Here is a 57,671-nt window from a genome sequence, read left to right as displayed (position 1 = left end):
CAAGAGGCCCACCACCATATCGATGGAGCGCTCCATGGCGATGCCCACCCGGGTCTCCGGTTTTACACCAAGACCGATCAAATAGTGGGACAGACGATTGGCACGAGTATTGAATTCGGCGTAGCTGAGTGACTGCTCCTCAAATACTAATGCAGTAGCCTCGGGCGTTACCTCGGCCTGGCGCTCGATCAATTGATGGATTGACTGAGTATCGGGATGCCGGTGGGAATTCACTCCCCACTCGCTTAATAAACGCCGTTCTTCTTCTCCTAGTAGGCTGAACTCACTTATCGCTTGTTGCGGTGCCGTTTGCAGGCTTTCCACCATGCTGGCTACAGCGGCTTGCATGTAATTACATAACCTTCGTGCACCAATCGTGCGACTCACCTGCCCTACTAGCTGGAAGCCTTCTCCCAGATCATCTACCGCCATACCAATCGGGTAGTTGGTACGCTCCTGGCCGCCTATTACTTCCACCCCCTCCCAAATATGAGCGGAACTACCTTCGTGCTTCGGTGCACTATAGCGATAGTTAAGTAAACTGGTGAAGAGTGGCATGCCACTAGTTAGTCCACTACAGTGCTGCGCAAGACCAAGGCTAGCGTGTTCGTGATGCAGCAGCGCTGATAGGGACTCGTGGGTTTGTCGTAAGGACTGCTCGATACCTTGGGCCATTTTGATACGCACCGGAAGCGTATTGATAAACAACCCTAGTGCCCGCTCAGCGCCCTCAGTACCCTGCATACGGCCGAACAGCACTGTGCCAAATACCACGTCGTCCCGCCCGGTGGTTTTGCTTAGCACCAACGCCCAGGCCAAGTGGAACAGGCTGGCCGTGCTGACACCATGGCGCTGCGCCTGCTGCCGCACCTGCTGGGCTAGTTCCGCAGCCAAAGGAACGCGTACTTCTTCGATATCGCTGCCATCGCCACGAATGTCTAGTAGCCCGAAGGGCGCTGTCGGTTCTTCAACATCGCCCAACCGCTCTCTAAAGAAGGCTTCGTGCTCTTCCAGACTTACCCCCAGACGCGCCTGCGCTACGAAGTTGCGGAATGGGATCGGCTTGGGCAGTGCGTCCTCGCGGCCTTGCTGGATCAGGGCTATTTCTTCCACCAGTCGCTCGAGGGTGGTGTGATCCATGACGAGGTGATGGCTAGGTAGTTGCAACAGCCAGCGGTTTTGCTCAGCATCGTAGGCAGTCACCGCCCGTAGCATCGGCGCTCGGCGCACATCGAGGCGATGGCGCTCAGGATCCACCTCTGCATTCAGCCGTTCGGCAACACTTTGTGATGGGATACCATCCACGCTTAGCCATTCGAGGGCTAATTCAGCATGCCGGTAAACCACCTGAACCGACTCACGCAGGTTTTCCCAAAGCACAGCAGTGCGCAGGATATCGTGACGGGCAATCAGCTGATTAAAACCGGCTATAAAGGCTTCCAGCCGTTCTCGGCTGTCGAAGCCAAGCAGACGTGGAGTGACATAGGCATCACCCTCTTCCTGTAGCCGGTGGTGGAATAGAATACCCTCCTGTAACGGTGCTAGCGGGTAGATATCCTGGATATTGCTGGCCCCACCCGGCACGGCCGTTTCGATGGCGCTGATCTCTTCAGCATTGAGCTCGATGAGTGTCAACATCTCAGGTTGGAGAGTCTGACAATCGTGAGGGATCAGATTGGGCGGGATATTGATTTCCTGCTGTCCTGATGTCTGCGTCAATGCCCGGGCGAAGGCCGCCAGTTCCGGGCACTGGAACAGCGTGCGCACCTGCGCCGTCAAGCCCCGGTGCCGCATTTGCTCCAGCACTTTTAGAGCCAGAAGCGAATGCCCCCCCAGCTCAAAGAAGTTGTCATGACGGCCCACACGTTCGACGCCAATTACCTCTGACCAGATTCCCGCCAGCGCTTTTTCCACCTCTCCCTGGGGCGGCTCATAGTGCGTGTTACTGGCCAAGTCCGGCTTGGGCAGGGCCTTGCGATCCACCTTGCCGTTGGCATTCAGCGGCAGTGCTTCGAGCATGACCACGACGCCCGGCACCATATAGTCTGGCAGTCGTTGCCCCAGCACCTCACGTAGTGAGGTGCTATCGAGTTCACTGCCAGCCTGGGGAACCACATAGGCCACCAGTCTCGAACCAGTGGAGTCTTCTTGCGCTACCACTACCGCCTCGTGGACTGTCGGCTGAGAGAGTAGTTCGGCTTCGATCTCACCTAGCTCAATACGTAGGCCGTGGATCTTAACCTGGTGATCGAGGCGGCCCAGGTACTCAAGCTGGCCATCCTCCCGCCAGCGCACTAGATCGCCGGTACGGTAGAGGCGTTCTCCCTGCGCAAACGGATCAGCGATAAAACGTTCTGCTGTAAGGTCGGTACGATTCAAATAGCCCCTCGCTAGACCAGCGCCGCCCAGGTAAAGCTCACCTGCTATGCCGACCGGTACAAGATTCAGATCGGCATCCAGCACCAGTGCCTTACGTGCCCCAATTGGCTGGCCGATCGGCACTTGAGGCGACTGCCCCAACCCAGCATCGTCTGACCATAGCGTCGGCGAGATAACGGTTTCGGCCGGACCATAGGCATTGAACAGTCGCTCTGGCTGGCAAATTCGACGAACTCCCTCAAACTCATCTCGCGACCAGGCTTCGCCACCGGCAATGCATAGGCGCACCGGCAAGGAACCTGCCGGCAAGCTTTGATAGAGGTGGCGTAAATAAGCCGGCGGCAGATACAGCACGCTAACGGCATGCTGCCGCACCAGAGTGGCTAGCGTCTCGGTTCCTAGATGGCGTCCTTGTGGTAGCACAAGGGCTGCTCCTGCTAGCAGTGGAAGCAACCACTGTTCCCCAGCGGCGTCAAAACTGATCGAAGCGAACTGAAGTAGCCGGTCTTCGGGCGTCAGTCCATAGCGCGCGCCAATCGCTTGAAGATGCATCGACAGCGGGCCATGACTCACCCCAACGCCCTTGGGCCGCCCAGTGGAGCCCGAAGTGTAGATCAAATAGGCGAGGTGCTCGCCATGCAGCGTCACCTCAGGATTGGTCGAGGTATATTGCGTGACATCCAGCCTATCCAGATCCAGCTCGATAACGCTCAAGTTCTCAGCTACCGGCAACGTATCGCGAAAACGCTGCTGGGTGAGCAGCAACTCGATACCGCTGTCCTCAGCCATATAGGACAGCCGCTCAGCGGGGTAAGCCGGATCCAGCGGCACATAGGCCCCCCCCGCCTTGAGAATAGCCAGCAGCCCCACCACCATTTCGATAGAGCGCTCCACAGCGATGCCCACCCGCGTCTCAGGTTTTACGCCTAGGCCAATCAGGTAGTGAGCCAACTGGTTGGCGCGTGTATTGAGTTCGGCGTAGCTGAGTGACTCATCCTCAAACACTAATGCAGTAGCCTCTGGCGTTACAGCAGCCTGCTGCTCAATCAGTTGATGGGTGGGCTGGGCATTGGGATACCGCTGTGTGTTTACGCCCCATTCCTGTAATTTTAGCTGTTCATCTATATCTAACAGTTCGACATCGCTCAATGCGCGTTCCGGCATCTCTGCCAATGCCTGCAGAATAACCATATAGTGCTGAGCTAGGCGCTCTATGGTGGTTGCCTCAAACAACTCTTCTGCATAAACGAAGCTTGCCTCCAGGCAACCATCCTTGCGCTCGACCACATTGAGCGTCAGTTCGAACTGAGCTTTTCCCTGCTCCAGCGCCCAGGTACTCAGTTCCAGTCCTGGTAGCGTCTGCAGCGATCCATGATCTTGCCGCTGGTGGTTGAACATCACCTGGAACAGCGGCGTGTGGCTCAAGCTACGCTCGGGCTGCAGCGCTTCCACTAATTGCTCGAACGGCAGATCTTGATGCTCTTGTGCCCCCAGAGCTGCACGTTTGCTCTGTTCCAGCGCCTCAGCCAGGCTAAGGCGTCCACATAACATATTGCGCAGTACCTGGGTGTTGACGAAAAGCCCCACCACGCCTTGGGTTTCCGTCCGGTGGCGGTTGGCAATTGGCACGCCGACCCGGATATTTTCCTGCCCCGTATATCGATACAGCAGCGCTTGGAAACCGGTGAGTAACGTCATAAACAGGGTGGCGCCCTTCGCCTGAGCCTGATGACTCAATCCGCTCACCATCGAGCCAGGAAGCATTATTTCGTGGCTTGCTGCTTGATAGTGTCCATCGCTGCGACGTGGGTGATCGGTCGGCAACTGCAGTACCGGGTGTTCGTTGCCAAGTTCCACCTGCCAGTATGCGAGCTGGCGATCTTTCTCGCCCGCTTCCATCCATTGACGCTGCCAGAGTGCATAATCAGCGTACTGTATCGGCAGGGCTGGCGGCTGCCACGTCTCACCCGTTACCCGAGCGGAGTAGTCCGCTGCAAATTCATCGATGATCAACTGCATCGACCAACCATCGGAGACGATGTGGTGCATTACCACTACTAACAGGTACTCCTCTTCAGCTAAACGCAGTATCCCCACGCGCAAAAGTGGCCCCTGCTCCAAATCGAAAGGATCGTTGCAAAGCCGATCAACCTCATTTTCTATTGCCCCTTCTCGTTCAGCCTTCGGCATATGACCTAGGTCGACCTCATGCAATGCGAAGTTGCTATCAGCCTGCACCACCTGCATCAACCCACCCTCGCCATCGTCGCGGAACACCGTCCGCAATGTTTCATGACGAGATATTAAGGCGGAGAAGCTACCCCGCAGTGCTTCAGTATCCAGCGAGCCCTTAAGGGTCAGAGCACCAGTAATATGGTAAGCGCTGCTTTGAGGATCCATGCGCCACAGAAACCACTGGCGAAGTTGGGCATAAGAGGGTGAGCAAGCTGTCTGTTGTGATACAGGACGAGAAAGAATTGGGAACTGGCCAATGCCTAACCCCTGAGTGCGGATCTTGTCGTAAACTGCGCGACGCTGCTCGACAGGTAATCCGGCAAAGCGTTCCGCAATACGACGGGTATCTATGTTACTCATTGAACGGTATCCATGCTGTCGATAAAGGAATCAATATCGGAGAGCGACTGCTCTAAGGAGTGCCCGCTGCTTAGCGTGGCAATACACTCTGCCAGGTCGCGCAGCAGTGGTTTCCTAAACACCTCGGATAGTTGGAGCTCAACTTGCATATCAGCTTGAACGCGTGCCGCCATTTGCATCGCAAGTAGCGAGTGCCCCCCCAACTCGAAGAAATTGTCGTGACGTCCCACTTGATCCATGCCCAACACATCAGACCAGGTTTCCGCCAGGGCTTCTTCCACCTCGCCCTGAGGCGGCTCGTACTGCGTGCTACTGGCCAAATCCGGAGCGGGCAGGGCCTTGCGATCTACCTTGCCGTTAGCATTCAGCGGTAGTGCATCGAGGGTGACCACGACGCCCGGTACCATATAGTCCGGCAGTCGTTGCCCCAGCGCTTCACGTAATGAGCTGGTGTCGAGTTCACTGTCGGCTTGGGGAACCACATAAGCGACTAACCTAGAACCACCGGGGCTTTCTTGGGCGACCACTACTGCTTCGCGAACCTCCGACTGAGAGAGTAGTTCGGCTTCGATCTCGCCAAGCTCGATACGCAGGCCGCGGATCTTCACTTGGTGGTCGAGGCGGCCCAGGTACTCGAGCTGACCATCCTCCCGCCAGCGCACTAGGTCACCGGTGCGGTAGAGGCGTTCGCCCTGCGCAAATGGATCGGCGACAAAACGTTCTGCGGTAAGACCAGAGCGGTGCAGATAGCCCCGCGCCAAGCCCACGCCACCAAGATAGAGTTCACCTGCGACCCCGGGAGGCGCCATGTTGAGATCGCCGTCTAGTACGTAGGTGCGGATACCCGCAATCGGTTGGCCGATGGCTACGTGGTTGCGCCCATCGTCTTGGCACGTCCAGTGGGTAACGTCGATAGCTGCTTCGGTGGGGCCATAGAGGTTGTAGAGCGCCGCGTGAGTTAATCGAGCCAATACTTGGTTCTGCAGTTCAGCCGGTAGCGCCTCTCCGCTGCATACCAGACGCGTCAGGCTGGTACAGGTTTCGATCTCGCCATGAGCCAGGAAGGCCTGCAGCATTGAAGGTACGAAGTGCAGTGTAGTGATGTTATGCCTACGGATTAGCTCGACCAACTGTACCGGTTCACGATGGGCACCTGGTGGCGCCATCACCAGCCGGGCGCCCTGCATCAGCGGCCAGAAGAATTCCCATACTGAAACATCGAAACTGAAGGGGGTTTTCTGTAGCACCGAATCGTCGGTCGCTAAGCCATAGGCGTCCTGCATCCACTGTAGGCGATTGGTAAGGGCATGGTGACGGTTGACCGCGCCCTTGGGCCGCCCGGTGGAGCCCGAGGTGTAAATCACATAGGCGAGATGTTCACCGTGCAGTGCCACCTGAGGGTTGGTGGACGCATAATGCGTCACATCCAACTGATCCAGCTCAATAACGTTCAGGCTCCCCACCACCGGCAAGATGTCGCGCAGGTGCTGTTGGGTAAGCAGCAGCTCGATGCCACTGTCCTCGACCATATAGAACAGCCTCTCGGCGGGGTAATCCGGATCCAGCGGCACATAAGCCCCCCCCGCTTTGAGGATACCCAGCAGCCCCACCACCATTTCGATGGAGCGCTCCATGGCGATACCCACTCGGGTCTCGGGTTTTACGCCAAGTCCGATTAGATAGTGGGCCAAGCGATTGGCGTGGGTATTGAGTTCGGCGTAGCTGAGAGACTGATCTTCAAATACTAGCGCCGTAGCCGCTGGGGTTGCCGCAGCTTGGCGCTCAATCAGCTGATGGACTGGCTGAGCATCGGGATGGTGGGAGTTCACCCCCCACTCGTTTAACAACCGCTGCTCTTCTTTTCCTAGCAGGTTGATCTCGCTTAGTGCTTGCTGCGGTGCTGTTTGCAGGCTTTCCACAATGCCAGCTACAGCAGCTTCCATGTAATCACATAATCTTTGTGCACCAATCGTGCGACTCACCTGCCCTACTAGCTGGAAGCCCTCTCCCAGATCATCTACCGCTATACCGAATGGGTAATTGGTACGCTCCTGGCTACCCAGTATCTCCATTCCTTCCAAGCTATGAGCGGGGCTTCTTTCTTGTTGAGATGCGCTATAACGATAGTTCAGCAAACTGGTAAATAGCGGCGTTCCACCGGGCAACCCGCTGCAGCGCTGCGCAAGGCCAAGGCTGGCATGCTCGTGATGCAACAGGGCAGATAAAGCCTCGTGGGTTTTTCGCAAGGACTGATCGACACCTTGAGCGCCCATTTTGATACGCACAGGGAGCGTATTGATAAACATCCCCAGCGCCCGCTCGGCGCCCTCGGTGCCCTGCATGCGGCCGAACAGCACAGTGCCGAACACCACATCGTCCCGCCCAGTGGTTTTGCTCAATACCAAGGCCCAGGCCAGATGGAACAGGCTAGCCGTGCTCACACCATAGCTCTGGGCCTGTTGCCGCACCTGCCGGGCCAGTTCTGTATCCAGAGGAACGCGAACTTCCTCTATCTCGCTGCCATAGCCGCGAACGTCTAGTAGCCCGAAGGGCGCGGTCGGTTCTTCAATATCGCCCAACTGCTCACGGAAGAAGGCCTCATGCTCCTCCTGGCTTACCCCTAGCCGGGCCTGGGCAACGAAATTGCGGAATGGAAGTGGTTGGGGTAGCTCATCTTCGCGGCCTTGCTGGATCAGGGAAATTTCTTTCACTAATAGCTCAAGGGTAGTGTGATCCATGACGAGGTGGTGGCTAGGTAGCTGCAACAGCCAGCGATTTTGCTCGGCATCATATGCAGCAACTGCCCGTAGCATGGGGGCTCGACGCACATCGATACGATGATGTTCAGGGTTCACCTCGGCATTCAGCCGTTGAGCGACGCAGTGAGAACCATCTCCCTCCACGTCTAGCCATTCGAGGGCTAGTTCGGCATATCGGTAAACCACTTGTACCGGTTCACGACCTCCCTCCCAAAGTACCGCCGTACGTAAAATATCGTGGCGGGCAATGAGCTGGTTAAAACCGATAATAAAGGTTTCCAGCCGTTCTCGGCTGTCGAAGCCAAGCAGACGCGGGGTAACATAGGCATCGCCCTCTTCCTGCAAACGGTGGTGAAAGAGAATGCCCTCCTGCAGTGGTGCCAGCGGGTAAATATCCTGGATATTGCTGGCTCCACCCGGCACTGCCGCTTCGATGGCGCTGATCTCTTCGGCATTGAGTTCGATCAAAGTCAGCATCTCGGGCTGGATTGCCGAGCAGCCATCTGGAATGCGGTTAGGCGGGGTGATCATTTCTTGCTGCTCTGATGCCTGCGTCAATGCCCGGGCAAAGGCCGCCAGTTCCGGGCATTGGAACAGCGTGCGTACCTGCGCCTTCAGTCCTTGATGCCGCATTTGCTCCAACACCTTCAGAGCCAATAATGAATGCCCACCCAACTCAAAGAAATTATCGTGACGCCCTACCTGCTCCACCCCCAACACCTCGCTCCAGACCTTCGCCAAGGCTGCTTCCACCTCGCCTTGCGGTGGCTCATACTGCGAGCTACTGGCTAAATCCGGTTCAGGCAGTGCCTTGCGGTCTACTTTGCCGTTGGCATTCAGCGGCAGTGCATCGAGGGTGACCACTACTCCCGGTACCATATAGTCTGGTAGCCGCTGCCCCAGCACTTCACGTAGTGAGCTGGTGTCAAGTTCACTATCGGCTTGGGGAACCACATAAGCCACCAGCCTCGAACCGCCGGGGCCTTCCTGGGTGACCACCACCGCTTCGCGAACCTCCGGCTGAGATAATAGCTCGGCTTCGATCTCGCCTAGTTCGATACGCAAGCCACGTATCTTCACCTGGTGATCAAGGCGGCCCAGGTACTCGAGCTGGCCGTCCTCCCGCCAGCGCACCAGATCGCCGGTGCGGTAGAGGCGTTCGCCCTGCGCAAACGGATCAGCGACAAAACGTTCTGCGGTAAGGTCAGGCCGGTGCAGATAGCCCCGTGCCAAACCAATACCTCCGAGATAGAGTTCACCTGCGACTCCGGGCGGCGCCAAGTTAAGATCGCCATCCAATACGTAAGTGCGGATACCGGCGATCGGTTGGCCGATCGCTACCTGGTTGCGTCCATCGTCTTGGCAAGTCCAGTGGGTAACATCAATGGCCGCTTCCGTGGGGCCATAGAGGTTGTAGAGTGCCACTTGAGGTAAGCGGGCAAATACCTGATTCTGCAACTCTGCCGGTAGCGCTTCGCCGCTACACACCATGCGTGTCAGGCTGGTGCAGGCTTCTACCTCTCCATGCGCCAAGAAGGCCTGCAGCATTGAAGGTACAAAGTGCAGTGTAGTGATGTCATGGGTACGGATTAGCTCGACCAATTGTGACGGTTCGCGATGGGCGCCTGGTGGCGCCATCACCAGTCGAGCCCCCTGTATCAGCGGCCAGAAGAACTCCCACACCGACACATCGAAGCTGAATGGCGTTTTCTGTAGCACCGCATCGTCGGCCGTTAATCCATAGGCCTCCTGCATCCACTGTAGGCGATTGGTCAGTGCATGGTGACGGTTGGCGGCGCCCTTGGGGCGCCCGGTGGAACCGGAGGTGTAGATCACATAAGCAAGACTTTCGCCGTGCAGGGCCACGTTCGGATTGGTCGGCGCGTGGTGAGCAACCTCCAACCGATCCAAATCAATGACGTTCAGCCCATCGGCCACCGGCAACGCATCGCAAAGATGCTGCTGGGTTAGCAGTAGCTCGATGCCGCTGTCTTTGACCATATAGGTCAACCGATCACTCGGATAATCTGGATCTAGTGGCACATAAGCACCACCCGCCTTGAGAATAGCCAGCAGCCCTACCACCATCTCAATGGAGCGCTCAACAGCAATACCCACCCGGGTCTCAGGTTTTACGCCTAGACCGATCAGGTAGTGGGCCAACTGGTTGGCGCGGGTATTGAGTTCGGTGTAGTTGAGCGACTGATCTTCGAATACTAGTGCCGTAGCCTCTGGGGTTGCCGCAGCTTGGCGCTCTATCAGGTGATGGATGGGTTCGACCGGACTATCGGTTGCTGCGCGGCTTCCCCAGTCGAGCAGCAATGCTTTTTCCGCGTTGTCAGGTAGTTCGATAGTGGTGAGCTGTGTTTCCGGCTTTTCTAATAGGATTCTCAGTACTTTCTGGTAGTAACCGATTAAACGTTGAATTGTCTGATCATCGAACAGATCCGAATTGAACTCTAGAGCGCCAACCACTTGCTCCTGCTCGATGAAAATATCCAGCGACAGCTCAAACTTTGCACTCGTCTGAGGAAGATCGATCAGTTCGACAGACACATCATCTAACTGAAGCTGCTCCTCATCAGACCTAAACTGGAGACCAAACATAACCTGAAACAGCGGCTGTCGAACGGGATCCCGCTTTACTTTCCGTTGTTCGAGCAAGACCTCCAATGGCATATCAGCATAATTGAGGGATCCCACTGCATCTTTTTTAGCCTGCTGACATACGTCACCCAGCGTCATGGCTGGATTCACTCGTACTCGAAAAGGCAGTGTCGTGATGAAAAAGCCAACGACCTCCTGAAAATCCTCTTGCTGGCGACCTGACGACGGCACACCAATAGCGAAGTCTTGTTGTCCACAGTAGCGGGCCAGCACAACTTGCCAGGCGGCGAAAAGTGGCACGAAAGGAGTAAATCGATTTTGGTGGCAAAAGGTTTTTAGGGAACTGGCTAGGCTGCTATCCAACACGAAACGCTTTGCGGCGCCCCTAAATTCTTGCTGCTTGGGATAGACACGATCCGTAGTGATTTCCAGCGGCGGGACATCGTCACCAAGATGCTCATTCCAATACGTAAGTTCCTTGTCAATCTCGCCCGACGCCACTCTCTTCTGTTGCTGTCGAACGTAGTCGCCATATTGCACGGGCAAGCTTGGAAGCTGCGCATCTTCGTTTTGGCCCAACGCCTGACGATAGGCTTCACTCAGATCGGATTCGATGATCCGGTTAGACCAGGCATCCGAGACAATGTGATGAAGACATACAACTAATACATAGCTGTTTTCCGCCAGCTTGATTAAACGGGCTACCAGCAACGGCGGCGCGCCTAAATCGAAGACATGCTGCGCGATATTCTGGATAGAACGCGCCAGCCTTTCGTCCTGTTCTGGTGCAGCCAGTTCAGAGAGATCTTCTCTACGAATAGAAAAAGGGACGCTAGGGAGCACGGACTGGTGTGGTACACCGTTGCGCTCAAAGAATCGCGTTCTCAATACGCTATGGCGTTGAATCAGCGCTTGAAAAGCACATTCTAAAGCCCTCGCATCCACATTTCCGGTAAACCGGTAAGCACGCGGCTGGTTGTAGGCGGTAAGATCCGGCGAATAACGATGCAGGAACCAAAGCTGCTGCTGAGAATATGACAGAGGCAATGCCTCACCTTCACGAACTGCTTCCGGTACTCCAGTTTGCACTTCCCTGTCATCAATAGGTGCTGCCACATCTTGTGGATGAGCCAATTCCTTCATCGCTAAATCCTCTTCCTGTACCGCGTTACAAATGATGTTACTAGGCAAGTTTGTCTACTCAGTTGCTATCAAGCTCGGCTAGACCGCTCGTGCTGGCCTCAGCACAACTCTCCCGTAGAGCGGCACCCAGCTCAGCGACGGTGGGATGATCGAACACCACACCGGGGGCTATCTCGATCCCGAACTGCTTACGGATGCGGGCCACCAGTTTGATCACCAGCAAGGAGTGCCCACCCAGCTCGAAGAAGTCGTCATCAATGCCTACCTCATCACGACCAAGCAGCTCAGCCATGGCCTGACACAGGTTGGCTTCCACGGCATCCCGGGGCTTCACCAAGGTTTTTCTTTTCGCGGTTTTTTGGGCCAAGGCTTCCAGCGCGAAGGTGTCTACCTTGCCGTTACCTAGGCGAGGGAAATGCTCAACAGAGATAAAACAAGAAGGACGCATGGGCTCAGGCAGTAGCACAGCCAGCTGCTCGCGAAGCTGGGCTTGGCCCTCAACGGACGTTACCTCGGAGTCAGCGATCAGGAACGCTACGAGTTCCTGGGTATCACCGCCCCGACCCACCAGGCGAACCAGGCTCTGTTTAACCCCTGGCTGTGCTTGCAACATGCTTTCGATTTCCGCCGGTTCGATCCGGAAACCACGCAGCTTGATCTGGTCATCGGCTCGCCCAATAAGGCGTACGCCACCCTCGGGCAGCACGCACGCCAGATCGCCTGTGCGATAGAGACGTTCACCGGCAATAAAGGGATCTTCGACAAACGCGGAAGCATCGCTATTGAGATAACCCCGCGCCAGTTGGGCGCCGCCCAGATACAGCTCACCTACGGCACCGGTGGGGGTCGCGTGCAAGTTATCGTCAAGTACTCGATAGCGGCAATTCGGTAGCAGCTGGGTTAGTGGCAACGGGCCTGCAATATCTTGCGCCAGCGATACTGGATGCACCATAACGCCCACCGTGGCTTCTGTGGGGCCATAGTGGTTGTATAGCTGGCACTCGGGGGAGATCCGCGCGATGCTCGAAAGTAAGGCAGATGAAGTTGCCTCACCGCCTAAAATAAGCGTTTTCGGTAACCGGGGAGCTTCGCACTCCAGCAGGGCCTCCAGGTGGGAAGGCACTATCTTGAGCGCATCGATATCGGCCGCCGACATAAAGCGCGCAAAGTGGTCGCCATCCTGCATATCGTCAGGTGCGGCGATCACCAGGCGAGCTCCATTGAACAAGGCGCCGAACAGCACCGTATTACCCAAATCAGTAGCCAGCGACCCGGTCAATGCCCAGCGCTGGCATACCGATAGTCCCATGGCCTTTGTGGCACCGGCTACGTAATTGAGCAGTTGGCCATGCTCGATTACCACACCTTTTGGCGTGCCCGTGGAGCCAGAAGTATAGAGAAGGTAAGCCACGTCGCCGAGGTCTGGCTCTGGAAACGACAAGGCACTACCCGCTTCATCCACTTCTTGTGGCAGCCCCACACTGCGGATGCCGGGAAGGGCCAGTGAAGTGGGTTCCGCCTCGGCTTTTTCAGCGCTCACTACTAGTACGGGCTGGGCATCCTCAAGCACCCGCCGTTTACGGGCTTCGGGCCACTCTGGATCAAGCGGCAGGTAGGCGGCACCTGCACGCCATACTGCCAGTAGCAGCACGACCAAATCGGTGGAACGGGGCAAATTAAGCGCTACGTAGTCTCCACGCTTGACACCCTGACCATCCAGCCACCGAGCGATATCACTAATGCGGGCTTCTAGTTGGGCGTAACTTAACGTACGGCCCTGCTCCTCAATGGCAATGACATCCGGCGTCGAAGCCGCCCAGTCAGCGATATGGGCCGCTACGCTACGCTCACCCACGTCGAGCACACTGTCCTCTATCGACTGCAACGCCAGCTGTTGCTCAGGGGAAATAAGCGGCACCGAAAATAGTTTTTGTGCGGGATCGGCGAGGCCAGCCTGTAGCAGCGTCTGGTACTGCCCCAGCAGACACTCGGCCGCCGCTCGGCTATAGCATGATGGGTCGGTATAGAGCGTCGCCACCACGCCGCTCTCACTGCGGTCAATGTGCAAGGCAAGTTCAAATTCTGCTGATGGCCCTGGCAATTCTCGCAAGCGCCACTGCAAACCCGCCGACTTTAACTCACTCACCCCCTCTGAAAATGCGAACCCCGCTGCGAGGTGGCGCTTATCGGGCAGCGCATCAATCGACCAATACTCCTGGGCCTGGGTATGCGCCTCTAACTGCTCCGCTAGACGGGCGATCCAACTAGAGAAATCGCTATCAACAATACCTTCAACTAGCACCGGCAGTACCTTGTCGAAGAGACCAAGCGCCCCTTGCATCACCTCGTAATCCTGGCGGCAGTCGTGTTGCCAGCCGCCCAGCACACACTCGTTGCCGCTAATCCTGGCGAGTAGCGCCCACCACGCCGCCTGCAATACTGCCTCTGCGGATACTTGAAGCTCATCTGCTAGGCTATCGATACGCGCTACGAGGTCTGGTTCGAGCTGCAAGGCCACATATTCATGCTCTGCCCGCACGTCATGGCGATGCGCTTGCCTTGCAGGTAAACGGCATGCGCCTGCCTGCTCGGCATGCTGCTGGTGATTTTGCCAATACTCACGGCCTTCTTCGGCATCATCGTCACTTTCGAGGGAAGCGCGCCATTCGATGAATTGGGAATACTGCAGCGCCGACTCATCATCGGCTCCTCCGCTCTGATCGTAAGCCTCCACCAACACCGAGAACAGCGACTGCAGGCTGCCGCGATCCGCCACCAACGCCGAAACAGCCAGCACTAATACCCAGTTTTTTTCACCAGTACGCAGCAGCGCTGGACGTAGCAGCTCGCCACTCTCGACGGCCATGGGCCGAAGCTTGAGTGCCTCGCTATAGTTTTTGAGAGCGTCATTGAGATCGCCGTCGAGCAGTGGTTCCTGGTCATCGCTGCCGCGTAAGTCCTCATACCGCCACTCAATAGCAGGTAGTTCTTCAAGCGCCTGGTGTCGCAGCCCGCGATACCCCGCTACGCTCTTCAGAGCCGTCGCTAGGACTTCATGCTGTTGCCTCAGGTCGCTCAGTGCACGCTCCAGCCGCGAGCTATCAAGCGCACCTTGGATATCGGCCACCATGACATTAGCCTGCGCCGATGCTGCCTGCTGGGTATCACTTTCACTAGTTTCCGCCGCCACCAACACTGCACGTTGTTCAGGGCTAAGCGGCCAATGGGCAAGGCTCTGCTGTTCCGTTATTGCATTCATTTATCGACTCCCAAACCCCGTGACTTTATTGACTGACCAACTCGGCATCGGCACTGGCCCCTTGGGCTTCTTCCAGCGCCGAACGCTCATAGATGTCTCCCATCGCTACCACGATCTTGCGTGGCCCCTCGTAGGGATCCCGGGCATGGGCCGCTAACATGTTGTCGACCATCACCACATCGCCCCGGCGCCAGTCGAAACGCACCGCACAGGCTTCGTAGGCCTCGCCGACAACCTTCATCATCTCGTCGCTAATCACGGAGCCGTCGCCGAAATAGACATTACGCGGCAGGCGCTCCTGGCCAACCATGCCAAGCAGGTCTTCTTTCACATCAGGCTCAAGGCAACTAACGTGGTGGAGCTGCACCTGATTGAAGAACACCCGGCCACCGGTCACTGGATGAGTGACTACCGCAGGGCAGCGCGTGCGCGTCTGCAGCTCGTCATCACCTAACCACTGCCACTCGATTCCCGCTTCTTTGAGCCGCGCTTCAACCTCCTCCTTGCTATCCGTTTTGAAAAAGTCTCGCCAGCTCACGTCCAGGTTGCGGGTGAAGGTGCGCACATAAAGCAGCCCTTTACGCTCGAACTCCTCCACCACATCGGAGGGCAGTTGGCGTAGCATCTCCCGGCAGTCAACGATCGGGGTAGCGCCCCCCACGGGAGAAGGGAATTCGCAGAAGAACAGTTGCTTGCGCGGCCAGCGCTCCAAATGCGAACTTTCGTTGTGATAGAGAATCATCTGGCGCTCGGGATAGGGGGTTGAACGGTAGGTATTGCGCCCCCCTTCTTTCTTGGGCAAGTCACCATAATTGCCGTAAAGTCCCGGCTGGATAGCCTCGGCAAAGGCTTCAAATTCTTGCGGTGTGGTCAGACCAAAGTTACGGAACAAGATGCCTGCATGCGTGCGTAAGTGTTGCTCGATGAAGTCACGCTGGGAAGTTGCCCACGCCACCGCATCAAGGTCAGCGTCCGTCGCTTCGATCACGAGAGGAAAGACTCTTTTTTCGTCGAGCAATGCCGTTCGTATCGGTGAGTCACTGTTGGTCGAGGGGCGCGCACCTGGCTGGGATTTCAGGCTGCCAAGCTTGTTGAGTTTGGAACCTTTTGAAAGCTTGTTTTGCATAGCGTGTTTCTCCATTAGGGGTAAACGAAACTCCTCGACGGGCATGTTGGGAGCTTCCACGATCTGCGCTAGTAGCGACTGCCAGGCACCGGTTAAGTGCTCAATGGTTTCGCGTCGGTACAATGCGGTGGCGTAGACCCACTCGACTGATAGTCCGGTATCACTCTCATTGACGAATATCGCCATATCGAACTTCGACTCTTGCCGAGGCTGAGGCATTACCTCCACTTCCAAGCCCGGAATTGAGAACCGCTCGGTTGGCGTGTTTTGTAGTACGAAGAGGGTTTGTATCAGGGGGGAACGGTCGCGCTCACGACCAATCCCTGAAAGCTCGACAATTCTGTCGAAGGGAACATTTTGATGATCGAAGGCATCCAGCACGCTGGTCTGTACTTGCTCAAGCCAGTGGCCGAAATCAATCTGGCCATCAGACAAACGAGACCGCAGCGGGATTACATTGACAAAAAAGCCAATCAACGGCTCAACATCGGGATGGCTACGGCCAGCGACATCGGTTCCCACAATCAGGTCGTGTTGACGGGTCTGGCGATGCATCAACAGCTGGAAACTCGCCAATAGAAGCGTAAATAGCGTGGTGCCACGCTGTGTGGCAAGCTTGTTCAACGCTTGTGATAGGTCTGGACTCAATGTCATGCTCAGGGCACTACCGGCATGCGATACTTGGCCAGGCCTAGCGAAATCCCCCGGCAGTGTTGAGAGCGGAGGAGCATCACTTAGATAGCGGCGCCAGAAGGTTGCGCTTTGCTCGAAGGCCTCTCCCGACAGTGCTTTCTCATGCCAAGCGGCATAGTCCACGTACTGAATACCCACTTCGGGTAACCCAGATTCCTTCCCTTCCAGCAATTCCCCGTACAGAGAGGCAAATTCCCGGATGAATACGCTCGTGGACCAGCCGTCGAAGACGATGTGGTGAATCACCAGGATCAGGGCGTGCTCTTGTGCACCAAAACGCAGTAACCCCGCCTTAATTAAAGGCCCAGTGGCAAGATCTAACGGTGTGTTCGCATACTCGGTGAAAGTATCTTGCAGATATCGCTGTTGCTCCTGCTCTGCAAGATCGCTGCAGTCCAAAACAGGAAGTTCGATGTTGCGCTGATCCTCTACAACCGCGATGGGATCACCGCTCTCGCTTTCAGGGTAGTGGGTACGCAATGCTTCATGCCGCGCAACGATGGCATTAACGGTTCTTTCTAGAACCTCTATATTCAATTCCCCTTTCAGGGAAAATAGCGCAGGAAGGTTATAGGCGGCACGCTCACGGTCGCCCGCCTGACTCGCCAAACGATCAACTAACCAGAGCCGACGCTGGACAGGTGCTAAAGGTAGTTCCGCATGGCGGGAAATAGGTATCAGTGGATTCTGGGCACCTCCCTGATAGGAGGCCAAAGGAGTCGCCAACCGGCGCTCTACTTCATCAACCACGTCACCAAAGCGCGGCTTTTCCATGACGGCTCTAGTAGGAAAATCAATCGCCCAATGATCGCTAATACGCGAAGCCAACTGCACCGCCGCCAGAGAATTACCACCGCTGGCGAAGAAGTGGGCATCTCTTCCCAACGGCTTTTCCTTGCCGTCCCCCAGCACCTGGCACCAGAGCTTCGCCAACGCCTGCTCCGTTTCGCTCCCTGCTTCCGCAGTAGATTGCGATGACTTTCCACCACTAGCATCCCCATCGCTGCCGCCACTGACAAAATCCCCAAAGGCGTGAATGGCGTAGGCATCCAGGCTACCCGCTTCCCAGCCTTGGCGGCAGGCGCTGCGCTGTAGCTTGCCGCTGGAGGTTTTGGGCAGGCCGCCGGGGTTGAGGAGTAGCGCGACAGAAAGCGGCTCATGGCAGGCGGATCCTACCGCCTCACTGAGTGCCTCGATCAACTTCTCGGCGGGGACCAGCTTCTGAATACCCCGGGAGACTTCTGCCGCCACGCCGATGCCTTCAGCGCCTTCCGGGGTCGTCACGGCAAAGGCCGCCACGCGCCCTTTGCGCACGGCTTCCACTTCCGCCTCGATAGCGCTCTCGATATCCTGGGGATAGACGTTATGGCCGCGCAGAATGATGAGATCTTTGATACGCCCAGCGATATACAGCTGCCCTTCGTGCAGAAACCCCAGATCGCCGGTGCGCAGCCAGCGATCATCGCGAGCATCGTGGTTCTGGGCATCACTCCCATCGGTGCGCTGCCAACGGACCCCATCGCGGGTAACAAAGGCTTGCGCTGTTGCTTCTGGGTTCTGCCAATACCCGTGCGCCACGCTAGGCCCATTGACCCATATCTCGCCGACGTCGCCTTCGGTCAGCGAGTGCAGTCCCTCGGGATCGACGATATCGATGGTGTGCCCTGGCTCCGGTGTACCGCAGCCCACCAGGGTGTTGCCTTCCACCGCGGAAGCGGCCTTCCCCTCGGCCAGCGACTGCTGTGAAAAAGCCGTGCCCACGACGCCCGTTCCGCGCGAATTGCAGCTAACCAATAGCGTGGCTTCCGCCAATCCATAGCAGGGGGCGGCGGCATCAGCGGCAAAGCCCGCCGGGCGGAAGCGTTCGATAAATCCAGTGAGGGTATCGTGGCGCACCGGCTCGGCGCCTGAGAACGCGACCCGCCAGCTGGAGAGATCCAGTGCCTTGAGCTGATCGTCGCGGATGCGCTCGAGGCAAAGGCGATAGGCGAAATCGGGTCCCCCGCTGACCGTGCCCCGATGGCGGGAGATCGCCTCCAGCCAGCGTACCGGCCGCTGCAGGAAGAAGGAGGGACTCATCAAAACCACAGGGATACCGCGATAGAGGGGCTGCAGCAGGCCGCCGATCAGGCCCATATCATGGTACAACGGCAGCCAGCTCACGAAGACATCGTCGGCACCAATCGAAAAGCCCGTTTCGATAGCCCGCTCGTTGGCCATCAGATTGCCATGGCTGACCATCACTCCTTTGGGTGTGGCGGTGGAGCCTGAGGTGTACTGCAAAAAGGCGATGTCATCACGCTGGGGGTGGTGCTCAACCCAACACTCGGCGCGTCGCTCATCCAAGGCATCGACGGGGATCAGTTCAGCGCTACCGAAGTCCTTCCCCGCCGCAGCGACCAGCTCGATCACCGCCGAAGAAGTGAGCACACAGGCAGCCTGAGAATCGTCGGCGATGGCAAAAAGACGAGCCAAATGCTGCTGCTTGGCCGACTCCGGCGGGAAAACGGGTACCGCAATCACCCCGGCGTACAGACAGGCTAAGAACGCCACCACGTAGTGTTCGTCGTTATCCAGCAAGATCAGAGCGCGCTCACCCACCGGAAACCGCTGCTGGAGCTCGCTGGCCAGGGCACGTGAACGCCGCTCCAGCGTGGCGTAGTCGAGGATGGTCTCGCCTTGAGCATTGACGGTGACCAGCGCTCTGTCGCCGGGTCTTTCCTGGGACAGACGGCTCAAGTGCTCGACATAGCTTATAAAAACATCGTGATGGGCCGAATGGCTGTTCATTGCCTGAGCGTGCCTTGTAGTCATGGGTATACCTGCTGAAATTCCTGGCCGAGGGATGAGGCGTCAAAGTCAGTCGTTGGGGAGATTGCCGTGGCCTTCCGCCATGGCAACGACGACTTTGCGCGACCCTTTAAAAGGTGTGCGTGCGTGGGCGACCAGCATGTTGTCGAGCATCAGCACATCACCCGCCTGCCAGGGGAACATCACCGTTTCCTCGGCTAGCACGCCGCGAATCTCATCGAAAATGTCGTCGTCAATGGGGCTGCCATCGGCAAAGAAAACGTTGCGCGGCATGTCTTCGGGGTCGAGAAGCTCCTCCAAGGATTCGCGCACTTCAGGCTGCAGGTTGGAGACATGGAACAGGTGGCCCTGGTTGAACCAAACGTGCTCACCGGTGACCGGATGGGTCTCGATGCTTTGGCACAGCTGGGTAGTGCGCAGGTCGCCGTCGGGTTTCCACTCACAGCGAATCCCTGCGCGCTGGCAGAACGCCTCCACTTCGGCGCGGTCTTCGGTGTTAAACACCTGTTGCCAAGGCATATCGAAATCGCCGTAGTTGCGCACGTAGAGAATGCCGGGGGCAAAGCGCTCGCGAATCTCTGCGGGCATACGGCGGTAGATGGCGCGGCTATCGGCAATGGGGGTTTCACCGCCCTCGGGGGAAGCGGTGACGCAGTGGAACCAGATCTTCATCGGCCACTCGCGGGTGTAGGCCTGCTCATTGTGGAGGGGAATATGTTGATGAGCGGGATACTCGGTCGAGGTATAAATGCCTGACGAAACCGCTGAACGCGGTGTTGAGGCGAACTCATAGCTCAGCAACGGATGACCAAACGCAGCAGCAAACTGCTGAAAATCGTCCACGGAGGGAACATCGAAGCCTCTTAGCAGTACCCCACCGACTCTGGCCACCAGCGACTCAATATCAGCACGCAACTCGCCAAAGGCTTCCAGTAGTGGCTGCCCTGGGTAAGAGGGAGAAATCATAATGGGCAGCTCTGAATCAGCAGGCCCCTGACGTTGGGATATGACGTTGGTTGGTTGCGTTAGTGTTGCGCTTTGGCTGTCCATGATTGATCTCCTAAAAAGTCGTTGAGTAGCGTTGGCCCTGGTCGACATAGGCATAACAGGTACAGTCCGCGTCGAAATAACTCAGGGCAGCGGCGTAGCCGCTTGGCGCAGCCAGCGACCATGCTTGCAAAGAGGATGAAACGGGGATCGAGTGCTCAAGGTGATAGGTGCCTGATGGCCCAGGAGCGGGCATAACCGAGAGCGCCTGCAAATGCTCTGCAATGCCCAGGCCCAAGGCTTTGAGCACCGCTTCTTTAACCACCCAGCGCTCCATAAAGGGCAGCGAGGCGCTGCCAATGTGGTCGCGCCGCTCGCTCGGCGAGAGCACCAGCCCGTGCAGCGGCGCCAATTCCACCTCGGGTCGGCAGCGTTCGATATCGACCCCCACCGCTCCGCCGGGAGCCAGCGCGATCAGGGCGACACGGCCAGAGTGGGAGACATTGAAAGCAGGCCCCTCAGCGTTTTCCAGCTCGGGCTTGCCGTAAGCATTCTGTGTGAACACCAGCTTTTCTGGCGCTATACCGGTGTGCGCAGATAGCAGCCGCCGCAGAGCAGCGCGTGTTGCCATGGCCCGGACGGCATCGGCGCGATGGCGAAACCGCTGGGCGCGCTGCCACTCGGCTCGGCTTAGCAGCCGATCATCGTCGTCGGCTATTGGGGCGGTCAGATCGAGCGCCAAGTGCCACACCTCGAGCCCTTCGGGGGTTCCTTCAGCAAGCGGCAGGCGCTGCATGGGACACCTCCTCTAGCCGTCGTCCCAGCGCCCGTTCGATGGTCGCTAGCACCTGAGCCTGCTGCTGGCGAATGAAGAAGTGGCCTCCTTCGAACCAGCTCAACGAGAACGCTCCGCCCGCCATCTGCTGCCAAGCCTCCAGGCGTGTACTGTCGATATCGTCATCGCGCCCGGCCAGCACGTGCAGGGGGTGTGCCAGCGGCGCCCGACCGCGATAACGGAAACGACGGCAAAGACGATAGTCCGCTGCCAGCACGTCCAGCGTCAGGCGCAAGAGTTCAGGGCTTTCGAAGACTTCCTGTGGAGTGCCCCCCTGTTGGCGTAAATCCGCTATCAAGGCGCGGTCGTTATCCAGTCCCGCCAAGCGTTCCGGATCGCGCATCGAAGGCGCCGCGCTGCCCGAGACAAACAGCATGTGTGGTTGCGGGCGGCCCACATCGCGCAAGCGTGCCGCCATGCCATAGGCCAGCAACGCCCCCATGCTGTGGCCGAACAGGGCAAAATCACCGCGCATCCGCGTTGCCTGCTCTTCGCACAGTCGCACCACCAGGGTTTCGAAGTCATCGATCAGCGGCTCACCCAGGCGTTCGCCACGCCCGGGCAGCTCGACGGGATAGATCTCGATCCAGGCGGGTAAGTGGCGCTTCCAGCGTAGGTACATGGTGGCGCTAGCCCCAGCACAGGGTAGGCAGAGCAGCCTCAAGCGCTTAACCTGCATTCACCTGCTCCGCCTCGGCGCTCGCTTGCTCATCCATCCAATGGCGCAGCGACAGTGGTCGCATATCGGTCCATGTTTTCTCGACGTAGTCTAAGCACGTGGGCTTATCGCCAAGCACGCCGGTATCCGTCCAGCCAGCAGGAATCGCCTTCCATTCCGGCCAGAGGGAGTACTGCTCTTCATGGTTGACCAGTACGCGGAAGACAGCATCTTCACGATCAAAACAACTTGTCATGGGAACACCTCACCGGTTCATAAGGAACAAGAAACAAAACGATAGTGCTTCTCATTCCATAATGACGAGTGAGGGACGGGACAATTTAATGCGGGAAGGGGAGAAAGACGAAAAAATCGGGATGGGGCCGCGAGGACGTCGTCATCGCATGACGCGAGTCAAGCGATTGCTGACTCCTGGGCAGTCAGCAATCGCTGAAGACCTTTGAGTCCGCCTGGAAATCGACGGAGGCGATTAAAAACGGTGACTGGTCAGCTACGCTCATCACCGTTGGGGATCAGTCCCGTTAGCAGCCAGAGTCGTTCTGCCTCATGGAATACGTCCCGGTGCTGGGAGGAGGCCGCTAGCCACGCATGCAGCGCGGAGCGATCCGCATCGCTCAATCCCTCTTCATGCTCGCGCATCAGCCACTCCAGCGCGGCTTGCCAAACGGCATCGTCGCCGCTGTGATTATCCATCGTGACTGTGACACCTCGCCATTGCTAGTCATTGAACTAATGGAGTCGACCGGCGTACCGTACCGGCAGCAACACTGCCTCACAGTGTAACAAAGCAGCCGCAAGGAGGGGATGGAACCGGCCCTTCGCCATCGAGCAACGCTTAGCTCCGAACCGATTGGCGGCAATGTGTCAATGCATCACGAATCATGAAGTTTACAGAGGTGGGAGAGACGTCCAACAGCTGCGCTATCTCTCGCTGTGTATGGCTTCCCGAGCGGTAGAGTTCGAACGCGAGGCGCGTTCGCTTGGGCAACTCGTCCAGCGCACCGACCACCTGCGCCAAGGCCTGGCGGTCAATCGCCATCACTTCTGGGGAATCTGATGCATAAAAGGCGTTGTCGCCCTCCTCCTCTTTGGCGAACAGCATCGACTCGAAGGCCGAACGCCGGTAGCGATCGATGGCGAGGTTGCGCACGACGCGAGTGACATAGGAGATGGGCCGTTTTACTTCAAAGACGGTGGTCGCTTCTGAAATTTTCAGATAAGCATCCTGAACCACATCATCGGCTTGGTCGGCACTGCCCAAGACCTTCGCAGCGACACTACAGAGCACAGGCCGCTGATTGACGAAGATATCCTCTAACTCAGCGCTCCAGGTCTGGGTATTCACCGTTTGGCCTCCTGCCGTGTTCAATGTCTATATTGCAAACAATTATTGTTATCTTTTGAAAAAGGCAAGTCAATCGGCTCTGCAAAACGAGGTCGTTCTAACGATATACCGCATCGACAAAGCCACGGCCCCATCAGCACACCCTAAGGTCGACTCGATAACCCGCGACACTCACCTACACTCAACTAGACGCCTTTTGCGCCCACGAGAGACTCGATGATGACGACGACCGGCCTTCTCACCCGCACACTGCTGCTAGGTAGCCTGCTGGCTCCTGCCCTAGCCATTGCTGAAGAGAGCGAGAAGACGCCCCGCTGGAACGAAGCGCTGATCGAGGCGGCGCAGGCAGTGACGCTGGGGCCCCGCCCGCTCTTTCTGGTCAACGATATGAGTGCGGGCAATGCCCATGAGCAGGCACTCAAAGCGTCGCTACTGAGCTGTGCCGCCGAGCAAACCACCTGGCACCGCTCGCCGCTGTCGATAGGACATCGTGGCACACCGCTGCAGTTTCCCGAACACACGTTAGAGTCGTATATCGCAGGCGCTCAGGGCGGCGCCGGCATCTTGGAGTGCGACGTCGCCTTCACCGCCGACGAAGCGCTGGTCTGCCGCCACTCGCAGTGTGATCTCCACGCGACCACCAATATCGTCGAAACGGCGCTGGCCGAGCAGTGCAGCGTGCCGCCAGCGTTCGATGACGTCACTGGCGCCTTGACCAACGCGGCCGATATACGTTGCTGCACCAGTGACATAACGCTCGCGGATTTTCATACGCTGCAAGGCAAAATGGAGGGCGTGAATAGCGATGCCACGAGTATCGAGGAGTACGTGGCGGGCACTCCAGGGTGGCGCACGGACCTCTATGCATCCCGTGGTACCTTGATGAGCCATGCCGACAGTATTGCGCTCTTCCAGCAGCTGGGGGTCATGATGGCGCCGGAACTGAAATCCCCCGAGGTCGACATGCCGTTCACCGAGCATACCCCCGAGGGGTTCACGCAGCAGGCCTACGCACAAAAGATGATCGATGAGTACAAGGCGGGTCCCATTGAGCGTTCGGCTATTTTTTTCATTTTTTCATTAAAAATGAGAACCATTAGCACTAGAATGGCAGCATGATGATTGATGCATTCGCCACCAGGAGTCGTCCATGTTCGAGATCAAAGACGCCACGTTTGAAGTCAATGGCAAACCCATCCTCAACCCCATCGAGCACACGTTTCACGAAGGCAAAGTGTATGGCCTGATTGGCCATAATGGTTCCGGCAAGTCGACGCTCATCAAGCTGATGGCACAGCAGCAGCCGGTCGCTCGGGGCGCGATCCATTTCGATCAGCGCCCGCTGAGTGACTGGGGGCATCGTGAGTTTGCTCGCCAAGTGGCCTACCTTCCTCAACACCTGCCGAGCGCCGAGAGCTTGACCGGGCGTGAACTGGTCGGCTTTGGCCGCTATCCGTGGCACGGTCTCTTGGGGCGCCACACCCAGGCCGACGAAGAAGCCGTGGAACGCGCCATTGCGCTCACGCATACGGAAGCCTTCGCCGACCGACTGGTCGACACCCTCTCCGGCGGCGAACGCCAGCGGGTTTGGCTGGCGATGCTGCTTGCCCAGGGCAGCCGCTTCCTGCTGTTGGACGAGCCGTTGGCGGCGCTGGATATTGCCCATCAAATCGAAGTGCTGGCGCTGATTCGCAAGCTGTGCGACGAGCTCGATTTGGGCGTGGTGATCGTGCTGCACGATATCAACATGGCCTCCCGCTACTGCGATGAGCTGATGGCCCTGCACAGCGGCCGACTCCTGGCACACGGGTCTCCCCACGAGCTAATGCGCGACAGCACCCTGGAAGCCATTTACGGGTTGCCGATGCAAGTCATCCGACACCCCAATGGAGAGCACAATATCGCCGTTGCCCAGTAGCTGGCCGCTGAAAAGTGGCCACCCTGCGTCGGTGGCTGCTGTAGGCTCACGAGCTGATCTGCGCCACCGCATCTTCACTGGCCTGTGCCCGCTGCTCTCCCGTCAGCTCACTCAATTGCCCCTTAGACATCTCCAATAAGCGGTCCGCATGGACGAAGTAGCTGTCGTCGTGGCTAATGGCAAACACGGTTTTGCCCATCGCTTTCAAGTGAGGTAACAGTTCGCGGTAAAACAGCCGCCTGAACTGCGGGTCCTGGTCCGCCGCCCACTCATCCAGCAGCAAAATATCCCGCTCTTCGGCAATCGCCAGCAGCAGTGCCAAGCGCTTACGCTGCCCTTGCGAGAGCTGCGTATTCACCACCCGGTCATCTTGCCATTCAAGCTTTTGCTGCATCTGCAGCCGCTCGAGCCAGGTCGCGACCAGTACCGGGTCAGCCGCTTTGCCACCCGGCCCCATGGCTTGGTCGAACTGGTGAAAATCGGTAAAGACGCTGGCAAAGCGCGCCCGAAACGCAGCCCACTCTGGCGGGCTAAGCTCCTTTCCATCCACACTCATTTGGCCACTTTGCGGGCGGTACAACCCTGACAGCAGACGCGCCAGCGTCGATTTACCGCTGCCGTTACCGCCAATCAGAAACACCTGCTCGCCACGCGCCAGCGTGAGATTGAGCGGTCCCACCTGGAAGCCTTCGCCCCCGGAGGACGGCGTGTAGCGATACACCACGTTGGTGAGCGTTAAGCGCTGCCAACCTTGGAAACGATCCTCCACATCGAAGCCCGGCTGGTACTCCGCTAGCTCCAGGCTGGCCAATTTATCGAACGCCACTTGGGCGCTGATTAACGTGGGCCATGCGCCCACGGCCTGAATCAAGGGCGTGCGTAAAAACAGCAGGGTTAGAGCAAAGGTGGCTGCCACCGCAGGGCTTGCCCAGCCCAGCACGTTGGCCATGAAGAACACTACGCCAATGGCGCCCAGCATCATGATATTGGACCAGTTATTGGCGCTGAGGTGGTAGGTGTCTGCGCGAATAATATGGTGGCGATACGCTTTTGCGTTATCCGTGTAGGATTCATCAAAAAAGCGCCGCGCACGGTCACGGTTAAGCGCCAGCTCTTTGCGACCTTCGATCGCCGATTGATAATCCTTATACAGCCGATCCTCGCTTTCGCGCACCTGATGGAAGTGGCGATACACCTTCGATACCAGCACCCAGCCAACGCCCATGGTGAAGGCCATCCACAGCACGGTGATCACCACCATCTGCGGCGAGAGCCACGCAAGGTACGCCACCGAGGCCAGCGTGAGTACTACGCCCTGCACCAGCTCAGGTAAGCGCACAAAACCAATGGTAATATTGCGCACATCGCTGGAGAGACTTGCCAGCAGCGTCGCGTTACCAAGCTGCTCTAACCGTTCGATATCGGTATCCAGAATCCGCTTCACCAGCCGGGAGCGCAGATCAAAGACGAAGTAGTGGCCAAGCAAGGTGAGCGCTAGCTGCGTGCCCAGCGTGACCGCCAGCAGCAGCGCCAATAGCCCTAAAAATTGAGGCAATGCGGAGAGGGCGCTGCCCGCTTCGATCAGCCGCTGGTTGATGAACGCAATCACCCCCACCCCTAGCCCGGCACTCACCAGGCTCAGCGCTAGTGCGCCTAGAAACGGCCAGCGGTAGTGACGAAAAACCACCCGCAATAATTCCATGCTGCAACCCCTTTACACATAAGCGGCGAATTGTGACGCACTTCCCCGGCAAGTCAAACAAAGAGACTGATTTTCATTTACGCATCTTGGCCCGCGCGCCTTCCTTTACTCGCCGTTGCGGTGTTGATTAACTGCCAGAGCCAACAACAGAGAGGACATCATGGTGGATTACAAATTACTGCATGCACTGGCCACCGTGGTGGAGTGCGGCGGCTTCGAGCGAGCAGGCGACGTGATGGGCCTTTCGCAATCAGCCATCTCTCAACGGATAAAAGCGCTGGAAATTCGTTTGGGCCAGCCGGTGCTGGTGCGCCACCCCGCTCTCGCGCCCACGCCTGCCGGCCAGCGATTATTAGCTCATTACCAGCAGGTGCAGCTCTTGGAGCGCGATTTACACGATGCTCTTCCCTCTCTAGAAAAAGCCGCGCCAAGGCTACGCATTGCCCTGAATGCCGATAGCGTGGTGACCTGGTGGGCCGACGCCGTGGCGGATATCTGCCAAACGGAAGAGGTGCTGCTGGATTTGGTCATTGAAGACCAGGAGGTAGGCTTAAAGCGTCTACGCGATGGCGATGTTGCCGCCTGCCTATGCGCCACACCCAACCCAATTGCCGGTGCCCGCTGCCTACACGTGGGGGATATGTCTTATCAACCGCTGGCATCGCCCAGCTATGCCGCACGCTTTTTTCCGGAAGGCCCGAGCGCAGAGGCGTTTCAAAAAGCCCCCGCTATCGTCTTTGGCCCCCACGACCAGCTACAGCACCAGTTTTTGGCGCAGTGCGGCTACCAAGGGCACTTCCCCTACCACTTGTGCCCTTCGTCAGAGGGCTTCGTGCGCTTGGCCATGGCGGGCATTGGGTACGGCATGATTCCTCAGCGCCAAGCTGCTGAACAGTTGCAAGCAGGCCAATTGGTGAGTATCGCACCGGGGCAAGGATTAACCGTACCGCTCTACTGGCACTATTGGCGGCACAGCGGGCAGCTGATTCAGCGACTAACGGAAAGGCTGAGCCATCTCACGCTTTAGCATCATTCTTATCAAATAAGGGCAAAAGGAAGCTACACTAAAGTTGGCTTTTATGGTCAATACCAGCTAATTGATGCTGATTTACAGCAAATACCTAATACTGCCGTCAGCGTTCAGGGTTTCCTGAGCGGAGTAGAAAATCACACAAGCGAACGCTATGGGTGCCCACCGTTGGTTAAAACGCTTTCTGACCAGCCTACTGATCGGACTCTTGAGTTGGTGCTCACAGGTGAGTGCCACGGATACGCTGTCTATCTCACCTGAGCACGCTCATTACTCGCTCAACGAAGTGACACGCTACTGGCACATCGAAGCACCGCTGACGCTGCGCGATGTGCTCGAGCAGGCACCCGAGTTTCACCCCGTTGTTAGCGACTCAGCGCTACAATTTGGCTACACCCAAGGAGATACTTGGCTCACAGCTCGCCTGCACAATGCTTCACCGCGCCCGGCGACCTGGATGGTAAAATTCGAATACCCCTTTTTAGATCATGTGACGCTTTACACTCTGCGCGAGCAGTTTAGCGATGTTCAATACAGCGGTAGCGCCATTCCTATTGCAGAGCGTGCCCTGGCCCATCGCCAAGCGGTATTTCCTATTACGCTGGCGGGTGGAGAGACAGTAACGCTCTACAGCAATGTCATGGCGGCAGGCAGTAAAGTATTGAACTACAGCATCATGACGCCCGAAGCGTTTTATACCCAAAATGACCGCCATAACTTTTGGCTCGCCACCTACTTCGGCATGCTCATAGCTCTGGGCCTTTACAACTTTCTGCTCTTTTTTGGCCTGAAAGAGCGAGTATTTCTCTACTATTCGCTGTTCGCCTTTGGCTTTACGCTGGCCATTCTAACGTTTAACGGCATTGGCACGCTGATGTTCTGGAGCTTCTTGGGAGACCAGACCGCTCGGCTGGTGGCCATTGGTTTTACGTTTGCGTCGGCCATGGCCACCCTGTTTGCCCAAAGCTTTCTCAACACGTGGCGCTATAGCCCTCGCTGGCACCGACTCCTTTCTTGGTTTCGTGCTGCCTGCTGGCTGGCTCTTCTTGCCGCCTTTTTACTGCCGATCCAGCCCGCACTGCGCTTGATGGACGTTGTCGGCTTTAGTGCGTCGCTACTACTATTGGTCTGCGGGATTTACTGTAGCTGGCGGCGAGTACCCAGCGCCCGCTTATTTGTTGCCGCGTGGTCTATTTTTTTACTCGGTGCCGCTGTATTTGCGTTGCGCAACATGGGCGTTTTACCAGCTAATTTTATCACCCTCCACGGTATTCAAATCGGCTCTGCTATTGAGATGTTGCTGCTCTCCTTTGCCTTAGCGTCGCGCTTTAACAAATTAAAATGGAAAAAAGAGCACGCCCAGGCCAATACCGTTGCCATGCTGAAGAAACAGGAAGCGGCCCTAGAAGCTAGGGTCGCCGCTCGCACCCATGAATTAGAACAACTTGCCAATCACGACATGCTCACAGGACTCCTTAACCGGCATGGTTTAGTTCGTTATGCAGAGGCAGCGCTGGCGCAAAGAAGCCATCAGCATGCTCCCTTGGCACTCATTATGTGTGATTTAGACCGTTTTAAACCCATCAACGACCAATACGGGCATGAGGCGGGTGACTTCGTTCTTCAGCAGGTTGCCAAGCGGCTGGAGCACTTGGCGCGCGAGGAGGACCACTGCGCTCGTTTCGGTGGAGACGAGTTTATTTTGCTACTCGAGCATGTCCAGCAGCCAACCATGCTAGACGATATATGCAGCCGCATTGCCCAAGCCGTTAGCGCGCCGATTAAACTTCCTAACGGCGCGCTGGTACATGTAGGGGTCAGTATGGGCGTTAGTCTCAGTAGTGACGAAAACAGCACGCTCGCTCACTTACTAAGAGATGCCGACCAGCAGATGTACGCCGATAAATCACGCCAAACCAAACGCTTTTATGGCTATGGCTCAGCGTGACATGAGGAGCGTTGCAGGCGCGCTGTTAATCAAACAGGCTCATGCGCTTCATCACGTTATCGCGCTTAATTCGCCAATGAAACAGCGCGCCAGCCACATGCAGCGTAATCAGCACCACCAGCGCCCAACCTACACGCTCGTGCCACATAAACAGCGTTTCCGAGAGCGCCTCATGCTTACCTAGTAGCCCTGGCAAATGCCAGTGGAAAAACTCCACCGGAAAACCGCCTGTGGCGGTGGCTGCCCAGCCGAGGAGCGGCATAACGACCAGCCCCACATAGAGCAAATGGTGCACGCTGGTGCTCACAATGCGCTCAAAGGCATTCAGGGGCGGATCGTGATCCGGCACTACAAAGGCGATCCGGGTGATAATCCGCAACGTCATGAGCAGCAGTATTGTGACACCTAGCGTTTTATGGCTGGTATAGAGCAGATTCGTCAGCGTATTTCCAACCAGCGCCAACGTGCGTTCATACCCTAAAAAACCCAGCGTCAGGCCGCTCGCCAGCGAGAGCAGCGCCGCCAGTGCTACCAGCCAGTGCAGCACCCGATGCGGGTAGATATAGTGATCTAACTCGTGCATTCAAAACTCCCTGCCCAGTAGCGTCGTCACCGTTAGCTTAGTTCAGCGGCGTCACGATAGAAAAATGATTGTTAGGTAATGACATACCTTATAAGCGATCCATGCCTATTAGTGATAGATAAAACCAGCTCACCCATGATGGCGTTTCGGTGAGCTGGTTTAAACATAGCTAGTTTAAACATAGCTGGTTTAGGGCACTTACGCGCGGCGCTCCCTATCTCCTCATCACCTCCCCCGACCCAAGTAGCGCGGTTTGGCGACGCCCTCTAACGCTTCAAGTGGAATGGTGAGCGTGGGCTGACCAACGGCATAAGGGGCTATCTCATAAACGTTGTAGGTAACTTCCCAACTATTTTCCAGCGGGGCAATATTGTGGCTCTGGCTAAGCGGCCAGTTGGCAGTAAACTGATCATCGAAGCCCACCTCACCTATCCAGCGCTGATGTGCCTGTACCAGCAGTGCATCGAATGCTGCCTCCTGGCCGTCTAGCAGCATCTCATCCGCTTCAACTACGCGCCGCTCCCGCTCGTCAATGACCATGTATTCGGTCAACGGAAGCCCATGCGCTTGGCCGGCATGATACACATAGCTATTGAGTTCGATGACCAACAGGTCGTGATGACGTGCGTACACCGTGGCTTCCAATAGCGCTTCGCTGGTCATGTCGCCAGGCGCGGCTTGGTTGTCCTCTTCAGCTAGGCTCAGGAAGCGCTCAGCGTACGCGTCCCAGCTCTCGGCAGGGGCAGCCGTCTCGTCGCTGATCGCCATACCTAGGGTGAGCAAGCGGGCTTGTAGCGCTTCGCTTAACGCCAGTGATTGAGGAAACTCTAGTGCTGAGATAGTCACCGTCGAACACTGCTCCCCTTGGCATCCCGGGGCCACGTACTGTTTTTCCACAGCCAGCGAGGCCAGTGCAAACGGCTCTGAGGGCGATGTATCAGCGGCCAAACAGCCGCCCAAGAGAAGCGCTCCGGCGAGCGATAGACCCACTCCTAGTGTTTTGAACGTGCGTAGCATCTTAACCTCCTTGTGAATCACTCACCCTATGAGGCGGGCTGATCATCGTAGAACGGCAACGCCCCTGCAGAGCGGCAGGGGCGTTGTTGAAAACGAACCGATACTTCGCGGTCGCGTTTAGGTGTCCGGCTGCATTTCGGTGGGTTCTGCGCTCACCGCTAGTTCGAACATACCGCTGCCGCTGGCGCTAAAACCGCGTGCGCTCACGGTATAGGTGCCGGGCAGTAGCGCCTGCTCTAAACGGGCGTTGGTACCACCGCCGCTGTCGTCGTCAGTATAGGACACGCCTTCGCCGTACAGTTCAAGATACGTATCGAAGTCGTTAGAGCTCATGCTCAGCGTGACGAGCGAGCTTTCCTCTATCGTGAGCTGATAGGTCAGAGCCTCGCCGCTGTACCAGCCGTTGAGCGTTTCATCGGGAGTGAGCGCACCTTCGTTGCGTAACTCGACATCGTTCGGCAGATCACGCGGCTCGATGGCGAGGGTGAACAGCCCGCTGTCGGTGCCATAGGCGGTACGGGCCGTGAGTTGGTAAGTACCCGGCGCGAGAAAATCGGCAATGCGCGCATTCAACTCACCCGCACTGTCATCATCTTCACGGTAATAACCGTTAGGGCCCTCGAGTACCAAGTAAGCGTCCACATCGCTGGAGCTCATATCGATTTGGTACATGCCCGCTTGGTCGATCTCTAAGTCATACGTGACGTCTTGCCCGCTGTACCAGCCGCTCAGCGTCTCGTTGGGGGTGACGGTGCCATCGTTACGCAGCTCGCCATTCCCCGGCAGCTCATGGGGCTCGGCCGTCAGGGTGAACAGGCCACTGCCATCACCAAAGGCAGAGCGGGCAGTCAACGTGTACTCACCGGGGGCAAGAAAATCGGCAATGCGAGCATTCAACTCACCCGCGCTGTCGTCATCTTCGCGGTAGTAATCGTTCGGGCCTTCCAATTCTAGGTACGCATCGAACTCATCGGCACGCATTTCGATCTGGTACATGCCTGCTTCTTCGATGGTTAGCGTGATCTCACGTTCGGTGGTATCGAGCCAGCTATCGATGGGCGTACCCACCGTCATGGTATCGGCATCGCTCAGCTCAATAGTGCGGCTGTTGACGTTGAAAGGCCCATAGCTATGGGCATCAACACCGCTGATCACCACAATGTAATCGCCCCTCTTCAATACGGTGGCGTACCGTTTCAGCGTTGGCCAATAGCTGGAGCTGGTCGTCATACAGCGCGACCGTACCTTTCAGTGCACCGCTTAAAGCGATTTCCACCAATGTCTCTTCTTCAAGTGAAATAGCGTAGCGAGTGAAGCGACTGCCATCCTTACCGTTAAGCTCGCTGGCAGAAGTGATTTCACCCCGCGCACGCTCGCCCAAGGTCAGATAATCCAGGCCTTGTAGCGCAGCAGGCGTAGTGTCCTGCTCAGCGGTAGTTTCTGCTACAGGCTCTTCCATAGCGGCCGCTTGGTTGGGTAACGCTTGCGCGGCAAAGTAGCCAACGGCAACGCCGCCCACCGCCACAATCAAAAGAGTAAGAGAGGAAGACTTAGCCATGGGTGCATCCTTGTTCATTGGCGAGATAGTGGTCAGCAGTAGAGCGCAGTGATGTCGTACATGAATTATATGGCGCTAAACGAGTTAAAGTGAGCGTTTAATGAAAAATATTGCACCGCACAAATATCATCATTAACTGGCTTCATGGGAACGGCATAACTCACTGAAACGCAAGGGCATACCGGCATGTGATAAAAAGTGAAATTATGCGGCCAATTGCGCCGATCTTCTTAAAGCTTGCCGACCCCTGCATAGCAAGCTACTATCCATACGCCTATCGGCACCTCGTCGACGAATGCGGAGTCCGCTTTACGAACCACTGAGGTACTCCTATGGGAGCCCATAAACACCGACTACGAACGACCTGCTTGGCAGTCGCACTGCTTTTTTTGACGGCCAATCAAGCAGTTGCTCATCAAACCAATGCGCAAACTGAGTTACAAGAAGGGGTGGCTTCTTTCTATAGCGACCGCTTCCAAGGGGCCACCACCGCCAGTGGCGAGCCCTTCGATCAACAAGCGCTGACTGCAGCGCACCCGAGTCTGCCCTTCGGTACCAAGGTGCTGGTCACCCGCCCCGATACCGGACAAGAAGTCGAAGTCATGATCAATGATCGTGGCCCGTTCGTAAAAGGACGCGTGATCGACCTTTCTAAACGGGCAGCGCGAGCCCTCGGGATGATTCGCCGAGGCACGGCACCTGTAATGATCACCCTGGTAGATTAACGGATAACACATCCGCAAGCGTGTGATACCCCTTAAGCGATCAGCGTTGCAGCAAATGCTGAGTAAAGCGGCCCCACCCAGGGCCGCTTTTTTATATGCTCGTGTTAAGTCCGCGAACTTGCATGCGTGCTAATGGTCTCTACCCTGCTAGGAGCGTAACTTACCATCTTGATGCAGGAGGCAGCGATGCTATCTCGTTTTTATACCCTCACCGACCACCCCACCGGCCTACCTAAGCGCGAGCTATTTTCCTTAGAGAGCCAAGAGCTTCCCGACCTAGATGAAGGCGAAGTACGCATTCGCAATCACTGGCTCTCGGTAGACCCCTACATGCGTGGCCGGATGAGCGGCGTGCACACCTACGTAGCGCCCTTTCAGCTTGGAAAGCCAATGGAGGGCGGCGCGATTGGCGAAGTCATCGCCTCTAACCACCCCAACTTGAAAGTGGGCGATAAAGTGAGCCACATGGGCGGCTGGCGCGATATCGCACAGCTGCCGGGAGATAGTGTCACCGCTCTTCCAGATCACAACGTGCCAGACCAAGCCTACCTAGGCGTTCTGGGCATGCCCGGCATGACCGCCTGGACAGGCCTTAACCTAATAGCCGAGTGCAAACCGGGCGATAACGTTTTGGTGAGTGCCGCCAGCGGCGCGGTGGGGTCTCTGGTGGTGCAGCTGGCAAAAGCAAAAGGCTGCCATGTCGTGGGTATCGCAGGTGCTGCGCATAAGCTTGCTTGGCTGGAGTCGCTAGGCGTTGAACCGGTCAGCTACCGTGACCGCAGCGCGCAAGAGTTAAGCGATGCCATTAAACTCGCCAGCCCCAACGGCATCGACGTCTATTTTGAGAACGTAGGCGGTATCTGTTTGGAAGCGGCACTCAGCCAACTTAACGAAGGCGCACGCATTGCCGTCTGCGGGATGATTGATGGCTACAATGCGGAAACCCCAGCCCCAGGGCCAAGTAACCTGTCGCAGTTGGTGGCACGTAAAGCCAAAATGCAGGGCTTTATTGTCGCCGACCACTGGGCCAGCTATGGCTACTTCTTAAATGAAGTCGCTCCTCAGGTGGCTGATGGCAAGCTGGACTATAAAGAGACGATCAAAGAAGGACTTGAAAGCACGCCAGACGCCTTTTTAGCGCTGTTTGAAGGCGGCAATACCGGCAAAATGCTGGTGAAGCTATCTGATTAAGCACCAGGCTGCTGTTAACGAGGTTACGCTAGGTTAAATCTGACACCTTTCCCAGCTTATCTATCTGAGCCGCGCTATGGTGAATAGCGCGGCTTTTTTGTCGATAGAAATAATTAGCCAGCAAAGTGTTAGACCAAAAGCGAATTGATTATTAAAATCACAGCTAATCAATGTGTGTTTTAACCCATCGGCGCTGCCGATGGGTTAGGGCACGTTGTGGAGCCGCTGCTTTGATGTTTATCAAAGCAGCATCAACTTGTTGTCAACAGGGGTTTACCTCATGGATGAACACACGCGTGATCGTGGCAAATGGCCAGCCTTGCTGCTGGGTTTGCTGCTAGCGATAGCTGGCGTAGCACTTGCCGTAGGTGGCGGCCAACTGCTTATGCTGGGCGGTAGTGCTTACTACTTAATTGCTGGGGTCGCCGTGGTGGTGGCTGGGCTGCTGCTGGCCTTGCGCAAAGGCGCAGCACTTTGGCTATACGCCCTCATTTTGTTCGCCACCCTGGTGTGGGCGCTTTGGGAAGTAGGCCTAGACTGGTGGCAACTGGTACCTAGGGTCGCCATTCCCTGCCTAATCGGCATCATCATGCTGCTGCCGTGGTGGCGCAAACCACTCAACTCGCGCGGTGGCAGTCTCGCCCTTATGGCCAGCATTGGCGCCGCTATCATCGTCGCCATCGCCAGCCAGTTTAGCTACCCAGGCACCATCGAGGGCACCATCGAGTCCGCCAATAACACCGAGGCGGTCAACTCGGCCCAGGTCGCAGGCGACGACTGGCCTGCCTACGGTGGTACCAATGCTGGCACCCACTACTCGTCACTCGACCAAATCACGCCCGAGAACGTTGGCGAACTGGAAGAGGTATGGCGCATTCAAACCGGCGATGAGCCCGGCCCCAATGCGCCGCCGGAAATCACCAACCAGAATACGCCGCTGAAGGTGAACGACAGTCTGTACATCTGCACGTCGCATAGCCGTGCCATGGCGCTGTCACCGGAAACCGGCGAAACCCTTTGGGAGTTTGATCCCAATATCAGCACCATGGGCGCAGACGATTTCTCCGGTTGGGCCCACATGACCTGCCGCGGCCTCGCCTACTATGATGCTGCTAACTACGATTCTTCTAACGACGAAGCCTCGAACGACGACGCTGAAAATACAGACAGCAGCGCTAACGATGGCACGACGCCTGCGGAAAACGGCGCGGCCGCCGCTCGCGTGCTGTTTGATGACGGCAGCCAGTTCGACCTGGACCTGGCCTTCCTGCTCTTCATCAGCGGCCTAGGCGATAACCCAGCGTCTGAGGACGGCGGTGAAGCGGCCATGCTCAGCGCCACGGACGTAATGTGCCCGCGCAGGCTCTATTTGCCGACGGCCGATGCCCGTCTGATTGCGCTGAATGCCGATACCGGCGAGCGCTGCGAAAGCTTTGGCAACAACGGCGAAGTGGATCTCACCAATAACATTGGCGAGTTCTCCCCCGGCGGCTACTACTCCACCTCCCCGGCCACGGTGACGGAAGATTTGGTCATTTTGGGCGGTCACGTCACCGACAACAGCTCCATCGACGAGCCGTCCGGCGTGATTCGCGCTTTCGACGTGCACACAGGCGAGCTGGTGTGGAACTGGGACAGTGGCAACCCAGACGACACCGCCCCACTCGAAGAGGGTGAAACCTATACCCGCAACTCTCCCAACGTGTGGGCCCCCATCAGCGTCGATGAAGAATTAGGGCTGGTGTATCTGCCCATGGGCAACGCCACCCCGGACCAGTACGGTGCCGATCGCTCTGAAAACGATGAAACGTATAGCGCAGGACTCGTAGCGCTGAACCTGAACGACGGCCAAGTGGCCTGGGTCTACCAATTCGTTCACCACGACCTGTGGGATATGGATACCCCGGCTCAGCCGGTTCTGATCGACCTAGCAACGGCTAACGGCACCCAGCCCGCCGTGATTCAGCCCACCAAGCAGGGCAGCCTTTACGTGCTCAACCGGGAAACCGGCGCGCCCATCGTGCCAATCGAAGAAGTGCCTGCCCCGCAGGGAGCCATCGAGGGTGACTGGACCGCAGAAACGCAGCCACGTTCGGCGCTGAACTTGCTGCCACCACCGCTCACCGAGCGAGATATGTGGGGCGCGTCACCGTTCGATCAGATGATGTGTCGCATCCAGTTCCGCTCGCTGCGCTACGAAGGCCAGTACACGCCGCCCTCCTTGGAAGGCAGCATCGTCTACCCGGGTAATGTGGGGGTAATGAACTGGGGTGGCGTTGCGGTCGACCCTGAACGCCAGGCGCTATTTACCGGTGCGAAGTACCTCGCGTTTGTTTCTACGCTGGTGCCCCGTGACCAAGTGCAAGAGGGCCAAGGCTCCGCCAGTGAACAAGGCCTACAGCCTAACGAAGGCGCACCCTATGCGGTAGAACTAGGCCCGCTGCTTTCCGTGCTGGGCTTACCCTGCCAAGCGCCCTCCTGGGGCGATGTGGCAGGTATCGACCTGCAAGCGTCGGAAGTGGTGTGGAAACATCGCAACGGTACCACCCGCGACAGCATGCCCTTTGGCCTGCCGATTGGGTTGAACGTGGGCGTGCCCGCGCTGGGCGGCCCGCTGACCACCGCTGGCGGCGTCTCTTTCTTGAGCGGCACGCTGGACCAGTACTTACGCGGCTACGACATCACCACGGGTGAAGAGCTGTACAAAGCTCGCTTACCCGCCGGTGGTCAGGCCACGCCGATGACCTATACCGGCGCCGATGGCCGCCAGTACGTGGTGGTGACAGCCGGTGGTCACGGTACCTTTGGCACTAAGATGGGTGACTACGTGATTGGCTACGCGTTACCGGAGTAACCGCTAGCTCTACGGAGTCAGCTAGTGCTGGTGGGAGGGAGCTTCAGCTCGCGACTGGTGGCTTAGCCAAGGCGCCTGACGGCGCCATTCGCCCGCTAAAGCGGCCTCCCACAGCAGACTTACCAAGCGTAACTGATAGATCAATACTTTAACTGACTGATATGGCGGCCATAGGCCGCCCTTTTTGCATCTGGCGCTACCTGAACCCTGAGTCAGCCTTAAGCATAGCCAGCGTTAAAAACTCAGCTCGACACCACCATAAACGCTGCGCCCTGGTGCGGGTTCGTAAAAGCGTCCAAAGGTGCCGTTCAAGCGCACATTGGAGTAGTGCTCTTCATCCAGCAGGTTACGCAGGCCCACATAGGCGCTTAGCCGGGTCTGTTGGCTCAGTTGCCAGCCGTCGCCCACCCGTAGGTTCACCAGCCAGTAGCTATCCACCGACGTCTGGTTGGCGTTATCGGCCACCAAGTCACCGACGTATTCGGTCTCCAGCGTGGCAAAACGCTCGTCGAGGCTCTCCCAGGTGAGCTGACTCACCCAGGTTTGCTCCGGCAACCCAGGTATGCGGTTGCCATCGAAACGCTCAGAAGGCGTGGCAAACTCATCGAACTCGTAGCGCGCCAGGGTCAGCGCACTGTCCAAGCGCCACTGGTCGGCCAACTGCCACCCCAGCGCCAGCTCGACACCATCACGGTTGGTATCCCCGGCGTTCTGGTAGAACGTACGGCCGCCTTCGTCGTAGGGTACCAGCTCATCGCGCACGCGGACGGAGAAGAGCGCGACATCGTAATCCAGCGCCAGCGGCTCGATGTAACCACGCAGCCCCACTTCACGGTTCCAGGCTTTTTGCGGCTCTACGCTGGGGTTGAAGCCACCGCCAGCGGGGTTGGCAAACTCAGAGAACGTCGGCGTCTCGAAGGCCGTGCCGGTATTGATATACGCTTGGTGCTGCGGGCGATAGCGGTAGCTCAGCCCGGCAGAGCCGCTCCATTCGTTGAAGGTGCGCTGGCCGCTCTGGTCGCCATCGGCGGCAAAATCGTCGTCGACATCAAGTGCCACCCGGTCAAACCGTGCGCCCAATGAGAGCGAAAGCTGCTCTGACAGCGCTAAGTCCCCCTGGGCAAACACACCAGTGGAAGTCGCGGTTTGGGTTTCATCCGCGAGCGGCTCGCCCACCGCCCCTTGGGGATTCACATCGTTGCGGAAGCGGTCATCTTTCTGGCGTGCGGCATCCACCCCAACGATGTAATTCAGCGGCAGGTTGCCTAGCGTTACCTCGTGGTGATATTCGGCGCTAGCGCCCATGTAATCGCGCTGATAGCCCAGGCGGCTGCTGCCCACAAACGGTAGCTGTTGCTCAAAATCCCGCTGAGCGATAAAGCCTTTCAGGTACAGCTCGCCCTCCCCTGCAGACAAATCCTCGTATTGCAGGCCGATCAACTGCTGGTCGACGGTTTGACCGGCATCTAGCGCCAGCGAGTTCGGTGCGGCTTGGTCGCGCCCTTCGGCCACCTCGCGGGCGTTGAGCGCGCCGGGGTCTTCCGAGCGGGGGTTATCCAGCAAGTTGATGATGGCGGTGAGTGCCCGATCGCTGCCCAGCTCACGGCGCAGCTTGGCATTGAGTAGATACTTCTCGGTGGAACTCTGCTCCCGGTAGCCATCTACGTTCAGCCCGGTGAGGCTGATATGGTGCGACCAATCCCCCTGCACGCCGCCATTTTGCAGCGCCATTTTCTGGTAACCATCGCTACCGGCGCCCATGCGCAGCCGAGTGCCGGGGTTGTCGCGTCCATCGGCGGTGGTGATGTCGATCACGCCACCCGCCGCGTTGCCGTAGAGCACCGAGGACGGCCCACGAATGACCTCAATGCGCTCAGCGCTATCCAAATCAATCGCATCTAGCTGGGCCTGCCCATCCGGCAGCGTGTAAGGAATACCGTCCACCATCACCGTAATGCCTCGCACCCCAAACGGCGCACGGGCACCAAAGCCGCGAATCGAAATACGCTGCCCTTGGGCAAAATTATCGCGGTTCTGCAGGAAAACGCCCGGCACCCGGTTGAGCGACTCATCCAAACGCACCCGCTGCTGGCCTTGGGCAATGGCGTCTTGATCTATCGTCGAGACCGCAGCAGGCGTGGCGTAAAGCTCGCGCGCCAAGCGCGGTGCGCTGACTTCTACAGTGGGCAGTACGGCTTCTGTATCGGTTTGTGCCCATACGGGGGCGGCAAAAGCGGTGCTGAGTAACAATAATGAAGGTGGGAGATAGCGAGTCATGGCATCCTTTCCAAGGAAAAATCCCAATGAATCATCAGTGAGCGTTCAACGTTATGACGTTCATCGGGGAACGGCTACGAAAAATGGTAGTGGTATGATGGAGTGACTAATTAGCCAAGTGTAGGGATTAGTTCTACACTGGCGGCTGGGCAACATGATACTAACGGTGTAAGCAAAGGAGGCTACATGGCGTTTACCGCGACTGACCCGATCAAGATGATTTTTGCGGTTATCTTTCCCCCGCTAGGGGTGTTTTTTGAGGTCGGTTTCAAAGGACACTTTTGGCTCAATATCCTGCTAACGCTCTTTGGCTTCATTCCAGGCATCATTCACGCCTTCTACGTCATATTGAAGCACTAGCCTCTCTCATTGCGTCATTAGTTTAACAAACGCCGCCTTGCATTGCGCAAGGCGGCATTTTCGTTTAACTCTGGTTGAAACGGCTTAGGCGCTGACTAATACGCTGCCAAAGGGTCCATCACCGGCGTTGAGCGCCTCTTCTGCCAGCGCCACGGCGCGATCTAAGTAGCGATACTCATGATCGTAAACCATGCTGACCTCCCCTATCGTCTGAATACGGATTAGCCGTTCTCCACCGCGTGGCCGCCTTCTTCATCAGGCGCTTCAGCCAGAGTATGCCCTTCACTTCGGGCAATCACGGTCGTGCCGACCAAGTCTCCCGTGACATTCAGCGCTGTTGCACCCATGCCTACCAGGGCATCAATGGCGGTTAATAGCGCCACGGTTTCAATGGGCAGGCCTACTTGAGCAAACACGGTGGCAATCATGATAATGCCCGCCCCCGGCACCCCAGCCGTGCCTACCGTCACCAGCGTGCCGATCAGCACAATCTGCACCATGCTCATCAAATCCAGAGGCGCGCCAATCACGTTGGCGGCAAACACCGCTGAAATGGCAATACGGATGGCGGCACCGTCCATATTGAGCGTTGCTCCCAGCGGCAGGCTAAAGCTATAAATGCTTTTCGGGATGCCTAAACGCTGCGCGGCGTTAATCGTGACAGGCAGTGTGCCGGAGCTGCTTTGGGTTGCAAACGCGGTGGCCATCGGCGTGCGCGCCTCACCAAAAAAGCTGCGTAACTTCACGCCAAACAGCAGCATCACCGCGCAGTAGATCAACAGCTGTGCGCCGAGTGCGATGTACAGCACCATCACCATGTCACCCAACGAAAGAAGCGTTTCCATCCCCTGCTGGCTCACCGTTTCAGCAACAATGGCAAAGACGCCAATGGGCACAAAATGTAGCACCCCCGACATCACTTTCAGGGTCACCTCGTTTAACCCTTCAATAACTTGATAAAGCTGCTCGCCAAGCGCGTGCTGCTGCTCGGACTGGCGCATTTTCAACAGCGCAATCCCGAATACCAGCGCGGTAAAGATGATGCCCAGCATATTGAGTTCGGCAAAGGCGGCCACGATATTGCCCGGCACAATATTGAGCAGCGCATCGACCACACCGGGATTCTCGGGTACCGAGAAGCTCGCGCTGTCGTTGAGCGTCATGCCGCTGCCTGGGCTAAATAGCGTTGCCACGGTTAAGCCCACCACAATGGCGAATGCAGAAGAGGCCAAATAGTAAATAAACACTTTGCCGCCAACGCGCCCTGCGCTTCCTTCCCGAGACCGATTCACCCCAACCATGAGCGTAAACAGTACAATCGGTACGATGAGGAAAGTCAGGAGACGAAGCAGCAAATCGCCCAGCGGCGCCAGCCAAACGGCCACCCAGTCACCGCCCACAATACCCACCAGTCCCCCCATCACCAGCGCAATGGTGACGCGCAAAATGAGCGACGCTTGAAGGTAGCGCTTCCATAAATATGTCATTGAATGCCCTGTTGGTTTAAATCAGGTTGGTATAAATCAATGGAAAACCACGTCATGTAGCATCATCGCGGGTTGCCAAGCTAGCGTGGCGTTTTCTTGAGCTCCATTACGCCGACTAAATAGCTTAGCATGGAGTCTCCCGCCACTTTAGCTAGGATAGACAGCGTGCCCCTCCTCAACACTATTGACTGGAGCCATCATGAATACGATCAACGCTAAAAGACGATAGCACCTGGAAAATGGGTTGGAAGTAGCGAACCTACCACTCGCTGCCCTATGAAAATAAATGCAGAAAGGCTTTGACCTAGGCTAAGAAGCATGACACTGTAGCGTCAGTTGGTTAGCAAGCAGCATGGTTTCAGCAGTGTACGATTTTTTTCGGCAGCCTGATATTGTATTCCTTGTTTCACCCGCTACTTCATCTGGGTAATACCAGGAACTTTATTACGGCGCTTTAGCGCAAAGGATCTACACAATGGCAACTGGCACAGTTAAATGGTTTAACGACACCAAAGGCTTCGGTTTCATCGCTCCTTCTGACGGTGGCGACGATCTGTTTGCACACTTCTCTGAAATTCAGTCTGACGGCTTCAAAACCCTTCAGGAAGGCGCTAACGTCTCTTTTGACGTTACCCAGGGTAAAAAAGGCCTTCAGGCTTCTAACATCAAGCAAATCTCCTAAGTCCTATCTTTCTAGATAGCACTGAAAAGTTTGCTAGAACCCTCACCCATTAGGTGAACGGTTCAAACAGAAAGGCCCGCCTCGGCGGGCCTTTTTGCGTTTGGGTATTAAATCCTCTCCCATACGATCAGTTGAGCATCAATAGTCAGCGTGAGCTGCTCCAAGTTAGCTGCTCGCTCGCGCCCCTCCGCACTGGCACGATACAAATGCGGCGTCATGGTCAGCAAATCGCAGATAACGTCGGCCCCTTCTAATGAAATAGCGTAGCGAATCTGCTCGGAAGCTCGGTGGGCAAACCCTTCCGGTACGTTGGTTTCTTTCTCACGAGTAGGTTTTAAGGTGGGATAAATAATTTTCCGTAGCTCGCGCAGGTGCTCCGGCCCCGCTTCTACTTGCAGCAGCTGCCCGCCCGTTTTCAGCACACGCGCAAACTCACTATGTACTGGAAAGCCAAACATACACAGCACGCTATCCAGCGTTGCTGACTGCACCGGCAATTGAGCGTTACTGCCCACGACCCAACGGCTGATCGGTGTGTGCTTATCCTCTTGCTTCGCTGCCGACTGCACCGCCCACTTCGAGATATCCAGCCCCATCAGTGAAAGCGCCTGCGCGTCTGGCAGCTGTTGGGCCAACTGGCGCAGGTAGTAACCCTCGCCACAACCTGCATCCAGACAACTGTACGTTTCTGCCTGCTCACAGTGGCGCATTACCGCCTGGCTAAGCGCCTTTGCAATGGGCGCATAGTCACCCGCCGCCAAAAAGCGCTGGCGTGCGGCCACCATGGCTTTGCTGTCGCCGGGGTCAGTGGAGCGTTTCTGCTGCACTGGTAGCAGATTGATATAGCCCTGTTTCGCCACATCGAAACTATGGTTTGAGGCACACCGCCACGTGCCACCTTCCAACTGGAGCGGTTCGCCGTCTAATGGGCAGGCCAAGGCCTGAAAAGGGGTACGATTCATCGGAAGTTTCTCGTGACGGCTTTTTCTGGTGTGAATAGACGGGCAATATGCTGACACATCATCGATGGGCATCAGGCATCTAAACATTAACGATACCGGAAAGCCCATATAACTCAACTTGAACGGTGAGCGTTGCAACACTCACCCCGTTTGCCGACAGTGCGTTAACTTTCGGCGACTAAGGCAACATACCATGCAACCTTTGCTGCGCATCGCGGGCGCTTGGCCCTACTTGATGGCGATCTTTCTCAATGCCTTCGTAGATCTCGGGCACAAAATCGTCATTCAGAATACGATTTTCAAAAGCTACGATGGCGCGACCCAGGTCGTGCTTACCGCTCTGGTGAATGGGCTAATTCTGCTGCCGTTTATTCTCCTCTTCAGCCCGGCAGGCCATATTGCCGACAGCACTCCCAAAGTACGTGTGCTAAGGCTCTCCGCCTGGGCTGCGGTGGCGGTGTCGCTGGGCATTACCGCCGCCTACTACCAGGGCTGGTTCTGGCTCGCTTTTGCGATGACGCTGCTGCTGGCTATTCAGTCTGCATTCTACTCACCCGCCAAGTACGGCCTAGTGAAAGGGCTGTTTGGTAAACCCCGGCTAGCCGAAGCCAACGGGCTAGTGCAGGCGGTTACCATTGGTGCGATCCTGGCCGGTACGGTGGCGTTTACCGCCCTGTTTGAACACTGGGTCACCCCCAGCGCCAGTACGCCAAGCGACCTACTGCGCCATATCGCTCCACTGGGCTGGCTACTGGTGCTTAACAGCGGCCTGCAGGTCGTCGCCCTCTATCGGCTCAAACTGGATGAAGCACAGCCTGCGGCTACCCCGCTAACGTGGGCACGCTACCGCAGCGGCACTGCGCTAAAAAACAATCTGAGTATTCTTGCCCGCCAGCCGGTGTTGCGGCTCTCCATCATTGGGTTGGCGACGTTCTGGTCGGTGGGGCAAGTGCTGCTAGCCGCTTTTCCCGCCTATGCCAAAGAGGCGCTCAGCATTGGGAACACGCTGGTGCTGCAAGCCATTCTCGCCGCCAGCGGTATCGGCATTGCTCTCGGCTCGCTGTTAGCCAGCAAGCTCTCCCGCAACCGTATTGAAACCGGGTTAATTCCGCTGGGTGCTGTCGGGGTCGCCGTCGGACTTTGGTGCCTTCCTCTCCTCACCACGCCCACCAGCCAAGCGCTCAACTTTGTGTTCATCGGCATGATGGGCGGGCTATTTATCGTGCCGCTCAACGCGTTGATCCAGTTTCATGCGGCGGATCACGAGCTAGGCACCGTGCTAGCCGCCAATAACTGGATCCAAAACCTTTCGATGCTGGGCTTTTTGGTGCTCACCGCGCTGTTCGCGCTGGCGGGGGTCGATAGCCACTACCTGCTGCTGTTGGTCGCCAGCGTGGCGATGGTGGGCGGCGGCTACACCATTTCCAAACTGCCCCAGAGCTTAGTGCGCTTTATTCTCAGCTTCCTGATTACCCGCCGTTACCGCGTAGACGTTCACGGGCTGGAAAACCTGCCCGCCCAAGGCGGCGTGCTGCTGCTGGGCAACCACATTAGTTGGGTAGACTGGGCGATGGTGCAAATTGCTAGCCCGCGCCCGGTGCGCTTTGTGATGCTGAAAAACATCTACCAGCGCTGGTACCTACGCTGGTTCTTTAAAGCGCTGGGCTGCATTCCCATTGAGCGCGGCGCAGGGGCCGAGAACGCGCTGGCCGCCGTGGCCGAGCAGCTCAACGCAGGGGAAGTGGTTTGCCTGTTTCCCGAAGGAGCGATTAGCCGCAACGGCCAGTTGGGCGAGCTGCGCCGAGGCTACGAGCGCGCCTGCAAACACGCCCACCCAGACGTGCGCATCGTGCCGTTTTACCTGCGTGGCCTGTGGGGCAGCCAATTCTCCCGCTCGTCTAGTAAACTCAAAGAGCTACGCAATGCGCCGCTGCACCGCTCTGTGGTAGTCGCCTTTGGTAAACCGCTGCCCAAAGACACCCCCGCCGACGTACTCAAACGGCGTATCTTCGAGCAGGCGACCCACTCGTGGCAACACGCCATGGAGGAGCTGCCTTCGCTGCCTGAGGCCTGGATCAACAGTGTCAAACGCAGCCCAAGCGCCCCAGCGTTGGCCGACGCCTTGGGTCGCCCACTCAACGCAGGCCAAGCGCTCACCGCTAGCCTGCTGCTCGCCAAGCGCTTTCGCCACCGTAGCCTCAACGAAGCGACGCTTGGCCTTTTGCTGCCTACCAGCACTGCTGGGGTACTGGCCAATATGGCCACGCTGCTCGCGGGTAAAACGCTGGTGAACTTGAACTACACCGCCAGCCAAGCGTCCCTTGCCTCTGCGCTGCAGCAAGCCGATATTCGCACCGTCGTCACCGCGCGCCGCTTTGTGGAAAAGCTGAGCCAGCGGGGGCTGGCAGTAGAATCGCTGCTGGAAGGTAAGCAGGTGATCTATTTGGAAGATCTACAGGCGGGGATCTCCCGGTTTGAGCGCGTCAGTACGTTTCTTGCCGTGCGCCTGCTGCCCGCTTGGTTGTTACAAGCGCTGTTCTGCTATGGACGGAATGCGGACGCCACGGCGGCCATTCTGTTCTCCAGCGGCAGCGAAGGGCAGCCTAAGGGTGTGATGCTGAGCCACCGCAACCTGATGGCGAATATCAAGCAGACCTCCGACGTGCTCAATACCCAGCACGACGATGTGGTCATGGCCTCGCTGCCGCTCTTTCACGCGTTCGGTTTTACCGTCACCCAGCTACTGCCATTGATCGAAGGGCTGCCGATGGCCAGTCACGCCGACCCCACCGATGCCCCAGGCGTCGCCAACGCGGTGGCCAAGCATAAAGCCACCATTATGTTCGGCACCTCCAGCATGCTGCGCCTGTTCAACCGCAGCCCAAAGGTACAGCCCGCCATGTTGGCAAGCCTACGTGTTGTGGTGGCCGGTGCCGAGAAACTGGATGACAGCGTACGTGAAGGGTTTGCGCAAAAATTCGGTAAGGCGATTTATGAAGGTTACGGCGCGACAGAAACCGCCCCCGTAGCGGCCGTTAACCTACCCGACGCCGTCGGCGTTCACTACCAGCAGGTTCAAAAAGGCAATAAGCCCGGCACCGTGGGTATGCCGCTCCCCGGCACCAGCATTAAGGTCGTCGATCCAGAGAGCTTCGAGGAGCTACCCACCAACGAGCCAGGCATGATTGTGATTAGCGGGCCGCAGGTGATGCAGGGCTATCTCAACGACCCCCAGCGCACCGAACAGGTCCTCAAAAGCTTCGACGGCCAGCGCTGGTACGTTACCGGCGATAAAGGGTTTATCGATGAAGATGGCTTTTTAACACTGATCGACTGCTACGCCCGTTTTGCCAAAATCGGCGGCGAAATGGTCAGCCTCAGCGCCGTCGAAGCCGCGGTCAGAGCGGTCGTCGACGACCCCAACATACCGCTGATGGCCGTCAGCCTGCCCGATGCAAACAAAGGCGAGCGCATCGTCCTACTGAGCGAAGCAGCGCTGGACGCCCAAACGCTCAAAACCGCCCTGCGCAGCCACGGTACGCCCGCGTTAATGATTCCCAGCGACTGGCTCACCGTGGAAGAGATACCTCGTCTAGGGTCAGGAAAAGCAGACTTTGCTGCCGCGAAACGGCTTGCCGAAGCGCAGCTGGCGGCTGAATCATCTTAGTAAAAAGGGCAGCGGCACGGCCGCTGCCCTTTCTGGCGAACTTACTCAGCGCTGCCGTCCTGTGAGTCACTTGGGTGGTTTGACTCACCGGTTTGTCCAGTCGCACCTTTCTGTTGGCCGCTTGATTGTTTGGCATGCTCCCCACGCGCAATATCATGATGGCTAATCACCACCACGTCGCGGGGCCACCACTCGGGGTGTTCGTCGCGGATATAGGCCATCAGCTTCTCACGCACGTTCATCTCAGCGGTCCAGCCCGCTAGCGGGTCCGAGGTCATTAAGTAGCAGGTGACCGTTTGTGCGTGGGAAGTTTGGCCGGTGACGTAGCAGAGCAGCTTATGGTGCTCAATCACGCACTCTTCTTCCTTGGCGAATTCTAAAAACTTCTCACGCACCTGAGAGATATCCGCGCTGAGGTGCAGGGTTAGCTCCATGAAGCGGTACATTTTGGTGCTTTTCACCGAGAGGTTTTCTAACGGTTTGGACGTAAAGTATGTGACCGGCACGATCAACCGCCGCTCATCCCAAGAACGCAGCCGAATAAAGGTGTAGAAAATCCCTTCCACATAGCACCACTGCCCTTCAAAGATCACTAAGTCGCCAATGCGGATGGGCTTGGCCAGCGAGAGCTGAAACGATGACAGGATATTACCCAGCACCGTCTGCCCCGCAATACCCACCAGCACGGCTAGCACACTGGCCGAGGCCAGAATGGAAAGCCCCAGAGATTCAAACAGCTGGATTTGCCCCAGCACATACACCGAAACCGCCACCACGGTGATCAAGATAATCACCCGGCGTAGGGCATAGAGTGAGGTTAGCAGCCGGCGTTTGTCTTTAGGCTTGGTGTCATCGATCTCACCCACCAAGCGGCGCGTCATGCGCAGCATGATGGTATCCACTAGTCGCAGCGCAATGGTGCCAGCACCCCAGGCCATGATCGCGATCAGCAGTACTCTAAACGTCGTGGTGGCCACGGCCGAAAACGACACCACGTAATCGAGCAGCATCTGAGTGACCAGCGACATCACGATCAGCGCGACCGGCACGCCGATTTGATCGGCAAAAATGGTCGACACGCCAGAGGGCAACACACGCGCAATGAGCCCGACGAGGTAATAGGTGGCGACGCCAACGATACCAATGGTGACCAGAAAGACAGGAATTGCCAGCCACTCCCAGACTTTCAGGACGCCAAATGAGGCCTTTAAACGTTCTGGGATGTAGCTCTCCAGCATGGAGGGGCCGTACTCTTCGTAGAGCGCGGGAATCGACGAAACGCTCTCCGGCATAATGAGCCATACGGGGTCTTCTTCGCCAACACGGTAGCGGCCTAAGCGCACATCATAGGCTTGGCCTTCTACCTGCAACGCAGCCAGTTCAATGTTGCGCCGTGGCTCGCCAGCCAAAGGGTTTTGGCCAGAAGGATCTTCAATGGCGGCATCTTGGCGACCCGGCAGATTAGAGGTATTCAGCCACTCACCTCGTCGTAATACTTCCGCCAGTTGCTTGGCTAGTTCCGTACCCCGTGCGGGCTGCTCGCTGGGGTCGATATCTGCCAGATTCAACAAATGCGCCGCATCGGCGTAATTTTCATCGTCGGTGAAATTCAAAAAGCTGCGAATGGATTCCCTAGGCGACATGCGTTTCGCCTCTTCCGGCACCTCACCCAACCCTGTGTTGATCGCATCCATGGTGAACCAACGCGGGTTCTCGCTCTCATCGCCTTGCGTTTGCGCCATGCCAACGCTAGAGAACAGTAGCGTGACGACCAGCACACCCCAAACGGGCCACGAGCTGTAATTTTTCATACTTGCCTTATTCAGTAAAAGTGAGCCAATACCCGCCATCAACCAACGGCTTGTGCCGCCCGCCCATTTAAATCAGTGGGCTATCCGTGTCGATGGTTGGTCAAAGTACAGACCACGTTACCTTATCCGGCAAGCAATCGCGGCTCTAGCGCTTGGTGGCGTAAGGCGAAGGCAAGAAATGGCCGCTTAGTTTTTCACTCAGTTTTCCAAATTTCCTAGGCGATTAAACGCGTCGTCATACAGCGCGGTGAGCAACAGCTCGTCGATGGCATGAGCCACTCCATGGACGACATGAGCATGGAGAGCGATCACATGGACTCCACCGACAGCATGAAAGAGTAACGCCCCTTTCGAGAGCCAGGAAGCTATGACGCGAAACGTACTGATCATCGAGGACAACCCAGGTATCGGCGAGCTGGTTCGTATGCACGTGGCCGAGCTGGACAGAGTGCTGAGGCTGGAAATGGAAGCAGAAGACTATCTCACGAAGCCATTCAGCGTGGCAGAGCTTTCCGTCCGGGTAAAAGCGCTGTTTCGGCGAGTGGATGCTATGGCGTCCGCCTCGTTTGAAAAAATCAGGACGTATCTTTCTGCCTGCATCTACCGGCTCATTCACCGTGTAAAGCCTGAGCGCTAAGCGTGGCACAAAAAACGCCCACCGACGTCGGTGGGCGCTTGTGTTGATGCGTGTGTGAATGCTTTAGCAGCGTGGCGAATTAACCAAACACACGGCGCAAGTGGGTGCGGTAAGCGGCTTTATCACGCTCTACGTTCGGCACCTTCATCACATCATTGGCAATAAAGGTTGGCTGAGCTGCAAGGCCAATGAACTCCTGAGACTTATGGAACGGGAAGTACACGCCATCCACCCCACGGCCTTCGAAGAAGTTACCCGGCTCGTCGAACGCTTCAATCGGCGCGTTCCAGGTCAGCGACAGCATGTAGTGGCGGCCTTGCAGCAGGCCGCCGCTTCCGTACTGTTGGGTTGGGTCTTGACGAGTGCGACCATCGCTGGCGTACAGAGAGCCATGGCCTTCAGTGAAGACTTCATCAATGTAGCGCTTGACGGTCCAGGGGGTGCCCATCCACCAGCCGGGCATTTGATACACAATGCTGTCCGCCCAGAGGTAGTTTTGCACTTCGGTGGCAACCTCATAGCCCTGCTCGATAACCGTTTCGCGTACTTCATGGCCTAGCTCTTTCAGCGTATCCACCGCCACGGCATGCAGGGTATTGTTGAGTTCACCACCAGAGTGGGCAAACGCTTTACCGCCATTGATTAACAGTATCTTCATTGCTTCAACCTCACCGTATATCGTGACCACCCCGCTTAACAGAAGTAAGCAGGGCATTAATTGGCGAGTATTGTGCAGTGCAGAGCAGGAAAGAAAAACCAAACATCTAGCAAGAGACTTTTGCGCTAAAATCAATAATCAACCTTTTATCGAGGTACCTCAAACCAACGATGAAAAGCACCCTGAAAGAGCAGCAGGCGTTTATCACCGTGGTGGATTGCGGCTCAATTACCGCCGCTGCTGAACGGTTAGGTATTACCGTGTCAGGCGTCAGCCGTGCGCTAAACCGCCTGGAGCAAAAGCTTGGCACGACGCTGCTGCGCCGCACGACCCGCCGTTTGGAACTGACCGAAGAAGGGGAAACCTTTCTCGCCCACTGCCGACGCATCCTGGCCGCCGTGGAAGAGGCCGAAGAGGCCCTGCTCGACCGCCACAACCAGCCTCAAGGAAGACTTCGGGTTAACGCCGCCCCTAGTTTTATGCAGTTTGTGATCGTGCCGGTCATTGGCGAATTCCGTGCCCGTTACCCCGGCATTACGTTGGAATTGGATACCCACGACCGGTTTGTCGATCTGCTGGAACAGCGAGTCGATTTAGCCATTCGCATCGGCGATTTGGAAGACTCCTCCCTTCATGCTCGCCTGCTGGGACATAGCCCGCTGCGACTTCTCGCTAGCCCCAGCTATATTCAACGTCACGGTGCTCCGCAAAGCATTGATGAATTAGCGCAACACAGCCTGATGGGTTTTAGTCAGTTAGAACACCTTAATCAGTGGCCGCTCATCGGCGCCGACGGCAAGCGTTTGCACATCTCACCAACACTCTCTGCCTCTAGCGGTAGCACGCTCATAGAACTAGCCATCGCCGGAGAAGGCATTGTTTGCTTGGCCGACTTTATGACCATCGCTCCTCGCCAGAAGGGAGCACTGGTTGACATCTTACCCGACTATACCGAGCTTAAAACCCAAGCCGTGAACGCTGTTTACTATCGCCAAGCCACACTTTCTCAGCGTACACGGCTATTTATGGAGTTTTTGGCCGAGCGGCTTCCAGGCAAGTATTTGCAGGGATAACGACATTATGGCATCGCTAAACCGGCTCGATTTCATCCTTTATTCTGAGTATTAAAGGGAGAAAAAGTCCCTGACCCGTCTATTGTTAACAGGCTAATATTGCTTTTATCATTATCAACACCCTGCCAAGTAAGGATGTTATGGGCCTTCAAGAAATTGCCGTTGGCGGCATCTATCTCAGTCCACTGCTGATCTACGCGCTGATGGCTTTTATCGGCACACTGGTCATTCGCTCGCTGCTGCACTGGGTGGTTGGTGAGCATGCACTCTGGTATGAAGCCTGGTTCGATATCTCGCTTTTTGTCATCTTAATGGCGGCAACCACTTTTCTGTTTACCGTCTTGCTTGAACGCCTGTGATATAGCCCTTGTAGCAGCCCTTGAGAGAACTGTTGATGCGCCCTTCGCTTCGTATTTTGCTCACTCTGATCATCGTTGCCATTGCTATCGCCGCCGGTGCTTGGCTGTGGCGTTACTACCTCTATACCCCCTGGACCCGCGACGCTCGTGTTCACGCCGAGGTCGTCACTATTGCACCGGATGTCACCGGCTGGGTAAATAGCCTTGAAGTGGCCGACACCGATTATATTGCTGAGGGCGAAACGCTGTTCACCATTGACGACACCCGCTACCAAGCCGCCGTCGACAGCGCTCAAGCCACGCTAGAACATCGCCAAGCCACCTTAGAACTCAATCGTGCGGAAGCTGGACGCCGCAACCAGTTGGGTAACAGCCAAGCCATTAGCGCCGAAGCCCAGCAGATCGCCCAAATCAACTCGCGCATTGCCGAAGCCGATGTCAAGCAGGCTCAATCCGCGTTGGAGAGTGCGCAACTTGATCAGGCACGCACCCAGGTCGTCGCTCCTGTTAGCGGGCACGTGCTCAATGTTCAGCTCACCACCGGTAACTTCGTCAATCGCGGCACGCCCGTGATGGCGCTCATTGCCGATGACTCCTACTACGTCATGGGTTATTTCGAAGAGACCAAAATGGCCTCAATTAAGGTGGGCGACCCGGCAGAGGTAGTACTAATGAATGGCAATACCCACCTGAATGGGCGAGTGGCGGGCATTGGGCGTGGCATTGCCGACAGCAACACCACCCTCAATCAACAGCTACTGCCTCAAGTTGAGCCCACCTTTAGCTGGGTACGCCTAGCCCAGCGCATCCCCGTGCGCATCACCTTAGACGCGGTACCCGACGACACCCTGCTAAGCGTGGGCATGACCGCAACCGTGCACATCCACCCTGAATCGTCTTCTCAGGCCACTTCGCCGTAACCATGCCGCCCTTTTTGCGCACCTACTTCACGCCTAACGCCACGGCGGTAAAGTTTGCCATTAAAACCACGCTGGCCATGATGCTAGCGCTTTACGTCGCGCTGGCTTTCGATGTGGAGCGCCCCTACTGGGCGCTGATTTCCGCGGCGTTTCTGCAAATTCGCCCCATGAGTGGCATGGTCGTCGAGAAAGGCCTCTGTCAGTTGGGTGGCACCGCGCTGGGCGCTATCGTGAGTATCTTCATCATGGCGCTGTTTGCCCAGGCACGCCTGCCCGCACTGCTCACGCTCACCTGCTGGATTATGCTGTGTACCTACGTCGGCTCGCTGTGGCGCAATAACTACACCTACGGCTGCCTCATGGCCGCCGTGACAGCCATGTTGATCGTGGTGATTTCCAGTGGCAGCACCCCAGCCGGAATTTTCGACATTGCTGTGGCACGCATGACCGAACTGGGGTTGGGTGCCCTGTGCGCCATGCTGGTCAGCGCACTGTTATGGCCCTCTCATGTGGGCACACATTTGGCCACCCAGGCCGACACGGTGATTAACGAGGCCTTCACCCACGCCGCCCTACGCTTGGAAGCCAGCGACGATATAGCTGCCATGCAGGAGGCCCTGCGCGGTAGCCTCACCCCGCTGGCCGTGCTGGAAACCGACAGCCAGGCGGCTCGTTTTGAAGGCCCAGTGGGCCCCGGCCGAGTGCGTGCTACCCATGTTCTAACGCGACGCACATTGCGCTTTTTCGCCAACCTGCAGGCGCTTCACCAATTGATGCACGACCACGCTGACCGCCTTGCCCCTGAAAGTATCGAGCTTGCGGGTCAGGTAGCGAATGGTTTTCGCGATGCCGAACATGTCAAAGGAGTGGCTGACGCCCGCAAAGCCCTGCAGGGGTTACGACATCGGGTTCATGAAAGTGAAGAAGAAGCCAGCCTTGCCCCTCTCGACCGTCGCCTCCGCCTGGGGCTACGTGAATCGATCGGTCACGCCATGGTCATGCTTGACGCCCGCGAGGCGATTGCCTCACCGGCAAGCCATAAGCTTCGTTCTTCGCCACTGGCCTGGCACCGTGACCACCTCGCCGCCAGTATCAACGCTATACGCTCGGGTCTTTTGTTCTCGCTACTGGCGACTTTTTGGATTGTCACCGCCTGGCAGAGCGCCATGATTGCGATGATGCTCGGCACGCTGTTTTCCGCGTTCTTCGCCAGCCGTGACAACCCTATCGCGATCACTATGATGTTCTACAAAGGCATGCTGGCGGCAATCCCCAGCGCCTTTCTATTCGGCCATGTGTTGCTCTCACAGGCCAATGGCTTTCCGATGCTGGCCATGCTGTTTGGCACGCCGCTGTTTCTAGGCCTGCTGGGCGCCACCAACCCGGCGACCATGGGTTACTGCCTGGCATTTACCATTTTCAATATCCTGCTCACCATGCCCGGCAACGGCATGGACTTCTCGTTCGACAGTTTCGCCAACCGGGTGGTGGCCGTGGTGATCGGGCTCAGCTGCGTGGTCATGTCCTTTCGTCTGCTGCCAGGGCTGGGCACACGCCTTAGACGCCGGCGTCTGATCAACGCTATTTCGAAAGATATTCATGAGTTAACGCGGCGCTCGATTCGCGATGCCGAAACCCGCTTCAGCGGTCACATGGCGGACCGCCTGCTGCAGCTTGCCCAACACGACGACATGCTGCCAGAACAACAACGCCATCTTTTTATTCTTGGTTTGACCGGGCTCGACCTGGGCACTGCCACGCTACGCCTGCGTGACCGGCTGGATGATGCACCTCACCCGAGCATCCGCGAGGCGCATCGCCACCTACTAGGCACGCTAGCTAGCGGGTTTGAAGAGAGCGCTAACGGGCGTCCACCCCAATGGATTCGTGAAGCAGGCCAGCAGTTGGATGAGGCGATAAAGGCTTACGGCGATGTGCCCGCCGACCGCCAGGTATTGTTGGAGGGCTTGATTGAGCGGCTTGAACTGGCCCTGGAGCGCTTGGCGCGCATCATGGCGAATCAGCCAACGCGGCCCCACCCACCTATCAAACGTCTATCCCCCGTCGATCAACCGTAGGTGCGTGCTGCGCCATCAACGCCACAATCTAATCGATAAACACGCGCAGCTTGGCGCTAACGCGCCTATTCGGCGGCAACGCCACGTACATTGGCATTGGATTGAGGTGCCAATCATCAAACAAACGCACCAGCTCGCCACGGGATACGTGCCCTTTGGCCATGAAATCCGGCAACCAAATGACGCCGAGCCCCCCAACCTCAATGTACTGATCAACAATGCAGGCATTATGCGGCGCGCAGACGTGTCCTGCACCAGCGATAGAACGTGAAGTTCCTGCGCTGGTTGGAGCGGGATGGACACTTCGATCAGGCGGTGGAGATGCTCAACAAAATGTGAGCCTCCATGCACTCCATCGCAAAAGGTAACAATTGACGATGTAAAATGATCGTTTTACACTTTGCGCATGGATACCAAGACAAAGCTTATTTCAGCAGCAGAACTCCTTTTCGACCGGCATGGTTTTACCGCCACCGGAATGGACAAACTAACCCAGGCTGCTGGCATGTCGAGCCGCACGCTCTACAAACATGCTGGCAGCAAAACGGCGCTGATAACTGACGTGCTCGCAGAGCGGCATCGCCGGTTTCAGCAGCGCATCGAAGTAGAGAGCGTAGAGGCGCTATTTTGCGCGCTGGAAGAGTGGGTCCGGATCGAGGGCTCTCGTGGGTGCCTGTTCCTGCGCGCTTACGGCGAAACCGGTGGCGATACACCGGAAATTGCCAATGCTGTGCTGGCACACAAGGCGAGTCTGTATGAGAAAATTCAGGCAATTGTATTCCTAGAGACCGGCGGCAAACATAATCCTGAACTGGCCGAACAGATCCTTATTCTGTTTGAAGGAGCGACGGCGGCCGCGGTCTATCGCGGGGCTGAGTCAATAACGTCGGCGCGTATCGCTGCGTCAGCGCTCATCCAGCAGGCACGCACATGAATCCCAGCCTTTACCTGGGCGCTACAGGCTTTGGCCTGATTGCCGTCTGCTACGGTTTTGCTCGCTTCGCCTTCGGGCTATTTCTGCCCCAAATCGATGCTGACCTTTCCCTATCGTCTACCATCAGCGGCTTGATATCCGGCGGTGCTTTTCTGGGCTACTGTGTCGCCATCGTGCTATCGGCGTATCTAACCGAACGCATTGGTGCCCGCGCCGTTGCTGTAGCAGCAGCCCTTGTCGCAGCGGTGGGCATGGTGGGCATTGCAGTAGCACCGTCTCCACTATTGCTCGCCACTGCGGTCATGCTGGCAGGGTCCAGTACCGGGCTAGCATCTCCCCCTATGGCAGCTGCGGTTGCCGTTATCGTCCGTCCTGATCGACAAAGCCTTACCAACACCATCATCAATGCTGGTACCAGCGCAGGGGTGGTGCTTTCGGGGCCAATCGCGTTAATGCTAGGCGGACAATGGCGGTTGGCCTTCACGGGCTTTGCTGTCGCTGCTTTTATAATGGCGATAGCTGCGGCATTCATCGTTCCCAGCGAAACAAAAGCGGCCCCGAAAACGGCCACCGGCTTGCCACCGATTAATGGCGTTATTGTTCGCCTGATCGCGGCCGCATTTTTGATGGGGGCGTCCAGTACCGCGCTTTGGTCTTTCGGCGGTCAGCTCGTCACCCATCAGCTTGGTTGGAGCTCGACAGGCGCAGGGCTTCTTTGGATCGCTATTGGTGCTGCCGGTATCGCTGGCGCAGGGGCCGGTACGTTAGTCGCGCGGTTCGGGATTGATCGCACGCATTGGCTTTTTCTTGCGGCATTAGCGGCTGGCATTATGTTAGTTGGCACCAGTATCACAACGCCTTTATTGGCACTCTGCGGTGGCATGCTCTTCGGCGCAGCGTACATCATGCTCACCGGTGTCTATCTAATATGGGGTGTCTCTGCACTGCCCGATCGACCGGCCACGGGTCTAATGATTGGCTTTTTGACCATCGCTATCGGCCAAACCGCAGGCGCGCCAATCTTCGGGCTGCTGATGGATCAGTTAAACATCAACTATGCCGTGACCATCTTCGCATGCCTTGCGTTTACAGCCGGATTGACGAGAGCTGGAAACGCTAAACTCCAGACTGCATGAGCTCACCCTTCAACGCCTCTTAATTGAGTAACCGCCACCATAACGGACGGGCCGAAACGTAGCGTGCAAGTCTCCGCTGCGCTTTGGGCAAGTTCCCAATCGTCAACTATACTCCGCCACAACGAACATGATGTCGTTGCCTGGGCTGGATGCGCGTATGCGCCATGCCAGTTTAGGTACATTAACTCGCTGAACAGCATAAGGAGTTTGCCGTGACAGCCACTGTTGAACGCACTGTTCGAAGCGGAATACATCCGCTTCATGCAGTACTGCTTGCAGGGACTATTCCTCTCTTTCTGGGTGCCGCGTTAAGCGATTACCTCTACTCAACTAGCTACCATATCCAGTGGAGCACCTTCTCTTCCTGGCTTATTGCGGGCGGCCTTGTTTTTACTGGTTTCGCGATATTGGCTGCCATTATCGGCCTTTTTCGGGCTCATCGACGTCGCGGCATCTCGCTGATTTATTTGTGTCTGCTGCTTGTCACCTGGATCGTCGGTTTTATCAATGCGCTGACTCATGCCAGGGATGCCTGGGCGATGATGCCCACCGGTTTTGTTCTTTCGATTGTCGTTACCGTGCTGGCCTGTGCGGCAACCTGGATCGGTTTTTCCCTTCGCAGCGCAGGAGATAAGCCATGAAGGTTTCCAACATTCGCTATGTCACGCCCCTAGCAGTCTGTCGGACTTGAGGTTAATGGATGAGCTGAGGCGTGGGTTCTTCCCCCCCCCCTGTGTTGGTGTTGGTGTTGGTGTTGGTGTTGGTGCTGTTGTGTGGCTCTTAACCTGCCCCTCAGCTTCTGCAAGGCGGTTCTGACGCCTTGCCTGCTGGCCGGTTGGGCGCGGCGAGCCCTCAGCCCGCCGTCAACCGGTGCATCCGCTTGATA

At 57.1% G+C, this 57,671-nt stretch carries 38 protein-coding genes and 1 pseudogene (1 of these 39 running past the window's edge); 18 read left to right on the top strand and 21 right to left on the bottom strand.

Going from position 1 to position 57,671, the window contains the following annotated elements:
• The 10 genes from NH344_RS01360 to NH344_RS01315 form a co-directional block, all read right to left on the bottom strand.
• A protein-coding gene (locus NH344_RS01360; RefSeq protein WP_253027430.1) for a non-ribosomal peptide synthetase crosses the window boundary here: on the bottom strand, positions 1-4,974 show its start. 8,853 nt of this gene lie to the left of the window's left edge; only the first 4,974 of its 13,827 coding nucleotides appear in the window; its start codon is at positions 4,972-4,974; its stop codon lies beyond the left edge, outside the window.
• Positions 4,971-11,483, bottom strand: a complete 6,513-nt coding sequence (locus NH344_RS01355) for a non-ribosomal peptide synthetase (protein ID WP_253027429.1) — start codon at positions 11,481-11,483, stop codon at positions 4,971-4,973. The genes NH344_RS01360 and NH344_RS01355 overlap by 4 nt, the downstream gene beginning before the upstream one ends.
• A gap of 58 nt (positions 11,484-11,541) precedes the next feature.
• Positions 11,542-14,742 (bottom strand): non-ribosomal peptide synthetase, encoded by a 3,201-nt coding sequence (locus NH344_RS01350; RefSeq protein WP_054641596.1) that lies wholly within the window; start codon positions 14,740-14,742, stop codon positions 11,542-11,544.
• Between the two features lie 25 nt (positions 14,743-14,767).
• Positions 14,768-19,375 carry a condensation domain-containing protein gene (locus NH344_RS01345; protein WP_228168705.1) on the bottom strand — a complete coding sequence of 1,536 codons (4,608 nt, stop codon included), beginning with the start codon at positions 19,373-19,375 and terminating at the stop codon, positions 14,768-14,770.
• 45 nt (positions 19,376-19,420) lie between these two features.
• Positions 19,421-20,422: a TauD/TfdA family dioxygenase gene (locus NH344_RS01340; protein WP_054641600.1), complete on the bottom strand. Its 1,002-nt coding sequence runs from the start codon at positions 20,420-20,422 to the stop codon at positions 19,421-19,423.
• Positions 20,423-20,432: 10 nt separating this feature from the next.
• A complete protein-coding gene (locus NH344_RS01335) occupies positions 20,433-21,155 on the bottom strand; it encodes a 4'-phosphopantetheinyl transferase superfamily protein (protein ID WP_054641601.1) in 723 nt (240 codons plus the stop codon).
• Positions 21,133-21,873 carry an alpha/beta fold hydrolase gene (locus NH344_RS01330; protein ID WP_058578666.1) on the bottom strand — a complete coding sequence of 247 codons (741 nt, stop codon included), beginning with the start codon at positions 21,871-21,873 and terminating at the stop codon, positions 21,133-21,135. Before NH344_RS01330 ends, NH344_RS01335 begins: the two co-directional genes overlap by 23 nt.
• Positions 21,863-22,108, bottom strand: a complete 246-nt coding sequence (locus NH344_RS01325) for an MbtH family NRPS accessory protein (RefSeq protein WP_058578667.1) — start codon at positions 22,106-22,108, stop codon at positions 21,863-21,865. The genes NH344_RS01330 and NH344_RS01325 overlap by 11 nt, the downstream gene beginning before the upstream one ends.
• Positions 22,109-22,359: 251 nt before the next feature.
• The gene (locus tag NH344_RS01320) at positions 22,360-22,566 is read right to left on the bottom strand and encodes a DUF4880 domain-containing protein (protein WP_054641602.1); all 207 of its coding nucleotides are present in this window, start codon (positions 22,564-22,566) and stop codon (positions 22,360-22,362) included.
• A gap of 142 nt (positions 22,567-22,708) precedes the next feature.
• A complete protein-coding gene (locus tag NH344_RS01315; RefSeq protein WP_054641603.1) occupies positions 22,709-23,218 on the bottom strand; it encodes an RNA polymerase factor sigma-70 in 510 nt (169 codons plus the stop codon).
• 216 nt (positions 23,219-23,434) lie between these two features.
• Here NH344_RS01315 and NH344_RS01310 point away from each other — a divergent pair, with 216 nt between their 5' ends.
• Together NH344_RS01310 and NH344_RS01305 are read left to right on the top strand one after the other, a co-directional pair.
• Positions 23,435-24,337, top strand: a complete 903-nt coding sequence (locus NH344_RS01310; RefSeq protein ID WP_232059492.1) for a glycerophosphodiester phosphodiesterase family protein — start codon at positions 23,435-23,437, stop codon at positions 24,335-24,337.
• 31 nt (positions 24,338-24,368) lie between these two features.
• Positions 24,369-25,136, top strand: a complete 768-nt coding sequence (locus NH344_RS01305; protein WP_062372434.1) for an ATP-binding cassette domain-containing protein — start codon at positions 24,369-24,371, stop codon at positions 25,134-25,136.
• Between the two features lie 46 nt (positions 25,137-25,182).
• Here NH344_RS01305 and NH344_RS01300 read toward each other — a convergent pair whose 3' ends face one another.
• Positions 25,183-26,838: a multidrug ABC transporter permease/ATP-binding protein gene (locus NH344_RS01300; protein ID WP_044628959.1), complete on the bottom strand. Its 1,656-nt coding sequence runs from the start codon at positions 26,836-26,838 to the stop codon at positions 25,183-25,185.
• Positions 26,839-26,998: 160 nt separating this feature from the next.
• Here NH344_RS01300 and NH344_RS01295 point away from each other — a divergent pair, with 160 nt between their 5' ends.
• On the top strand, positions 26,999-27,865 hold the full coding sequence (locus tag NH344_RS01295) for a LysR family transcriptional regulator ArgP (protein WP_253027427.1): 867 nt from the start codon (positions 26,999-27,001) through the stop codon (positions 27,863-27,865).
• Between the two features lie 157 nt (positions 27,866-28,022).
• Positions 28,023-29,816 (top strand): diguanylate cyclase, encoded by a 1,794-nt coding sequence (locus tag NH344_RS01290; protein ID WP_253027425.1) that lies wholly within the window; start codon positions 28,023-28,025, stop codon positions 29,814-29,816.
• Between the two features lie 25 nt (positions 29,817-29,841).
• Here NH344_RS01290 and NH344_RS01285 read toward each other — a convergent pair whose 3' ends face one another.
• The 4 genes from NH344_RS01285 to NH344_RS01270 all read right to left on the bottom strand — a co-directional run bounded on the left by NH344_RS01285 (position 29,842) and on the right by NH344_RS01270 (position 32,974).
• On the bottom strand, positions 29,842-30,399 hold the full coding sequence (locus tag NH344_RS01285; protein ID WP_228219774.1) for a cytochrome b: 558 nt from the start codon (positions 30,397-30,399) through the stop codon (positions 29,842-29,844).
• Between the two features lie 225 nt (positions 30,400-30,624).
• The gene (locus NH344_RS01280) at positions 30,625-31,416 is read right to left on the bottom strand and encodes an RsiV family protein (protein WP_253027423.1); all 792 of its coding nucleotides are present in this window, start codon (positions 31,414-31,416) and stop codon (positions 30,625-30,627) included.
• 117 nt (positions 31,417-31,533) lie between these two features.
• Positions 31,534-32,646, bottom strand: coding sequence for a hypothetical protein (locus tag NH344_RS01275; RefSeq protein WP_253027421.1), 1,113 nt, complete (start codon positions 32,644-32,646; stop codon positions 31,534-31,536).
• Positions 32,555-32,974: a hypothetical protein gene (locus NH344_RS01270; protein WP_253027419.1), complete on the bottom strand. Its 420-nt coding sequence runs from the start codon at positions 32,972-32,974 to the stop codon at positions 32,555-32,557. Before NH344_RS01270 ends, NH344_RS01275 begins: the two co-directional genes overlap by 92 nt.
• A 332-nt stretch (positions 32,975-33,306) precedes the next feature.
• On the opposite strand from NH344_RS01270, the gene NH344_RS01265 reads away from it, so the two are divergent.
• The 3 genes from NH344_RS01265 to NH344_RS01255 all read left to right on the top strand — a co-directional run bounded on the left by NH344_RS01265 (position 33,307) and on the right by NH344_RS01255 (position 37,744).
• Entirely contained in the window at positions 33,307-33,699 is a 393-nt protein-coding gene (locus NH344_RS01265) for a septal ring lytic transglycosylase RlpA family protein (protein ID WP_044629795.1), read from the top strand.
• A gap of 186 nt (positions 33,700-33,885) precedes the next feature.
• Complete coding sequence (locus NH344_RS01260) at positions 33,886-34,890, top strand: NADP-dependent oxidoreductase (protein WP_062361357.1); 1,005 nt, start codon at positions 33,886-33,888, stop codon at positions 34,888-34,890.
• 280 nt (positions 34,891-35,170) lie between these two features.
• The gene (locus tag NH344_RS01255; RefSeq protein WP_253027417.1) at positions 35,171-37,744 is read left to right on the top strand and encodes a glucose/quinate/shikimate family membrane-bound PQQ-dependent dehydrogenase; all 2,574 of its coding nucleotides are present in this window, start codon (positions 35,171-35,173) and stop codon (positions 37,742-37,744) included.
• 234 nt (positions 37,745-37,978) lie between these two features.
• On the opposite strand, the gene NH344_RS01250 is transcribed toward NH344_RS01255, so the two are convergent.
• On the bottom strand, positions 37,979-40,021 hold the full coding sequence (locus NH344_RS01250; RefSeq protein ID WP_253027415.1) for a TonB-dependent receptor: 2,043 nt from the start codon (positions 40,019-40,021) through the stop codon (positions 37,979-37,981).
• Between the two features lie 186 nt (positions 40,022-40,207).
• On the opposite strand from NH344_RS01250, the gene NH344_RS01245 reads away from it, so the two are divergent.
• Positions 40,208-40,381 (top strand): YqaE/Pmp3 family membrane protein, encoded by a 174-nt coding sequence (locus tag NH344_RS01245; RefSeq protein ID WP_044629799.1) that lies wholly within the window; start codon positions 40,208-40,210, stop codon positions 40,379-40,381.
• Between the two features lie 221 nt (positions 40,382-40,602).
• Here NH344_RS01245 and NH344_RS01240 read toward each other — a convergent pair whose 3' ends face one another.
• Complete coding sequence (locus tag NH344_RS01240; protein WP_253027413.1) at positions 40,603-41,868, bottom strand: dicarboxylate/amino acid:cation symporter; 1,266 nt, start codon at positions 41,866-41,868, stop codon at positions 40,603-40,605.
• Between the two features lie 475 nt (positions 41,869-42,343).
• Here NH344_RS01240 and NH344_RS01235 point away from each other — a divergent pair, with 475 nt between their 5' ends.
• Positions 42,344-42,550: a cold-shock protein gene (locus NH344_RS01235; protein WP_009095703.1), complete on the top strand. Its 207-nt coding sequence runs from the start codon at positions 42,344-42,346 to the stop codon at positions 42,548-42,550.
• A 107-nt stretch (positions 42,551-42,657) separates the two neighbouring features.
• Here the strand turns inward: NH344_RS01235 and NH344_RS01230 are convergent, their stop codons facing one another.
• Positions 42,658-43,512, bottom strand: coding sequence for a putative RNA methyltransferase (locus NH344_RS01230; protein WP_228168711.1), 855 nt, complete (start codon positions 43,510-43,512; stop codon positions 42,658-42,660).
• A 193-nt stretch (positions 43,513-43,705) separates the two neighbouring features.
• Here NH344_RS01230 and NH344_RS01225 point away from each other — a divergent pair, with 193 nt between their 5' ends.
• The gene (locus NH344_RS01225; RefSeq protein WP_253027411.1) at positions 43,706-47,179 is read left to right on the top strand and encodes an acyl-[ACP]--phospholipid O-acyltransferase; all 3,474 of its coding nucleotides are present in this window, start codon (positions 43,706-43,708) and stop codon (positions 47,177-47,179) included.
• 41 nt (positions 47,180-47,220) lie between these two features.
• On the opposite strand, the gene NH344_RS01220 is transcribed toward NH344_RS01225, so the two are convergent.
• Positions 47,221-48,990 (bottom strand): mechanosensitive ion channel domain-containing protein, encoded by a 1,770-nt coding sequence (locus tag NH344_RS01220; RefSeq protein WP_058578702.1) that lies wholly within the window; start codon positions 48,988-48,990, stop codon positions 47,221-47,223.
• Positions 48,991-49,357: 367 nt separating this feature from the next.
• Between NH344_RS01220 and NH344_RS18225 the strand changes: the two are divergent.
• Positions 49,358-49,543, top strand: a pseudogene (locus NH344_RS18225) (DNA-binding response regulator); the annotation flags it as partial.
• Between the two features lie 163 nt (positions 49,544-49,706).
• On the opposite strand, the gene NH344_RS01210 reads toward NH344_RS18225, so the two are convergent.
• A complete protein-coding gene (locus NH344_RS01210) occupies positions 49,707-50,285 on the bottom strand; it encodes an NAD(P)H-dependent oxidoreductase (protein ID WP_253027409.1) in 579 nt (192 codons plus the stop codon).
• A 170-nt stretch (positions 50,286-50,455) separates the two neighbouring features.
• On the opposite strand from NH344_RS01210, the gene NH344_RS01205 reads away from it, so the two are divergent.
• From NH344_RS01205 to NH344_RS01190, 4 genes are all read left to right on the top strand, one after another.
• Positions 50,456-51,358 carry a LysR family transcriptional regulator gene (locus NH344_RS01205; protein WP_253027407.1) on the top strand — a complete coding sequence of 301 codons (903 nt, stop codon included), beginning with the start codon at positions 50,456-50,458 and terminating at the stop codon, positions 51,356-51,358.
• Between the two features lie 140 nt (positions 51,359-51,498).
• Positions 51,499-51,717: a DUF1656 domain-containing protein gene (locus NH344_RS01200; RefSeq protein WP_089675420.1), complete on the top strand. Its 219-nt coding sequence runs from the start codon at positions 51,499-51,501 to the stop codon at positions 51,715-51,717.
• Between the two features lie 35 nt (positions 51,718-51,752).
• Positions 51,753-52,637, top strand: coding sequence for an HlyD family secretion protein (locus NH344_RS01195; RefSeq protein WP_044629810.1), 885 nt, complete (start codon positions 51,753-51,755; stop codon positions 52,635-52,637).
• A 2-nt stretch (positions 52,638-52,639) separates the two neighbouring features.
• The gene (locus NH344_RS01190; RefSeq protein ID WP_228168714.1) at positions 52,640-54,715 is read left to right on the top strand and encodes an FUSC family protein; all 2,076 of its coding nucleotides are present in this window, start codon (positions 52,640-52,642) and stop codon (positions 54,713-54,715) included.
• 28 nt (positions 54,716-54,743) lie between these two features.
• On the opposite strand, the gene NH344_RS01185 is transcribed toward NH344_RS01190, so the two are convergent.
• The gene (locus NH344_RS01185) at positions 54,744-54,896 is read right to left on the bottom strand and encodes a LysR substrate-binding domain-containing protein (protein WP_273682754.1); all 153 of its coding nucleotides are present in this window, start codon (positions 54,894-54,896) and stop codon (positions 54,744-54,746) included.
• A 225-nt stretch (positions 54,897-55,121) separates the two neighbouring features.
• On the opposite strand from NH344_RS01185, the gene NH344_RS01180 reads away from it, so the two are divergent.
• The 3 genes from NH344_RS01180 to NH344_RS01170 all read left to right on the top strand — a co-directional run bounded on the left by NH344_RS01180 (position 55,122) and on the right by NH344_RS01170 (position 57,426).
• The gene (locus NH344_RS01180) at positions 55,122-55,649 is read left to right on the top strand and encodes a TetR/AcrR family transcriptional regulator (protein WP_044629813.1); all 528 of its coding nucleotides are present in this window, start codon (positions 55,122-55,124) and stop codon (positions 55,647-55,649) included.
• On the top strand, positions 55,646-56,785 hold the full coding sequence (locus NH344_RS01175) for an MFS transporter (RefSeq protein ID WP_044629814.1): 1,140 nt from the start codon (positions 55,646-55,648) through the stop codon (positions 56,783-56,785). Before NH344_RS01180 ends, NH344_RS01175 begins: the two co-directional genes overlap by 4 nt.
• A gap of 212 nt (positions 56,786-56,997) precedes the next feature.
• Positions 56,998-57,426, top strand: coding sequence for a DUF2231 domain-containing protein (locus NH344_RS01170; RefSeq protein ID WP_044629815.1), 429 nt, complete (start codon positions 56,998-57,000; stop codon positions 57,424-57,426).
• The last annotated feature ends 245 nt before the right edge of the window (positions 57,427-57,671 follow it).

It is taken from the genome of Halomonas sp. Ps84H-12, assembly GCF_024124725.1.
GTDB classification, from domain to species: Bacteria; Pseudomonadota; Gammaproteobacteria; order Pseudomonadales; family Halomonadaceae; genus Vreelandella; species Vreelandella aquamarina.
Note: the sequence above shows the minus strand (reverse complement) of the source record. Positions and strands in the feature narration are given on the sequence as shown.

What these genes read in the sequence shown, in the direction of transcription:
- NH344_RS01295 (WP_253027427.1), top strand. Translation starts at nt 26,999, where the DNA reads ATGGTGGATTACAAATTACTGCATGCACTGGCCACCGTGGTGGAGTGC.
- NH344_RS01320 (WP_054641602.1), bottom strand. Translation starts at nt 22,566, where the DNA reads ATGGATAATCACAGCGGCGACGATGCCGTTTGGCAAGCCGCGCTGGAG.
- NH344_RS01205 (WP_253027407.1), top strand. Translation starts at nt 50,456, where the DNA reads ATGAAAAGCACCCTGAAAGAGCAGCAGGCGTTTATCACCGTGGTGGAT.
- NH344_RS01175 (WP_044629814.1), top strand. Translation starts at nt 55,646, where the DNA reads ATGAATCCCAGCCTTTACCTGGGCGCTACAGGCTTTGGCCTGATTGCC.
- NH344_RS01325 (WP_058578667.1), bottom strand. Translation starts at nt 22,108, where the DNA reads ATGACAAGTTGTTTTGATCGTGAAGATGCTGTCTTCCGCGTACTGGTC.
- NH344_RS01250 (WP_253027415.1), bottom strand. Translation starts at nt 40,021, where the DNA reads ATGACTCGCTATCTCCCACCTTCATTATTGTTACTCAGCACCGCTTTT.
- NH344_RS01230 (WP_228168711.1), bottom strand. Translation starts at nt 43,512, where the DNA reads ATGAATCGTACCCCTTTTCAGGCCTTGGCCTGCCCATTAGACGGCGAA.
- NH344_RS01355 (WP_253027429.1), bottom strand. Translation starts at nt 11,483, where the DNA reads ATGAAGGAATTGGCTCATCCACAAGATGTGGCAGCACCTATTGATGAC.
- NH344_RS01275 (WP_253027421.1), bottom strand. Translation starts at nt 32,646, where the DNA reads ATGACGACCAGCTCCAGCTATTGGCCAACGCTGAAACGGTACGCCACC.
- NH344_RS01180 (WP_044629813.1), top strand. Translation starts at nt 55,122, where the DNA reads ATGGATACCAAGACAAAGCTTATTTCAGCAGCAGAACTCCTTTTCGAC.
- NH344_RS01280 (WP_253027423.1), bottom strand. Translation starts at nt 31,416, where the DNA reads ATGCTACGCACGTTCAAAACACTAGGAGTGGGTCTATCGCTCGCCGGA.
- NH344_RS01310 (WP_232059492.1), top strand. Translation starts at nt 23,435, where the DNA reads ATGATGACGACGACCGGCCTTCTCACCCGCACACTGCTGCTAGGTAGC.
- NH344_RS01270 (WP_253027419.1), bottom strand. Translation starts at nt 32,974, where the DNA reads ATGGCTAAGTCTTCCTCTCTTACTCTTTTGATTGTGGCGGTGGGCGGC.
- NH344_RS01330 (WP_058578666.1), bottom strand. Translation starts at nt 21,873, where the DNA reads ATGCAGGTTAAGCGCTTGAGGCTGCTCTGCCTACCCTGTGCTGGGGCT.
- NH344_RS01335 (WP_054641601.1), bottom strand. Translation starts at nt 21,155, where the DNA reads ATGCAGCGCCTGCCGCTTGCTGAAGGAACCCCCGAAGGGCTCGAGGTG.
- NH344_RS01290 (WP_253027425.1), top strand. Translation starts at nt 28,023, where the DNA reads ATGGGTGCCCACCGTTGGTTAAAACGCTTTCTGACCAGCCTACTGATC.
- NH344_RS01195 (WP_044629810.1), top strand. Translation starts at nt 51,753, where the DNA reads ATGCGCCCTTCGCTTCGTATTTTGCTCACTCTGATCATCGTTGCCATT.
- NH344_RS01225 (WP_253027411.1), top strand. Translation starts at nt 43,706, where the DNA reads ATGCAACCTTTGCTGCGCATCGCGGGCGCTTGGCCCTACTTGATGGCG.
- NH344_RS01350 (WP_054641596.1), bottom strand. Translation starts at nt 14,742, where the DNA reads ATGAATGCAATAACGGAACAGCAGAGCCTTGCCCATTGGCCGCTTAGC.
- NH344_RS01235 (WP_009095703.1), top strand. Translation starts at nt 42,344, where the DNA reads ATGGCAACTGGCACAGTTAAATGGTTTAACGACACCAAAGGCTTCGGT.
- NH344_RS01345 (WP_228168705.1), bottom strand. Translation starts at nt 19,375, where the DNA reads ATGACTACAAGGCACGCTCAGGCAATGAACAGCCATTCGGCCCATCAC.
- NH344_RS01245 (WP_044629799.1), top strand. Translation starts at nt 40,208, where the DNA reads ATGGCGTTTACCGCGACTGACCCGATCAAGATGATTTTTGCGGTTATC.
- NH344_RS01260 (WP_062361357.1), top strand. Translation starts at nt 33,886, where the DNA reads ATGCTATCTCGTTTTTATACCCTCACCGACCACCCCACCGGCCTACCT.
- NH344_RS01220 (WP_058578702.1), bottom strand. Translation starts at nt 48,990, where the DNA reads ATGAAAAATTACAGCTCGTGGCCCGTTTGGGGTGTGCTGGTCGTCACG.
- NH344_RS01300 (WP_044628959.1), bottom strand. Translation starts at nt 26,838, where the DNA reads ATGGAATTATTGCGGGTGGTTTTTCGTCACTACCGCTGGCCGTTTCTA.
- NH344_RS01285 (WP_228219774.1), bottom strand. Translation starts at nt 30,399, where the DNA reads ATGCACGAGTTAGATCACTATATCTACCCGCATCGGGTGCTGCACTGG.
- NH344_RS01240 (WP_253027413.1), bottom strand. Translation starts at nt 41,868, where the DNA reads ATGACATATTTATGGAAGCGCTACCTTCAAGCGTCGCTCATTTTGCGC.
- NH344_RS01340 (WP_054641600.1), bottom strand. Translation starts at nt 20,422, where the DNA reads ATGGACAGCCAAAGCGCAACACTAACGCAACCAACCAACGTCATATCC.
- NH344_RS01210 (WP_253027409.1), bottom strand. Translation starts at nt 50,285, where the DNA reads ATGAAGATACTGTTAATCAATGGCGGTAAAGCGTTTGCCCACTCTGGT.
- NH344_RS01255 (WP_253027417.1), top strand. Translation starts at nt 35,171, where the DNA reads ATGGATGAACACACGCGTGATCGTGGCAAATGGCCAGCCTTGCTGCTG.
- NH344_RS01200 (WP_089675420.1), top strand. Translation starts at nt 51,499, where the DNA reads ATGGGCCTTCAAGAAATTGCCGTTGGCGGCATCTATCTCAGTCCACTG.
- NH344_RS01265 (WP_044629795.1), top strand. Translation starts at nt 33,307, where the DNA reads ATGGGAGCCCATAAACACCGACTACGAACGACCTGCTTGGCAGTCGCA.
- NH344_RS01305 (WP_062372434.1), top strand. Translation starts at nt 24,369, where the DNA reads ATGTTCGAGATCAAAGACGCCACGTTTGAAGTCAATGGCAAACCCATC.
- NH344_RS01190 (WP_228168714.1), top strand. Translation starts at nt 52,640, where the DNA reads ATGCCGCCCTTTTTGCGCACCTACTTCACGCCTAACGCCACGGCGGTA.